Annotated in this window: 53 protein-coding genes and 1 riboswitch; of the genes, 14 read left to right on the top strand and 39 right to left on the bottom strand. The window is 38.2% G+C overall.

The genetic code is table 11. The features are described from left to right. Positions 1 to 208: 208 nt before the first annotated feature. The 14 genes from NYQ66_RS16050 to NYQ66_RS15985 all read right to left on the bottom strand — a co-directional run bounded on the left by NYQ66_RS16050 (position 209) and on the right by NYQ66_RS15985 (position 12,129). A complete protein-coding gene (locus tag NYQ66_RS16050) occupies positions 209 to 1,456 on the bottom strand; it encodes a flagellin N-terminal helical domain-containing protein (RefSeq protein WP_259870839.1) in 1,248 nt (415 codons plus the stop codon). 125 nt (positions 1,457 to 1,581) lie between these two features. After that, the gene (gene csrA, locus NYQ66_RS16045; protein WP_259870837.1) at positions 1,582 to 1,812 is read right to left on the bottom strand and encodes a carbon storage regulator CsrA; all 231 of its coding nucleotides are present in this window, start codon (positions 1,810 to 1,812) and stop codon (positions 1,582 to 1,584) included. A gap of 1 nt (position 1,813) precedes the next feature. Further along, complete coding sequence (gene fliW, locus NYQ66_RS16040; protein WP_259870835.1) at positions 1,814 to 2,266, bottom strand: flagellar assembly protein FliW; 453 nt, start codon at positions 2,264 to 2,266, stop codon at positions 1,814 to 1,816. A 16-nt stretch (positions 2,267 to 2,282) separates the two neighbouring features. Further along, the gene (locus NYQ66_RS16035) at positions 2,283 to 2,873 is read right to left on the bottom strand and encodes a DUF6470 family protein (RefSeq protein WP_259870833.1); all 591 of its coding nucleotides are present in this window, start codon (positions 2,871 to 2,873) and stop codon (positions 2,283 to 2,285) included. Between the two features lie 66 nt (positions 2,874 to 2,939). Further along, the gene (gene flgL / locus NYQ66_RS16030) at positions 2,940 to 3,851 is read right to left on the bottom strand and encodes a flagellar hook-associated protein FlgL (protein ID WP_259870830.1); all 912 of its coding nucleotides are present in this window, start codon (positions 3,849 to 3,851) and stop codon (positions 2,940 to 2,942) included. A gap of 11 nt (positions 3,852 to 3,862) precedes the next feature. Then, positions 3,863 to 5,416, bottom strand: a complete 1,554-nt coding sequence (gene flgK / locus NYQ66_RS16025) for a flagellar hook-associated protein FlgK (RefSeq protein ID WP_259870828.1) — start codon at positions 5,414 to 5,416, stop codon at positions 3,863 to 3,865. 18 nt (positions 5,417 to 5,434) lie between these two features. After that, the gene (locus NYQ66_RS16020; protein WP_259870827.1) at positions 5,435 to 5,932 is read right to left on the bottom strand and encodes a flagellar protein FlgN; all 498 of its coding nucleotides are present in this window, start codon (positions 5,930 to 5,932) and stop codon (positions 5,435 to 5,437) included. A 14-nt stretch (positions 5,933 to 5,946) separates the two neighbouring features. Then, positions 5,947 to 6,216: a flagellar biosynthesis anti-sigma factor FlgM gene (flgM, locus tag NYQ66_RS16015; RefSeq protein WP_259870825.1), complete on the bottom strand. Its 270-nt coding sequence runs from the start codon at positions 6,214 to 6,216 to the stop codon at positions 5,947 to 5,949. An 85-nt stretch (positions 6,217 to 6,301) separates the two neighbouring features. After that, positions 6,302 to 6,715, bottom strand: a complete 414-nt coding sequence (locus tag NYQ66_RS16010; RefSeq protein ID WP_259870824.1) for a TIGR03826 family flagellar region protein — start codon at positions 6,713 to 6,715, stop codon at positions 6,302 to 6,304. A 76-nt stretch (positions 6,716 to 6,791) separates the two neighbouring features. Further along, positions 6,792 to 7,472 carry a ComF family protein gene (locus tag NYQ66_RS16005; RefSeq protein ID WP_259870823.1) on the bottom strand — a complete coding sequence of 227 codons (681 nt, stop codon included), beginning with the start codon at positions 7,470 to 7,472 and terminating at the stop codon, positions 6,792 to 6,794. Further along, on the bottom strand, positions 7,472 to 8,923 hold the full coding sequence (locus tag NYQ66_RS16000) for a DEAD/DEAH box helicase (RefSeq protein WP_259870821.1): 1,452 nt from the start codon (positions 8,921 to 8,923) through the stop codon (positions 7,472 to 7,474). Before NYQ66_RS16000 ends, NYQ66_RS16005 begins: the two co-directional genes overlap by 1 nt. A 97-nt stretch (positions 8,924 to 9,020) precedes the next feature. Then, the gene (locus tag NYQ66_RS15995; protein WP_259870820.1) at positions 9,021 to 9,863 is read right to left on the bottom strand and encodes a DegV family protein; all 843 of its coding nucleotides are present in this window, start codon (positions 9,861 to 9,863) and stop codon (positions 9,021 to 9,023) included. 326 nt (positions 9,864 to 10,189) lie between these two features. After that, positions 10,190 to 10,870, bottom strand: a complete 681-nt coding sequence (locus NYQ66_RS15990) for a response regulator (protein WP_259870818.1) — start codon at positions 10,868 to 10,870, stop codon at positions 10,190 to 10,192. 119 nt (positions 10,871 to 10,989) lie between these two features. Then, positions 10,990 to 12,129 (bottom strand): sensor histidine kinase, encoded by a 1,140-nt coding sequence (locus NYQ66_RS15985; RefSeq protein ID WP_259870817.1) that lies wholly within the window; start codon positions 12,127 to 12,129, stop codon positions 10,990 to 10,992. A gap of 143 nt (positions 12,130 to 12,272) precedes the next feature. Here NYQ66_RS15985 and NYQ66_RS15980 point away from each other — a divergent pair, with 143 nt between their 5' ends. Beyond that, positions 12,273 to 12,929, top strand: coding sequence for a YigZ family protein (locus NYQ66_RS15980; protein WP_259870816.1), 657 nt, complete (start codon positions 12,273 to 12,275; stop codon positions 12,927 to 12,929). Between the two features lie 176 nt (positions 12,930 to 13,105). Here NYQ66_RS15980 and NYQ66_RS15975 read toward each other — a convergent pair whose 3' ends face one another. Both NYQ66_RS15975 and NYQ66_RS15970 read right to left on the bottom strand, forming a co-directional pair. Continuing rightward, entirely contained in the window at positions 13,106 to 13,228 is a 123-nt protein-coding gene (locus NYQ66_RS15975; protein ID WP_259870815.1) for a hypothetical protein, read from the bottom strand. 97 nt (positions 13,229 to 13,325) lie between these two features. Further along, a complete protein-coding gene (locus NYQ66_RS15970; protein ID WP_259870814.1) occupies positions 13,326 to 13,826 on the bottom strand; it encodes a VanZ family protein in 501 nt (166 codons plus the stop codon). Positions 13,827 to 13,898: 72 nt separating this feature from the next. Here NYQ66_RS15970 and NYQ66_RS15965 point away from each other — a divergent pair, with 72 nt between their 5' ends. Beyond that, positions 13,899 to 14,435, top strand: coding sequence for a phosphatase PAP2 family protein (locus NYQ66_RS15965; protein ID WP_259870812.1), 537 nt, complete (start codon positions 13,899 to 13,901; stop codon positions 14,433 to 14,435). A 55-nt stretch (positions 14,436 to 14,490) separates the two neighbouring features. Here the strand turns inward: NYQ66_RS15965 and NYQ66_RS15960 are convergent, their stop codons facing one another. Both NYQ66_RS15960 and NYQ66_RS15955 read right to left on the bottom strand, forming a co-directional pair. Beyond that, entirely contained in the window at positions 14,491 to 14,826 is a 336-nt protein-coding gene (locus NYQ66_RS15960) for a helix-turn-helix domain-containing protein (protein ID WP_259870810.1), read from the bottom strand. A gap of 79 nt (positions 14,827 to 14,905) precedes the next feature. Further along, entirely contained in the window at positions 14,906 to 15,034 is a 129-nt protein-coding gene (locus NYQ66_RS15955; protein ID WP_259870809.1) for an anti-repressor SinI family protein, read from the bottom strand. Between the two features lie 23 nt (positions 15,035 to 15,057). Beyond that, a riboswitch (cyclic di-GMP riboswitch) is annotated at positions 15,058 to 15,141 on the bottom strand. Positions 15,142 to 16,027: 886 nt separating this feature from the next. Here NYQ66_RS15955 and NYQ66_RS15950 point away from each other — a divergent pair. The 3 genes from NYQ66_RS15950 (at position 16,028) to NYQ66_RS15940 (ending at position 19,932) form a co-directional block, all read left to right on the top strand. Continuing rightward, positions 16,028 to 16,612: a class D sortase gene (locus NYQ66_RS15950; protein ID WP_259870808.1), complete on the top strand. Its 585-nt coding sequence runs from the start codon at positions 16,028 to 16,030 to the stop codon at positions 16,610 to 16,612. Positions 16,613 to 16,800: 188 nt separating this feature from the next. Next, positions 16,801 to 17,739 carry an LCP family glycopolymer transferase gene (locus tag NYQ66_RS15945; RefSeq protein ID WP_259870807.1) on the top strand — a complete coding sequence of 313 codons (939 nt, stop codon included), beginning with the start codon at positions 16,801 to 16,803 and terminating at the stop codon, positions 17,737 to 17,739. 156 nt (positions 17,740 to 17,895) lie between these two features. Then, positions 17,896 to 19,932: a penicillin-binding transpeptidase domain-containing protein gene (locus NYQ66_RS15940; RefSeq protein ID WP_259870806.1), complete on the top strand. Its 2,037-nt coding sequence runs from the start codon at positions 17,896 to 17,898 to the stop codon at positions 19,930 to 19,932. 319 nt (positions 19,933 to 20,251) lie between these two features. On the opposite strand, the gene NYQ66_RS15935 is transcribed toward NYQ66_RS15940, so the two are convergent. The 3 genes from NYQ66_RS15935 to NYQ66_RS15925 all read right to left on the bottom strand — a co-directional run bounded on the left by NYQ66_RS15935 (position 20,252) and on the right by NYQ66_RS15925 (position 23,456). Next, entirely contained in the window at positions 20,252 to 21,244 is a 993-nt protein-coding gene (locus NYQ66_RS15935) for a Gfo/Idh/MocA family protein (RefSeq protein ID WP_259870804.1), read from the bottom strand. 94 nt (positions 21,245 to 21,338) lie between these two features. Continuing rightward, positions 21,339 to 22,130 carry an SDR family oxidoreductase gene (locus NYQ66_RS15930; RefSeq protein WP_259870803.1) on the bottom strand — a complete coding sequence of 264 codons (792 nt, stop codon included), beginning with the start codon at positions 22,128 to 22,130 and terminating at the stop codon, positions 21,339 to 21,341. A gap of 855 nt (positions 22,131 to 22,985) precedes the next feature. Further along, a complete protein-coding gene (locus NYQ66_RS15925) occupies positions 22,986 to 23,456 on the bottom strand; it encodes an IDEAL domain-containing protein (RefSeq protein ID WP_259870802.1) in 471 nt (156 codons plus the stop codon). Positions 23,457 to 23,971: 515 nt separating this feature from the next. Between NYQ66_RS15925 and NYQ66_RS15920 the strand changes: the two genes are divergently transcribed. After that, complete coding sequence (locus NYQ66_RS15920; RefSeq protein WP_259870801.1) at positions 23,972 to 25,030, top strand: aromatic acid exporter family protein; 1,059 nt, start codon at positions 23,972 to 23,974, stop codon at positions 25,028 to 25,030. Positions 25,031 to 25,047: 17 nt separating this feature from the next. On the opposite strand, the gene NYQ66_RS15915 is transcribed toward NYQ66_RS15920, so the two are convergent. Beyond that, positions 25,048 to 25,911 carry a hypothetical protein gene (locus NYQ66_RS15915; RefSeq protein WP_259870800.1) on the bottom strand — a complete coding sequence of 288 codons (864 nt, stop codon included), beginning with the start codon at positions 25,909 to 25,911 and terminating at the stop codon, positions 25,048 to 25,050. A 182-nt stretch (positions 25,912 to 26,093) separates the two neighbouring features. On the opposite strand from NYQ66_RS15915, the gene pxpB reads away from it, so the two are divergent. The 4 genes from pxpB to NYQ66_RS15895 all read left to right on the top strand — a co-directional run bounded on the left by pxpB (position 26,094) and on the right by NYQ66_RS15895 (position 29,845). Next, positions 26,094 to 26,783: a 5-oxoprolinase subunit PxpB gene (pxpB, locus tag NYQ66_RS15910; protein ID WP_259870799.1), complete on the top strand. Its 690-nt coding sequence runs from the start codon at positions 26,094 to 26,096 to the stop codon at positions 26,781 to 26,783. Continuing rightward, positions 26,783 to 27,763 (top strand): 5-oxoprolinase subunit C family protein, encoded by a 981-nt coding sequence (locus tag NYQ66_RS15905; RefSeq protein WP_259870798.1) that lies wholly within the window; start codon positions 26,783 to 26,785, stop codon positions 27,761 to 27,763. The genes pxpB and NYQ66_RS15905 overlap by 1 nt, the downstream gene beginning before the upstream one ends. After that, a complete protein-coding gene (locus tag NYQ66_RS15900; protein WP_259870796.1) occupies positions 27,750 to 28,496 on the top strand; it encodes a 5-oxoprolinase subunit PxpA in 747 nt (248 codons plus the stop codon). Before NYQ66_RS15905 ends, NYQ66_RS15900 begins: the two co-directional genes overlap by 14 nt. A gap of 698 nt (positions 28,497 to 29,194) precedes the next feature. Continuing rightward, complete coding sequence (locus NYQ66_RS15895; RefSeq protein WP_259870794.1) at positions 29,195 to 29,845, top strand: hypothetical protein; 651 nt, start codon at positions 29,195 to 29,197, stop codon at positions 29,843 to 29,845. A gap of 46 nt (positions 29,846 to 29,891) precedes the next feature. On the opposite strand, the gene NYQ66_RS15890 is transcribed toward NYQ66_RS15895, so the two are convergent. The 4 genes from NYQ66_RS15890 to NYQ66_RS15875 form a co-directional block, all read right to left on the bottom strand. After that, entirely contained in the window at positions 29,892 to 30,632 is a 741-nt protein-coding gene (locus NYQ66_RS15890; protein ID WP_259870793.1) for a SurA N-terminal domain-containing protein, read from the bottom strand. Positions 30,633 to 31,154: 522 nt separating this feature from the next. Beyond that, positions 31,155 to 31,685 carry a chromate transporter gene (locus NYQ66_RS15885; protein WP_259870791.1) on the bottom strand — a complete coding sequence of 177 codons (531 nt, stop codon included), beginning with the start codon at positions 31,683 to 31,685 and terminating at the stop codon, positions 31,155 to 31,157. Continuing rightward, positions 31,682 to 32,260: a chromate transporter gene (locus tag NYQ66_RS15880; protein WP_259870789.1), complete on the bottom strand. Its 579-nt coding sequence runs from the start codon at positions 32,258 to 32,260 to the stop codon at positions 31,682 to 31,684. Before NYQ66_RS15880 ends, NYQ66_RS15885 begins: the two co-directional genes overlap by 4 nt. 21 nt (positions 32,261 to 32,281) lie before the next feature. After that, positions 32,282 to 33,901 (bottom strand): gamma-glutamyltransferase family protein, encoded by a 1,620-nt coding sequence (locus tag NYQ66_RS15875; RefSeq protein WP_259870786.1) that lies wholly within the window; start codon positions 33,899 to 33,901, stop codon positions 32,282 to 32,284. A 197-nt stretch (positions 33,902 to 34,098) separates the two neighbouring features. On the opposite strand from NYQ66_RS15875, the gene NYQ66_RS15870 reads away from it, so the two are divergent. Beyond that, positions 34,099 to 34,548 (top strand): Lrp/AsnC family transcriptional regulator, encoded by a 450-nt coding sequence (locus NYQ66_RS15870; RefSeq protein WP_259870784.1) that lies wholly within the window; start codon positions 34,099 to 34,101, stop codon positions 34,546 to 34,548. 142 nt (positions 34,549 to 34,690) lie between these two features. On the opposite strand, the gene NYQ66_RS15865 is transcribed toward NYQ66_RS15870, so the two are convergent. The 6 genes from NYQ66_RS15865 to NYQ66_RS15840 all read right to left on the bottom strand — a co-directional run bounded on the left by NYQ66_RS15865 (position 34,691) and on the right by NYQ66_RS15840 (position 44,106). Continuing rightward, positions 34,691 to 35,674 (bottom strand): glycoside hydrolase family 43 protein, encoded by a 984-nt coding sequence (locus tag NYQ66_RS15865; protein WP_259870782.1) that lies wholly within the window; start codon positions 35,672 to 35,674, stop codon positions 34,691 to 34,693. Between the two features lie 258 nt (positions 35,675 to 35,932). Continuing rightward, positions 35,933 to 38,944, bottom strand: coding sequence for a carbohydrate binding domain-containing protein (locus NYQ66_RS15860; protein ID WP_259870780.1), 3,012 nt, complete (start codon positions 38,942 to 38,944; stop codon positions 35,933 to 35,935). A 452-nt stretch (positions 38,945 to 39,396) separates the two neighbouring features. Further along, complete coding sequence (yjfF, locus tag NYQ66_RS15855) at positions 39,397 to 40,368, bottom strand: galactofuranose ABC transporter, permease protein YjfF (RefSeq protein ID WP_259870779.1); 972 nt, start codon at positions 40,366 to 40,368, stop codon at positions 39,397 to 39,399. After that, positions 40,365 to 41,408: an ABC transporter permease gene (locus NYQ66_RS15850; RefSeq protein ID WP_259870778.1), complete on the bottom strand. Its 1,044-nt coding sequence runs from the start codon at positions 41,406 to 41,408 to the stop codon at positions 40,365 to 40,367. The genes yjfF and NYQ66_RS15850 overlap by 4 nt, the downstream gene beginning before the upstream one ends. Before the next feature lies 1 nt (position 41,409). Then, positions 41,410 to 42,918, bottom strand: coding sequence for a sugar ABC transporter ATP-binding protein (locus NYQ66_RS15845; RefSeq protein ID WP_259870777.1), 1,509 nt, complete (start codon positions 42,916 to 42,918; stop codon positions 41,410 to 41,412). A 111-nt stretch (positions 42,919 to 43,029) separates the two neighbouring features. After that, positions 43,030 to 44,106 carry an ABC transporter substrate-binding protein gene (locus NYQ66_RS15840; protein ID WP_259870776.1) on the bottom strand — a complete coding sequence of 359 codons (1,077 nt, stop codon included), beginning with the start codon at positions 44,104 to 44,106 and terminating at the stop codon, positions 43,030 to 43,032. A gap of 269 nt (positions 44,107 to 44,375) precedes the next feature. On the opposite strand from NYQ66_RS15840, the gene NYQ66_RS15835 reads away from it, so the two are divergent. The 3 genes from NYQ66_RS15835 to NYQ66_RS15825 all read left to right on the top strand — a co-directional run bounded on the left by NYQ66_RS15835 (position 44,376) and on the right by NYQ66_RS15825 (position 49,880). Further along, positions 44,376 to 46,079: a methyl-accepting chemotaxis protein gene (locus tag NYQ66_RS15835; RefSeq protein WP_259870775.1), complete on the top strand. Its 1,704-nt coding sequence runs from the start codon at positions 44,376 to 44,378 to the stop codon at positions 46,077 to 46,079. Between the two features lie 507 nt (positions 46,080 to 46,586). After that, positions 46,587 to 48,335 carry a cache domain-containing sensor histidine kinase gene (locus NYQ66_RS15830; protein ID WP_259870774.1) on the top strand — a complete coding sequence of 583 codons (1,749 nt, stop codon included), beginning with the start codon at positions 46,587 to 46,589 and terminating at the stop codon, positions 48,333 to 48,335. Beyond that, positions 48,336 to 49,880 (top strand): response regulator, encoded by a 1,545-nt coding sequence (locus tag NYQ66_RS15825; RefSeq protein ID WP_259870771.1) that lies wholly within the window; start codon positions 48,336 to 48,338, stop codon positions 49,878 to 49,880. 105 nt (positions 49,881 to 49,985) lie between these two features. On the opposite strand, the gene NYQ66_RS15820 is transcribed toward NYQ66_RS15825, so the two are convergent. The 7 genes from NYQ66_RS15820 to NYQ66_RS15790 all read right to left on the bottom strand — a co-directional run bounded on the left by NYQ66_RS15820 (position 49,986) and on the right by NYQ66_RS15790 (position 57,244). Next, positions 49,986 to 51,329 carry a GH1 family beta-glucosidase gene (locus tag NYQ66_RS15820; RefSeq protein ID WP_259870768.1) on the bottom strand — a complete coding sequence of 448 codons (1,344 nt, stop codon included), beginning with the start codon at positions 51,327 to 51,329 and terminating at the stop codon, positions 49,986 to 49,988. Between the two features lie 137 nt (positions 51,330 to 51,466). Then, the gene (locus NYQ66_RS15815; RefSeq protein WP_259870766.1) at positions 51,467 to 52,090 is read right to left on the bottom strand and encodes a YesL family protein; all 624 of its coding nucleotides are present in this window, start codon (positions 52,088 to 52,090) and stop codon (positions 51,467 to 51,469) included. A 4-nt stretch (positions 52,091 to 52,094) separates the two neighbouring features. After that, on the bottom strand, positions 52,095 to 53,129 hold the full coding sequence (locus NYQ66_RS15810; protein WP_259870765.1) for a LacI family DNA-binding transcriptional regulator: 1,035 nt from the start codon (positions 53,127 to 53,129) through the stop codon (positions 52,095 to 52,097). A 127-nt stretch (positions 53,130 to 53,256) separates the two neighbouring features. Next, positions 53,257 to 54,105: a carbohydrate ABC transporter permease gene (locus NYQ66_RS15805; protein WP_259870764.1), complete on the bottom strand. Its 849-nt coding sequence runs from the start codon at positions 54,103 to 54,105 to the stop codon at positions 53,257 to 53,259. 15 nt (positions 54,106 to 54,120) lie between these two features. After that, a complete protein-coding gene (locus NYQ66_RS15800; RefSeq protein ID WP_259870946.1) occupies positions 54,121 to 55,047 on the bottom strand; it encodes a carbohydrate ABC transporter permease in 927 nt (308 codons plus the stop codon). Positions 55,048 to 55,123: 76 nt separating this feature from the next. Continuing rightward, positions 55,124 to 56,461: an ABC transporter substrate-binding protein gene (locus NYQ66_RS15795; RefSeq protein WP_259870763.1), complete on the bottom strand. Its 1,338-nt coding sequence runs from the start codon at positions 56,459 to 56,461 to the stop codon at positions 55,124 to 55,126. 600 nt (positions 56,462 to 57,061) lie between these two features. Next, a complete protein-coding gene (locus tag NYQ66_RS15790; RefSeq protein ID WP_259870762.1) occupies positions 57,062 to 57,244 on the bottom strand; it encodes a cold-shock protein in 183 nt (60 codons plus the stop codon). Between the last annotated feature and the right edge of the window lie 427 nt (positions 57,245 to 57,671).

Raw genomic sequence — 57,671 nt, 5'->3', positions numbered from 1 at the left:
ACCTTAGACCGTACTTCTCTAGTCGTTGAACCTTCTCCAGAGTTTCCTCACAGGAGCTTGGCTGCTGATTATCCATATATCTCTATCATTTTCTGACCATCACGCTTGCCGTTTCCAGCTACGTTGTGGTTGAAGGAGTTTTAGGAAGTTCCAGCAATTCACCCAGTTATACTCTTATCCATTACTAGATAAGACGCCCTGCGAATAGTTATTGTAGTAGTTGCAATACACCCTGAGGTGCACTATTCGCTTGAGCCAACATTGCTTGTGCTGCTTGACCAAGAATTGAATTCTTAGTTTGGTTCATCATTTCTTTCGCCATATCTACGTCACGGATACGAGATTCCGCAGCAGTTAGGTTTTCAGAAGATGTATTTAAGTTATTAATTGTATGGTCAAGTCGATTTTGAGTAGCACCTAACTTAGAACGTTCTTCTGACACAGTAGCAATTGCCTCATCAATTACATTTATGGCTGTAGATGCTTGACTTTGTGAACCAACTTGAAGGTTACGTACACCTAGTGCATCAGCACGCATATCTTCAATTCCAAGGTTAAGTGTTTGTCCTGCATTAGCACCAATTTGAAATGTTTGAGAATCATTATTAGATGCATCGTCTGCTTCTGTAGTAGTTTTAAAGTTAGAAAGAGCATTGGACGCTGCTTCTTTTCGAACACCATCAGCACTCTTAACTTCAATTGATAAACCGTTAATTTGAGCTGTTTTACCATCAGTTTGAGCTGTAGCTGTAATAGCATTGTCACCATCAACAACAGCAAAGGTGTTAGAAGCATCTGATAATGCAGTTGCAAGAGTACCTAATGTTTCAGTTCCTGCGTCACCAGGTGATGATAGTTCTAGAGTTTTTGAGTGTTGAGTTCCATTCACAGACCAAGTAGCTGTAATAGTATCTCCATCCTCAATACCAACACTATTTCCATCTGAGTCTAGAACAGCATTTAATGTTGTAGCAGTAACCATAGTACCTTCCAATGAATTAGTAGTTACGTGAGCCGTTGCCGTCCCCGCATCAGAAATATCTCCATTTAAAAGGCTCTTTTTGTTAAACTCAGTTTGGTCACCAATTCGTTGAATTTCTTCACCTAATTGGTTCATTTCATCTTGAATATTTTGGCGATCTTCTGGTGTATTCGTATCGTTTGAAGATTGTACTGCTAACTCACGCATACGTTGTAAGATAGAGTGCGTTTCGTTAAGTCCTCCCTCAGCTGTTTGAATCATAGAGGTTGCATCTTGGGAATTCTTAGCTGCCATATCCAATCCACGAATTTGCCCACGCATTTTTTCAGAAATTGCAAGTCCTGCCGCATCATCAGAAGCGCCATTGATACGAAGTCCTGAAGCCAATTTCTCCATTGAATTTTGTTGCGCATTTTGTGCACTACCTAATTGACGGTGTGTATTTAACGCTGCAATATTGTGATTAATTCTCACTATAAATTCCTCCTTGAGTTGTCGTTTTCCCACATCCTTGTGGTTATCACTAGATGAACCAAAGTCGGCCGCCTTCAGTATCATTTAGCTTTACAATCCTTATATCGGAGGAATTCACCATATGTTTAATCTTTTTTTGTATTATTTTTCAATAAATTCAACAAATCTGTCGAAATACCGGCCGCTTCACTGTTTTGTTGTTGTATGTCTAAGTAAACTTCCATTCGATGAATATCCACATGTTTCGGAGCATCTATCCCTAATTTGATTTGATCTCCGTCTATACCTAGGACTTTAACCTCGATATTGTCACCAATCTTAATCGCTTCATTTATTCGTCTCGTAAGTACTAACATGTTAATCCTCCTTTACCTGGGAGGTAAGTTGTTTAGTGAATAAAGTTTCTTTCGTAGTAAAGTCTTTTAGGTTAGTAATATATTGCTTACCTATACGCTTAGCTTGGTTAATAACAACAGGGGCCTGTAAATTCGCAGTGCTTGTCGTAAAAGGATCTTTTAATGACACGATCGATAGCACGTTTACATCCTTTTCAGATTCAATCTCTAATAATTCTAATGTCCCCTGATCCAAGTCAAATTCATATCCTGTCACAAAATGAAACGGATTTACCACAATAAATGCCGGATCTACATTAGAAGCAGATTGTAACACTTGAAACACTGAATTATCTTCTAGTGGTAATAATAAAAATTCTTTCTCATTTACAAACCCAGGAATCCCCTGTGGAAAGGAAATTATTTCTTTTTCATTTACATCAATCTCACCAAAATATTTCGTTTGTAATTTCATCGCTCAACCCTTCTTATTAAATAGTCATTTCAAAGTTTATTCCAACATGCTTTAAGTTATCAAAATCAATGTCTAAGCTGTTACGTTGTGCTATATCTACATCAACAGAACCTGGCTGATAATTAATCTTAGGTTTATTTATCTGTGTCTGTATATTCGGTTTACTTACATTCACATCTATGTCCACATTACTTGGCTGGTAATCAATTTTGACCGCACCATGTGATGGAATCCAGCCAATATTAAATTGTTTTGGCTCACCCTCACTATTCTGTTTCGCTTGTCTAGCAATCGGATTACCGTTGTTTTCTATTTGCATCAACTCTACACCTTCACGAACTCGTCTTGTTGTTCCTTTTGCAGCATCTTGTCGACCTGCTTGTGCTGCATCCTCAATCATCCTTGAGACATGTTTAATATTCATATCCTCCCAAGCCTGCGTCTGATCAATCGTTAATCTGGAAGGTGAGGTATGGATTTGCATATTAGCTTTCGATTGCTGAATAGATTGTGTTGCTTTTGGCTGTTCAATCGTTTGGACACTATCAGTCGTGTTCAATTGTATTTTAGCCATTTGCGATTGTAATCGTATTTGAGGAAAGTTCATCGTATCCCTCTTTTCCTATTGGATAGTAAAAAGCCTTGCCATAGGAATATGGCAAGTGCTATCGGATTAACGTAAGAAATCTAATAATGTTGGTTGAATTACTCGTGAACCAGAACTTAAAGCGGCTCTATGCACACTTTCTTGAGAAGTAAGATTCATAATAACTTCTTCCATATTGGCATCTTCGTTTTCAGACATCATTTTGGTCGCGGTGATTTGTTGTTCAATCACTCGGTTTTCGACTAATTCTAAACGATTCATTCGAGCACCAAGGTCTGCTCTTTCGTTAACCGTATTATCAATGTGAATATCTAAATTAGATAGAACATCTTCAAGCCCAGCTTGATCATCATCTTTTAATGCTTGTGAAAAAGCTTCAATATCTTCGAACAACTGCTTACTGAATACATTTGTTGCATTCACGTTCGCTTGTAACTTTACGCCACTTGATACTTCGATTAGAACTGGATCCGTACTATCTGACACAGATGTAATGATACCCTCATCATCGACCTCAACAGGTTTTAACGTATTCCCATCTGCATCAATTGTACCTGTTGTTTTAGTACCGTTAAATATATACTTATTATTTACCTTAGTATTCCCAATATCTGCTAAGTGATCTTTTAATTGATCTATCTCTTTCGCAATACTCTCACGTTGACCTTCTTCATATGTACCATTCGACCCTTTAACAGCTAACTCACGTAACCGTTGGAGCGCTTGTGTTGCCTTATCCAGCGCCGCATCTGAATTGTCCATCCAATTATGCACTTCCCCAATATTACGCTCAAACTGCTCCACGTTAACTACCTGGGAACGATAATTCATCCCCTTCATCGCCACCACAGGATCATCAGAAGGACGGTTTACCTTTTTACCAGTTGATAGTTGATCCATATACTTTCCTAGATTACTATAACTATTACTCAAATTACGCAGCATATTGTTCGATAACATACTCTGTGTTACACGCATCTGCTAGTCACCTACCTTCCTACTAATCCCATGTTATTGATAATACGATCTAACATTTCATCGACAGTTGTCATACTACGTGCCGCAGCGTTGTACGCATGCTGGAATTTAATCATATTTGTCATCTCTTCATCTAGTGAAACAGCGCTTACGGATTGTCTGTTTTCATCTACTTGTTGTCGTAATACTGTAGCGTTATTCACCATTCGGTTTGCTTCCTGTGTGACAACCGCCATTTTACCAATCGCAGATTCATAGAAACTTTTAATCGAAGTTTTGGCACCTAAACCAGTATCTAGTTTGGAAAATACATTAGACAGTTGTTCTGCATTGGTACCATCACCGCTATCTCCATTTAAGCTGGCAGCAATTAAATCTATATTTCCTTTGATATCATCAGTAACATCCATTAAAGCTGCTGGACGCCCTTCGCCTTCAATCGCAAAGAAATCATAGCTTTGATCATCCGCTAAGTTCGCACCTTCTTGGTGAGTCTTGTTAAACTCCGCTACAAAGGCAGACGCCATGCTATCTAAATCGTCTAACATACTATTAAACTCACCAGTAGCTTGTCCATTATCTGTTATATAACCATTTGCTTCGATTAATGCTCTTAGTTTACCAGTATCACTAAACGCAGCAGTAGTTAGCACTGTCTTTTGATCTGCTGGCAGTGTCGTAGGGTCGGTATCCGCAGTAGGTAAATCTGCTGGATTATAGAAAGTTAGGTTTTGTACATTATTGTCATCATCGTAACCAATGGCTACGTTGTTAACCGTACTCGTTGTCGCATCAACCAACTTTATCTCTTCTTCCCCATTACCAACTAATGTAACCGTTGCTTTCCCCATATGCGTAGGGCTTGGTTGCCCACCACTTTTCACATAAGAAACTTTTATTTCAGCTAGACCAGACAGCTTGTCGATCAAACGATCACGTTCATCATATAAATCATTTGGTAAATAGCCATGTGGCTCGACATCACCAATTTGCTTATTAACGTTATTGATTTGATTAATGAGAGAGTTTACTTCTTTTGTTGTTACATCAATCTCATTTTTCAGATCACCACGAACGGCATTTAATGACCCAGATAAGTAATTAAATGTTTCAGATACCGCTATTCCTCGTTGTCTCACAACAGAACGCGCACCAGAATCTTCTGGGTTCACTGATAAATCCTGCAACGCCTGCCAAAATTGATCCATCGTGTTTGCTAAACCTTGTTCGGAAGGTTCATTCATAATCGTTTCCATTTGTGCCATTGCATCGGCTCTAGTTTGATAATATCCTAGCTTACTATTTTCACCCCGATATTGAACATCTAAAAACTGATCACGGACACGTTCAATTGAACCAGCTTCCACCCCACTACCAAGTTGCCCTGGAATATGTGGACGATTTCTTGATGCTGGTGGATAAGGAGCCGTTTGCTCAAAATTCACGCGTTGCCTTGAATATCCTTCTGTATTCGCGTTTGCGATGTTATGACTTGTAGTATAAAGCGCTGATTGTTGTGCACTCAACGCACGTTTTGCAACTTCTAAACCATGAAATGTTGACACGTAACGTACCTCCTTATCCTATGCTTTTGAATCAAACAAGGAACGACTTGCACTCGCTGGCTGATCTTGTTTGATTGATTTATTACTATAGTTAATATTTTTAATCGTCGGAGAAATCATATCCATCGATAGCTGTATAAATTGCAGGGATTGCTCAATGAGCTCTTTGTTTAATTGCTCCTGATTCTTTAGCTCGACTAACGTCTCTGCTAATTGAACCGTAGCTTGCTCTACATTTTGCTTATCTGATCCTTCGAGAACCTCCAACATAACAGATACAGTTGTCGAAGATGGATCTAGGCCCTGATTACGAGACCAGTCTTCGATTAAGCTCAACCGGTTTGCTTCCATTTGATTTATAGCTTTCACGTGCTTCCGTTCTTGTGCTAATAAATCTTGAAAACCAGCTATATCTCCCGTTTTTAGTGTTTCTGTCTTTTTTTTGGATACCTCTAATAAGCTTACGTGTAGCTTATTCATATTGGATAGTGTGTCTACAATCGTCTGAACGGACATCGTACGTCCTCCCTTTATCCTTGGTTGTTCCAGAAGTTAAGCAGTTTCTGCGCTGTTAGTTTAGGATCAACAGTATAGTTACCGGATTGTACCGATTGTTTGATCTGATCGACATGCTTTTGTCTTGCCGCACTCGGTTCTTCACTGCTTTGCATACGCTTTGCTTCATCCGAGATTTGCAACTTATCCTCTTTATTTTGCACGTCTTTTTTTATTTCTGCTTGTTTGTTCATTTGTTTTTGATAAGGATTAATCCTAGAGTTGTTTGGACCTTGTATTTTCAAGATCGGTCACCTCTTTCCGCTTCATTCGCACGTATATATCTAATCCTTATATCGGTTGTGTCATTAAAATGTTTAATAGTAATTTTTACTTATCTTTTCGAACAGAAAAATACGTTTGTTGTCTTTCACGTTTATTTTTCTGGTTCCTTTGTTCGACTTCTGCTTGTTGATTTAAATCGGAAACTAATCCATCGGCACAAGATTTACAAAGTTTCCCGTCATCAATCGGCTTTCCACATCTTTCACACGGGAAATTTAAATTCGGAAATTGAGATACGCGTAATCTTTTTTCTTTTACAAATTTATAAATATAATCTTCCTCTACTCCTGTGTCATCTACAATCTGAGGAATAGTCGCTTGCCTATTCTTTCTCGGTCGCAGATAATCGTAAACCGTTTGGAATTTCTTCTCTTCTTCTTTGAAACAATTTTCACAAACAGAACGTAAGCCTTTTACAAATAAAGCATTACAACGTGGACAATTCGCTAACTCACCCATGGATAACCCACCTTACCGTGTTTTTGCTCCCATTATAGCATACAACTTGTCGAATGAGGTCGAGATTTCGGCGTAATTATCCTCTAGCTAGTGTAAAAGCATACACTTCCGGACATCCAGCCTCTTTTAAAAGTTTAGCCGCATGCCGTAAAGTGATCCCCGTTGTATAGATATCGTCGATTAAGATGACGGGATCTGTAATTCCAACAGTTAATGTAAATGGATTACTCGCCATAAGTCTGTCTCTTCTCGTTTTCTTCGACTGCTTTTCCCCATGAATCCGAGACAACACATTTTCAGATGGCATGTCCAAAAATCCAGCTAGCGCCTCCGCTTGGTTAAACCCTCTCTCATACAAACGTTCCTTACTCAAAGGAATAGGAACAACCTTTGCACCTTTTACGTCCTTAAACAACTCATTAAAAGTCCGAACAAAATCTTCACGAAATAAATCACAAAGGGCATAATCTCCACGATATTTCCACTTCGCAATGACCTCCTTCATCATGTCATTATAGCCAAACACACTTTTATTAAAGGAAAGTACCCCCTTCCATTCAGAGCTAGCGTTCCACCGTCGACAGTCTGAACACACTTCCGCTTCTTCCCTTCTACCACATTCCTTGCACAACTCTCCATCCAATACCTCTAATTGCCCCAAACACCAATCACAGCCAAACTTCGGTTTATCTGGCAAGAAAAAATTCCCCCATTCAATCGCCGGGATCATTTCTTGATGACACCACAAGCAATGCATTAGAGATTCCTCCCCCGCTTATTCATCTGTTTTATTGCATCCACAGCCGCCACCATTGCATCTGTTTTTCCATCATGAAAAAAGATCACTTCACCAGTAGGATCATCAGGACTTCTACCGGCACGTCCTGCAATCTGAACAAGAGCCGCTTCATCAAATACATCATGACAAGCATCTAAGACAGCAACATCCACAGATGGAAATGTCACACCTCTTTCTAAAATCGTTGTTGTCACTAGAACAGAAAGCTTCCGATCCCGAAATGCTTGTACTTTCTCTTTACGATCTTCATCAGATGCATGGACAGAAGTGATCGTCTCCCTACTAAAAAGGGCGTTATCACGCAAAGACAAGGTGATTTTTTCGGCAAGTGCAATGACCGGAACAAAAATTAAAAGCTGTCTCTTCGGATTCATGCGCCTCTCATACCACTGATAAAAAGCTTGGGGCGCCTCAAATTTCGTTAAAGATTTTTTCAAGGAAAAGCACATATGAAGTTTCGGTACTGGAAGTGGATGTCCATGAAACCGAACAGGAACAAAGACAGCCTTTAACTGTTTCGATTGGACTTGATTGCGATGTTTTTTTCTTGGCGTGGCTGTTAAATAGATCAGGGAAGCATTGGGTTTCGCAGCTCTATTAGAGGCAAATGGTAACGAAGGATCAGCGTGATAAGGAAAAGCGTCAATCTCATCAATGATGACGACATCAAAAGCATGGGCAAATCGGAGTAATTGGTGTGTCGTAGCAAGGATCAATTGGCCTTCGCCTTTCTTTTGCTCACTTCCACCATATAGCGCTTCGATTGTGGTGTTGGGAAAAGCTGTAGTAAAACGTGGATATAATTCTCGAACAACATCTGCACGAGGTGTTGCTAGACAAACCCTTTTCCCACGTCGGATTGCTTCGTTAATTCCCTGAAATAGCATTTCCGTTTTCCCAGCTCCGCAGACTGCCCAAACTAACAATTCTGCAACAGCCTCTGTCATCATTGTTTTTTCAATTTCATTAGACGCTTTTTGTTGATGAGAAGTTAACTCTCCTTGCCAGGAACAAGGCTCACTTTGCTCGAGCCGTAATGGCTGAGGACCAGTCCAGTAATAAAGCGGTGAGCAACTCATCACTCGGCCCATTTCAATACACTTGCGACAATATACATGCGTTGTCCCGCACCGTGAACATGGTATAGTCGCAAAAAGATGTTTTGCTTTATTTCCACAACGCCTGCAGCGATGTCCCCATATATATTTTTCAATTGATGGAATTGTTGTCATAAGGTCAGTAGATAAAAGTTGATTAAGGAGGTTTTCTTCAAGTGGGATTTCTTCACGGAGGAGTAACTTTCCAGAGAATTGTTTCGCATGTATCTCTGTTTCAGTAGAGGATCTGTCATATGTAGAAGTAGGAATCCAGTCAAATGTGGGATAAAGGAAGGATCCGATCGTGTTCAAAACCGTATGCACCAATATATATCATCTCCATTTTTAGAAGAGGTGCCAATTTTAGTGGCACCTCCAAAAATAATAATATAAAATAATTGCATGAAACTTACTTGATATACCAGCTTAACCCGATAGAACCTTCACCAAGGTGCGTTCCAATAACTGGTCCAAAATAACTAACCGATAATTCCACATGTGGATATTGCGCTTGTAATTCTTGCTTCAATTCTTCTGCCTCTACGGGTCTGTTCCCTTCAATAACGACAGCTTTCATTGGTTTACCTAGATCTGCATCTTCGGCAAATAAGCTTTTTAATCGATTAAGCGCTTTTTTACGTGTTCTAATTTTTTCAAAGGGAACAATCTTTGTATCAACAAAGTGAAGTAATGGTTTGACTTGGAGCATGCTTCCGACAAATGCCTGTGCACCATTCAGCCTTCCACCACGTTTCAAGTGACTCAAATCGTCCACCATAAAATAGGCACGCATTGACTGCTTCATTTCATTCAATCGATCGATAATTTGCTCAGGTGATGCGCCATTCTGCGCCATTTCAGCAGCTTCTAACACGTAAAACCCTTGAGGCATACAGCTTATCTCCGAATCAAATGCATATACGTCTACACCATCAACCATTTGCCCAGCTGATAAAGCAGTTTGGTACGTTCCACTAATTCCACTTGATAAATGAATAGAGATAATAGCATCATGGTCCTCTGCTAGTTTTTGATATAATTCTGTAACAAAACCAATGGAAGGCTGCGACGTTTTTGGCAATTCCACTGCATCTCGTACCATCATGTAAAAATCTTTTGTATTTAGATCCATTTCTTCACGGTAAGAAGAATCTCCAAAAATTACGCTTAGTGGAGCCATATGGATGTCCAGCTTTTCCCTTATGTTAGAAGGAATATAAGCTGTACTATCTGTGACTACAGCTACTTTCATTCATATCGTACCCTTCTTGTCCAGATTTTAGTTACTCACTCATACTTGTCCTATCATTATATATTAAAGATCAATCATGTAAGTATATGTAAGACAAGTTATATCTATACTCTCATTATTTTACATAAATACGAATAAAATGCATAGATTTATTTTATAATTTACGGATTTCTCCATTCGAAAATACCTATGATAAAAATAATGAAGATGCTTAAAAAGAAAGGTGTTTTGCTATCAATAGGTAAGCATAAAAGAGGACTTGAGAAGAAACTCCCTCATGGAAGGAGTCCGGACTCGAAGTTCAATATCCGGACCAATTCTTGTTTTTATAATACTTCTACCCAACCGTTGCGAATCGCAGCAACTACTGCTTGGGTACGGTCGTTTACATTCATTTTTTGTAAGATGTTACTCACATGGTTTTTAACCGTTTTTTCACTAATATATAACGACTCCGCTACACCACGATTACTTTTACCATCCGCTAACAATTGCAATACTTCACATTCTCGTCGTGTAAGCAGGTGTAAAGGTTTGCGATAGTCTATAACTTTTTCCGTTACCGCGTTCGTTTTTTCCTCTGATAATCGGCGATATTCCTTCACCAAATTGTGTGTTACTTTCGGATGCAGGTAAGATCCGCCATCACTAACGACTTTAATCGCCTCAATCAATGAATTTGAATCCATTTCTTTTAACAAGTAGCCTTGTGCACCAGACTTTAATGCATGTGTCACATAGTTTTCATCATCGTGAATGGATAAGATAATCACGTTTACATCTGGAAATTGTTCAATTAACGATGACGTCGCTTCCACTCCATTTGTACCTGGCATATTAATGTCCATAAGTACGACGTCCGGCTTATATTCTGCCACTAACTCCATGGCAGAAGAACCATCATCCCCCTCTGCTACGACATGAAAGCTTGGTTCAAATTCAAGTATGCGTTTGACTCCTTCACGAAACAACTTGTGGTCGTCGATCAGTATTATTTCAGTTGCCATGTTCTGCTCCTCCTATACTTCTTAATCTATATAATCTGCCTATTAATCTATTTTCAGTCATTGTTGTACGGGCCATTTTTTCCTATTATACATGATAAAATCTATTTTGTATTTAACGATTATATTTCATTTATCGGTACTTGTATAAATATACTAGTACCTTCACCAATTGCTGATCTTATGACTAATTTACCATCTAGCATTTCTACTCGTTCACGCATCCCTAATAGACCAAAAGATTTATCTTTTTTCTCACTAACATCGAAGCCCTTCCCATCGTCTTTGATTAGAATCATAACGTTGTCCGGCTTCACCTCTAACCGCACATTAATGCTCGCTGGTTCAGCATGTTTGACAGCGTTCTGTACAGATTCTTGCACGAGACGGAAAAATGCAACTTCATACTTACTTTTTAACCGTTGCTCTAATCCAATAGAGGAAAAACTAATTTTAATATGATTATATTCTTCCATTGTCGTTAAATATTTTTTGATTGTCGGTACCAAACCTAAATCATCAAGTGCCATCGGGCGTAAGTCATATATAATACGGCGGACTTCATATAAAGAGGATTTTACCATACCTCTTACACTTTTCATTTCTTTAAGGCCTTCTTCCACACCACGCTCTTTAAACGTACGATCAACAATTTCTGAACGTAATAATATGTTCGCAAGCATTTGTGCAGGTCCATCATGAATTTCCCTTGATAATCGTCTGCGCTCCTCCTCTTGTGCTTCAATTATTTGTAAGCCAAACTCTTGCTTCTCCTGGGCGTTATGTATTAGTTCACTGACTTGTTTAAAATCTTCATTTAAATAATTTAACACAACAGAGATTTTACCAACTAATCCTTCTGCACGTTTGACTGTCTGTTCTAACGCCTGAAGTCTACGTTCCGTGTCATCTCTTTTTTCACGGAGGTTATGTTCTTTTTCTCTAATCATCGTAAGCTTCGTTTGAAGTTCATGTGTTTGATGATACACATCACGAATTTGTTCTTCCGAATACCGCTTAAAATCCTTACTTACTTCTGATAGACGATTTCTGGAAATACGAACTTTCACCTCTAAACGATCGCCTTCCTCTATAAGATGAACAACTTCTTCTTTTATCTGTTTTAGCTCTTCTTTTAATTTTTCATACTCTTTTCGGGACTCTTCTCCTATACTAAAAATATCATCTTTACTATTTTCAACAGTATCTATCATTTCATCAATGATTTGGTCGATAATCTTTTCATCTGCTTTTTTCGCCATATTTGGACCCGCCTATCTACCTTTTTGGGAAAATGCGTTAACTCGTCATAATTTCTAACCATTCTTCAACATATTCCAATTATAATACATTTGCGCGATGAATTGATACTCATTATAATTGAATTTAGGAGGTTTTAACACCTATGTTAAATAAATATTTCACTGTGAAACCTGAAGGATCGGATGAAATTATCATTCAAAAATCACGTTTTATTGGTTATGTAAAAAGAGTAGAAACAGAAGAAGAAGCACAACAATTCATTGCTGATATCAAGAAGAAACATCGTGATGCTAACCATAATTGTTCTGCCTATATGATTGGAGAACACGACCAAATACAAAAGGCGAATGATGATGGAGAACCAAGCGGTACTGCAGGCGTTCCCATTTTAGAAGTACTAAAAAAGCGGAACTTAAAGGATACAGCCGTTGTCGTCACACGCTACTTTGGCGGGACTAAGTTAGGTGCAGGCGGGCTCATTCGTGCTTACTCTAGCACTACGTCACAAGCAATTAACACAACAGGTGTTGTAAAGCGTCAACTGATGAAGGAAATGATCGTAAAAGCTGATTACTCCCTATTAGGAAAATTAGAAAATGCCTTAATTCAATCGAGTTACATATTAGACAACATTGACTATGCCGAGTTCGTACGTTTGTCAATTTTTGTAGAAAAAGATCAGGAAGAGACATTCAAAACATGGATGATAGATTTGACTAGTGATCAGGTCGATATAACGGAAGGAACAACCACCTACATGGAAATAGATGTCGATCAACATGGTGATTCAAGCAATTGACAAAATATTTCCTGGGAAATGGTTATTCGACAGGCTATGATAAGAGCAAAAGGCTGTACCAAATGACGCTTTGGTACAGCCTTTTTTATCCGTTGAAAAGTTATAATTAGAAAAACCAACACATTCGCAAAAGAACGAGAGACTGCGTGTTTTTCTAATATGGCGAGTGTCGTAAACTAGTTGTTTTGCTTACATCTCGGCAACTGATAGTGATCTAACTCATGAATTAGTTGATGAACTAACTCCTCTGTGTTATTAATTTGAAAGTTCTCTGTCTGATCGATAATGCTTTCTAACACGTTCTTGTAAATCTCCTGTTCTTCCAAATAATCACCCCACTGATCGCATTTACCTTCAACTTCCCATTACATCTTATGTAGAATTTGTTATATTCGTTCACTTCACAGATGGCTTACGTAGGCGCTTAATCCACTGGAAAAGTATAATTGTAATTACAGCTAAGATTGCACCAAAGCTGTCCAGAAAAACATCCCCAATATACGGGGTTCTGTTTGGGGTGAACCCTTGATGAATTTCATCGATCGCTGCATACATGATCGTTAACACAAGGGAATACTCGATCAGTCGCCAAAACTTGATATGCGTAGTTTTTCTAAATGCCATATAAAACGCTAGACATAAAATAAAAAAGACAGTCACATGCGCTCCTTTTCTCACAAAAAATTCAACAACACCATTGACGCCTAGCGTTGCGATGCTAACTTCTGATTGATGGTATGTAAAGCTAAGCCCTTCTAAGTAGGGTGTTAAAAATGACAAATCGATTGTGGATGATAAAAAAGGTTTGATATCTTGATTTTGATACGGTTGGGCAGATGCGTAAAAAATCACGCCCATCCAAGTGAACGGTAAAAGCCAGTACAGCCATTTCTTCATCGTATTTCTCCTTTTATACTACATTTGAAACTTTCTATATGGTAATCTTTAATTATCTTTTAGGGGGTGGTTATGATAGATGTAAGATTATTTCATTCGATCCATGATCTTGCTAGGAAAAATGATAGTGTAGACTGGATCATGAGTCAATCCTCAAGTTGGGGGTATATCCTATTTATTAGCATTATTTTTCTTCTTTTACTTTTCCCGACATACCGAAAAGTTGGTGTTACTGGTTTTGTCACGCTTGCTATTGCTTTAGGTTTGAATAAGGTATTAAAATCAGTCTTTGATCGTCCTAGACCTTTTGTAGAACATGAGGTAGATATCCTGATTTCAAAAGAACCTTCTCCTTCATTTCCAAGCGATCAGGCATTAATCGCGGGAGTATTTGCAGGTGTGTTTTTATTCTCGAGCTTTAAAAAAACAATTAAAATAATCGTTCTTGTTGTTGCTTTATTAGTTGTGTTTTCTCGTGTGTTTGTTGGACATCACTACCCGTCCGATGTAGCAGTAGGATTTTTACTTGGTCTAAGCATCTCTTTTGTTACGAAAAAACGAATGGCTTACATAAGTTTGCGGAAGAAAAAATCCGTACAAGCAGTCTAAAATGCCATTAAAAACCAGCAATGCTTAGCAAGCATTGCTGGTTTATGTATGCATTCTATTCATCAACTTGCTTTTGTCTCCATCTGTTAAATTCAAGAAAGTCTTTAAATTGTTGCTTTGATACTCCAGAGTTCATGGCGTCTTGGGCTAATTTTAGCCATTCCTCATCTAATTGGCGTCTTAACACCTCGTCCGATTCACTCATTAATAGCTCATTGACAGATACGCCAAGTACGCTACCAACCTTTTCAACAAATTGTATGGATGGGTTTGATTGCAAATTGCGCTCAATAGAGCTCAAGTATGATTTTGCTACGCCAGCTTGTTCTGCAAGTTCTGATAATGACATCTTTTTTTCTTTGCGTAATGTTTTAATTTTGTCCCCGATCAACGCCATTCACCTCTTTCAAGATGAATTATATCATAACATGAAGAATGGTTCTATATTAAGCACAATTTTGTTCTCTTTTTTATTTTCGTTCACTATTGGCTGAAATAAACTGCCGCACGTCTTCAACCGTCAAACCGATCATTTGTGCTTCTTCCATCAACTCTACCCATTCATTGTCTAAAAGGCTCTTATGAAGAATTTGTTGCATAAGACTTCCTCCTACACACTCTTTCAGGCAGCACAGCCATCATTGCATCACGCTTTAGACCTGTTACTTTGCGTCCTTATTTTTCAATAAGTTTGCCCTTTTACTGAAGAAGCAATTATTTTATTTTATATAAGTCTATTCTATACTATAGATATGGTGTTGTGTGTGACTTGTTTTGTCGAATAACTTCTAATTTTGATTTTTCAGAATAGTCTCTACCATATCTTTTGTTCTAATAAAAATTTATGTCAATATATTGAACATATTCCTGAATTAATCATTAATTTTATAGTAATTCATAAACAATGTCACACTCTATAATTCAGATTTGTTGTAAAATGCAACATAACTAACGCACCCGCTCCTCGAGTGAAATTGGCTCCCTTTCCGAGGAGGAATCACGAAAAATCCCAGAACCCTGATTTTTCTAAGTTCAGATTCCTCTTGCAGGCACGGCTTCAGCTAACTCAGAAGAAAGTGCACTTCTGAGTGGATCTTCAGCCCGCGCTATTCCTGCTGGAGTGTCGCCAATTTAACTCGATCCGCTAGTAACTACTCAAAGATAATGATAAATTTCAAGCGCTAATCTAGTAATATAATTACACTTTCTAAATTTCCTTTTTCAAGTAATTCCCAGAAGTATTACTTTTCTGCGAAAAACAGATGCAAAAATAAGTCTAAAAGAATCAATAACCAGAAAGCCTAAACAGTGGAGGCAGAATGCGGAGACTCCTGCGGGAACAGCGCGAGGTGAAGACCCCGGAAGAAGCGCACTTTGCTTCTGAGGAGGCTGAGGCCGTGCCCGCGGAAAGCGAAGTATTCTGCCGGAACGGCGTTACAACACTTTACTTTTAAGACTATGATGCGTACTGCACAGTTTTGGAATTTCAGTCAACAATAACAATCTTTTTAAAACTGCTTAGTTATAGATTGATACGCTTACATATTTATTAGTATAATAGGAATATAAATGATTTTTTTAGGAGCGATTGGATGAAGAAAATAGCAATTTTATTTATGATCGCAGGACTTGCCTTATTAGCTTATGGTGGATACGAAATCATGAAGACGAAGGCAGCAGAGAAAGAAAGCTTAATGGAAGCACGAGAACTAGTAAATGCTGACCAAAGTAATCTTGAAAAATCAAAGATAGCTCCTGAAGACTTTTTTCCTGATACAGGGGATACGGTTGGTATTCTTGAAATTCCTAGCATTGATGCGGAATTACCAATTGTAGAAGGTACAGATCCGGATGATTTAGAAAAAGGGGTTGGGCATTACAAAGGCTCAGCATATCCAAGGCAACAGGATCAAATTGTCTTGTCAGGCCATAGAGATACGGTGTTTCGCTCGTTAGGCGATCTCAAAGTCGGCGATACTTTTGTCATGAGACTGCCTTATGGTGACTTTACGTATGAAATGGTAAGCTCAAAAATTGTGGATGCAGATGACCGAACCATTATAAAATCAACCGCTCCAGATGAAGAATTGGTCATCACCACCTGCTATCCATTTTCGTACGTCGGGAATGCACCTGATCGTTATATTATTTATGCAAAACCAATTGATACAGAATAAATTTAATCTCGAGTCATGGATAACCATGTCTCGATTTTTTTTGTAACTTTTATGCCACATATTTCGTCACTATTTTTAGAAAAACTCATAATGTGCGCTTTTTGACAAAAAGTATATAGACGAATGTCTTGTTGTCACATATAATTACGTGATATGTTTTTCAATTTGATTGTAAAGGAAGAATGGCTATGCCTAGTAGAATCGAAAAAAAGAAAATAAGTAAAAAACGCAAGGTGCTCTATTGGATTGGCGGAATTATATTAACTTTACTCCTTCTCGGAATAGGTTACGGTGTTTATGTATATACCCAGCTCGATAATGCAGTGGAAGCGATGCATGAGCCACTGTCACGGGATATGGAAAGACAAAAAGAAATGGATAATGTTTTCAAATCCAAGGAATCGTTTAATATCTTGTTGTTAGGTGTGGATGAAAGGTCAACAGACAAAGGTCGTTCAGACACGATGGTATTCATGTCATTAAATCCAAGGACCGATTCCATGATAATGATGAGTATTCCACGTGATACGTATGTAGATATTCCTGGTCGTGGAATGGACAAAATTAATCATGCCTATGCTTTTGGTGGATCAGACTTAACATTAAATACGGTAGAGCAAGTATTAGATGTGCCGATTCATTTTTATTCCAAAATTAACATGGAAGGCTTCATTCAAGGTGTCGATGCAATTGGCGGCGTTACCGTTAATAACAGCTTTGCCTTTGATCAAGACGGTGAATCATTTGCTGAAGGGAATATCCGTTTAAACGGGGAGCAAGCTTTAAAGTACACGCGTATGCGTAAGCAGGATCCACGTGGTGATTTTGGCAGAAATGATCGACAACGACAAGTAATCCAGGCTGCAATTGATGAGGCTGCAGACTTCTCTAGCGTGACAAAGGTTGGAAATATTCTTGATATTCTTGGTGGTAATGTGAAAACAAATTTAGAGATGGATAACCTGCAGACGTTATTCTCTGACTATAGACAAACAAGAAAAAACGTTAATAATATCCAGATAGAAGGAAGTGGCAGTACCATTGGTCGCATTTGGTATTACGTTGTTCCTGATGCAGAGTGGGATCGCATTCAAACGGAAATAAAAACGCATATGGAAGCAAAGTAATTGGGAAAGCCACTCTGGAGATAGAGTGGCTTTTTTGATTGGAACACAATTCATTAATTTTATTCCAATAATAGGAAACAAACATATACGTGAACTTGCTTGTATATGATATGATGATGGTAAATAAATCAATCTTTTACCAAGGGGGTTGGGCTTTTGCGTAAGTACATAGCAATATCGACTTTTATATTAGTTTTCGTATTAGCTGCATGTTCAGACGAAGAAGAAGTAACACCAGAAGAAAGATTAGATGATTATGTAACCAAGTGGAATGAGCAAAGTTTCTCCGACATGTACGATATGTTAGCAGATGAAACAAAAACGACATATGGAACCGAGGACTACGTCGATCGTTATCAAAAAATCTATCAAGATCTTGACGTAAATAATCTGACTGTATCTTTTGAAGTTCCTACAGAAGAAGATCAGGAGGAAGAAACAAATGACACCGAAGAAGCAATACCTACAGCAACTTTCCCGTTGCAGGTGGAGATGGATACTGTAGCAGGTCCTATTTCTTTTGAATCAGATATAACGTTAGTGCAACTGGAAAAAGAAGAACAAAAAAATTGGTATGTTGAATGGGATCCAGGTTTTATATTCCCAGAATTAAAAGATGGTGGAGACATTGTGTTCGAAACAACAACTCCAGCACGCGGTCAAATATTTGATCAAAAACATAATGGCCTAGCCGTGAATGAAGTCATTTATCAGATTGGTGTTGTCCCTGGCGAGTTTGGGGAAAACGGTGACGAAACAAAACAAAAGATTGCGGAGCTTCTCGAAATGGATGTGGCGGCAATTGATAACGCCTTAGGTGCTAGTTGGGTGAAGGATGATACATTTGTTCCATTGAAAAAAGTCCCAACTTCTAATAAAGAACTGCTTGAACAGTTATTCGCTTTTGAGCCTGTCTACAAGCAAGATACGACAGGCAGATTGTACCCGTTAGGAAAAGCGGCAGCACACCTCGTTGGATATATTGGAAAGATTACAGCTGAAGAATTAGAAGATCGTGATCCTGACGTGTATTCCCAAAATGACCTGATTGGTAAAAGAGGGTTAGAACAACTTTATGAAGAACGCTTAAAAGGTCAAAAGGGATTAAAAATACTCGTTCGAAATGAAGGTAAGGATGATGTTCTACTAGCTGAAAAACCTGTAGAGCATGGTGAAAATATCACACTTACGATTGATGCCGATATCCAGCGATCAATCTATACGGCTTATCAAGATGATGCAGGAACGGCAGCTGCCATTGATCCAAAATCTGGTGAGGTGCTGGCATTAGTTAGTAGTCCTGCTTTTGATCCGAATCAAATCACTTATGGTATTAGTCAAACAGCTTGGGAGGAACTGCAAAATGATCCACAGACGCCATTGATTAATCGATTCGCAGCAAACTTCTCACCTGGCTCCACGATCAAACCAATCACAAGTGCGATCGGGTTAGAAGCCGGTGCGATTGTCCCTGGTGAAGGGATCGACATTGATGGATTAACTTGGTCGAAAGATGGCTGGGGGAACTATCAAGTAAGAAGGGTATCCGAATCATCCGGACCAGTTGATGTAACAGATGCACTTATCCGATCTGACAATATATTCTTTGCTAGAAAAGCAATAGAATTAGGCGATGAAGCATTCGTCAACGGATTAAAAACTTTTGGACTTGGCGAAGAATTTCCATTTACGTATCCAATTGAGCAAAGCCAAATCTCTTCAGATGGCAGTCTTAGCAGAGAAATATTGCTTGCCGATAGTGGCTATGGGCAAGGAGAAATGGAAATGAGCGCTTTACACTTAGCAACAGCCTATACACCTTTTTTGAATGACGGAAAGATGATTAAGCCTATTTTGGATTCAAAAGAAGATAACGGACAGGTATGGAAAGACAATATCGTATCGAGTGAAAATGTCCAAGTCATTAAGGATGCGCTGCGACAAGTCGTTGCGGCATCAAATGGAACGGCACGTGGTGCTAATATGGAAGATATTAAACTATCAGGTAAAACGGGGACATCCGAGTTGAAGTCCTCTCAAGATGAAGATGGTCAAGAGAATGGCTGGTTTGTCTCCTATCCAGAACAAGAGGATATCATCATTGCAATGATGGTTGAGCATGTAGAAGAAAAATCTGGTGGTAGTGGATATGTTGTGAATAAAGTAGCGGATATTTTTAGAGAAATTAGATAGAGAAAAGGCATTCCATTCATTGAATGGGATGCCTTTTTTGTTGACTTCAGAATTGGACCTGACCATTTCGTATAAAAAAAGAAGCAGGGACATAACTAAAGTAGCTAACTAAAAATCCGAACAAGTTATACTTTAGCGGATGAAATATACGTAGACTCCTGCGGGATGAAAAAGCCATAGGTGAGACCCCGCAGTGCGAAGCGCGAGGAGGCTCAGCGGCTTCCCGCGGAAAGCGAAGTATATTTCAGGAGCGGTGGTTACACATACGTTCAATTTTGAATTAGTTCGAACGCTTTTGTACCAGCTTATTTTCGCCTATTTATAAAGTAATGCGGTTTCCTGATTCAATCGACTTGAAAACAGCATCCAATACTTTCATGTTATTAATCATTTTTTCACTATTATATTTCGGCTGTCTGTTTTCGATGATTGCGTCAGCAAAGTCTTCTACCTGAAGTTTATATTGATCAGCTTCAATATTGAACTCCTCTACTTCCCCATTCGATTTTGTCACGCGAACAAGACCGGAACCTGTTTCAGTCACATCTGGTCTGTATGGACCGAACACTTCAATGATTCCTTCCGATCCAACTACCTGATACTTTTGTCTGAACGTAGAATCAAAGCTACAATCGAAGTTTGCTTGTACGCCATTATCAAACGATAATGTTCCTGCAACTGTTGTATCAACCTTAAACTCAGGATGAATCTTTGCACTAGCAAATAGATGGTTAGGCTGTTGATCTAATATGTAGCAAAGCGAATGTATCGTATAGCAACCAACATCATACAATGCTCCTCCACCAAGATCCGGGTTTAATCGAATGTTGTTCCCATCATTTAATAAGAAGGAGAAACTAGCTTGTAGTAATGTTACATCACCGATCGCACCTGACGCGATTACTTCTTTTACTTTTTCATGTTGTGGATGGTACTGATACATAAATGCTTCCATGAAGTTAACGCCATGGGAGTTGGCTGCATCTATCATGTCATTCAATTCTTCAAAATCAAGTGCTGCAGGCTTTTCACATAATACGTGCTTCCCTTGCTTCGTAGCTTCAATTACCCAATGTTTATGAAGACTATTTGGTAGTGGAATATACACTGCATCAATGTCTGGATCGTTTAATAACTCTTCATAGTTTGTGTATGCTTTCGGAATATTTAATTCCTGTGCAAACTGTCTCGCCTTTTCACCACGGCTAGCAACTGCGACTACTTCTCCATTATTTGAACGTTGTATTGCTGGTATCACTTGTTGTCTACCAATATCTGCTGTACTTAAAATTCCCCATTTTACTTGTTTCATTGGTTATCCCACCTTAAAATATATTGGATAGAAAATGATGACCGCTTTCATTTTCATATTACATTATTTTAACTAGCAATTACAGAAAGAACGCTTAAAGTGCTTTGACTAATCCACCATCGACGATTAACGCTTGTCCTGTGATATACGTATTCGCGTTCGATCCTAGAAAAACAACGGCTTTTGCAAACTCGTCTGGCTCTCCAAGACGGCCAATAGGAATCGTTTGTTCCGCTTGTCCCATCATTTCTTCTAATGTTGTACCTGTTTCTTTTGCTTTTTGTTTGTTTATATCAATGATGCGGTCCGTCTTAATCATGCCAGGTCCAACCGTGTTAATGAAAATATTATATTGTGAAAGCTCTTGTGATAAGCTTTTTGCCAGTCCTAAAATCCCTGGACGAAATACATTAGAAAGAAGCAAATTATCTAAAGACTGTTTAATGGAAGACGATGCAATGGTTACGATATGGCCATGTCCTTGCTTTTTCATGTACGGCAAAACTTCACGAACGGACCGAATAACACTAAGTAAATTGAGCTCAAAGGCATGTTGCCAATCCTCGTCAGAAAATTGATCAAATGTCCCTGCTGGAGGTCCACCCGCATTATTGATTAGTACATCAACAGTTCCATTCCAGTCGACTGCAGCTTGTACCATTTGCTGGATGTCTGTAGGTTTTTTCACATCGCACACGATATACTGTATGTTTGGGTTTTCTGATTCTTGTTTAATCTCTTCCACTGTTTGCTGTAGTTGTGTTTCATCGCGACTAGCAATTAACACGTGCGCGCCTTCTCTGGCATATTCTAATGCAGTTGCTTTCCCAAGTCCTTTACTTGCCGCTGTTACAATTATCGATTTACCCTTTAAACCTAAATCCAAACCTGTCCTCTCCTTTCGGTTGCTGTAAACTGTTTTTCATTATAAATTTCTTTATTGTAGCTAATCAATAAGATAATGCATAGTTGATGGAAAATCCGTCGTAACAAAAAAGTAAAATATATAACAATGTACTAGTTAACTTTTGGGAATTGGATCCCTCTCTGACTTCATTCTGTTCTTGAGGCACTTTCTTGTCAGTGATCACACACTTCTCTGACTTCATTCTGCTCTTGAGGCACTTTCTTGTCAGTGATCGCACACTTCTCTGACTTCATTCTACTCTTGAGGCACTTTCTTGTCAGTGATCGCGCACTTCTCTGACTTCATTCTGCTCTCGTGGCACTTTCTTGTCAGTGATCACACACTTCTCTGACTTCATTCTACTCTTGAGGCACTTTCTTGTCTGTGATCGCGCACTTCTCTGACTTCATTCTGCTCTTGAGGCACTTTCTTGTCAGTGATCGCACACTTCTCTGACTTCATTCTGCTCTCGTAGCATTTTCTTGTCAGTGATCGCACACTTCTCTGACTTCATTCTACTCTCGTGGCACTTTCTTGTCCGTGATCGCACACTTCTCTGACTTCATTCTGCTCTCGTAGCATTTTCTTGTCAGTGATCGCACACTTCTCTGACTTCATTCTGCTCTCGTAGCCTTTTCTTGTCAGTGATCGCACACTTCTCTGACTACTTTTCGAATTCCTGCTTTGGAAATGTCAGAAGATGCTAATGACGCACTCTATATAAACTCTGCATTAATTAATACCACCCTAAAATAACACATGCTGGTCATGCAAAACAGCAGAAACCTTAGGCTTCTGCTGTTTTGCATAACCAGCTCCGTTCACCTTGTTTTATTACATTTGATTCAGTTTATCTGTGTAATCTAAAAATGTTTGGTAATCTCTCTCTTCCAACGCTCGGTCAATCAGGCGTTTCATATTTTCTTTTTCCAGTTCCATAATTACTTCATCAATTTTTTCTTCTTGGATTGGTGTTTTGTCTCCATTTATATAAGGTTGGATTAGCGATTGTAGTTGCTTCTTGAAATCTGTCAGCTTTAGCAATTCAGATAACGTCACACGGCTATATTCCTTCCCTTTTTGGAAAACAAACACGTCCTGTTCGTTTTCAACTTGTTGTGTAATTCGATTCACTCTGATTTCTCTCGATTCTAATGGCACAAATTGATACACTTTTTCATCTAATGATAAAGAAAAATATTGATAAGCGAGGACAACACGAATACAATCAGCTTCTTCCTTTACGTAGTAAGGTTTTAACATTTTTACAGAGAGCATTCCGACACCCCTTCCAGTAATGTTCAACCAACAACCTCATTAGAAACTTACTGACTTATCAAAGCTTTGGGTAAGCCTACCCATGTTTCATGAAACAGCTAGTATTTATACATTTGTTAACGAGTGATGTTACTGTAGTATATGATGAGAGCCACAACAAAGTTAATATTTTTTTCATTTTCACCAAAAAAATTAACCGTTTGTGCTATTGTCCCTAATCTTAGCTTGATCTAGAATTTTGTTCGTAAGCTCCACAACTCTACTTTTTCATTATATTTGTTTATATAATAACAGATTATGATAGCGTTTCCATTGATATTATACGATAACCGAATTTATTTTTTAGGACTTGATTGTTATCACAAGTTGTCTAGCTCGAAAAGCGTTGATTTTTTGTCACATTCTTTTCCAAGAGCCATTTTAAAACCGTATTTTATCGGTATGATGGCCTTAATAGGATAAAAGTTTTCATAATTCATTGTTCTTCGCTAACAAAGTTCGTTATACTTTTATTGGAGCTAACAATGAGGGTGGAAATTCATATGAACAGATTTCGCATTAAGTTTATTGGTAGTAGGGTTGTAAAAACAGGAGTGGCCGTTTTCTTAACCTCTCTAATCTGTCAATTAATTGGATGGCCAGCAGTTTTTGCCGTAATTACTGCAATCGTTACGATTGAGCCTACTGTGTCAGATTCTATTAAAAAAGGGATCGTTCGATTACCTGCATCTGCCATAGGTTCTGCCTATGCTGTATTTTTCATTTTTTTGTTTGGGAATTCGCCTATTACTTATACAGCCGCCGCTGTATTTACGATTATTACTTGCTTTAAATTAAAACTGCGTGACGGTTTACTTGTTGCTACGTTAACCTCTGTCGCCATGATCGAAGTGATACATAGTAACTTCCTTATTTCCTTTTTCATTCGACTTGGAACGACATCGATTGGTTTGCTTGTATCAACCTTCGTAAACATGTTTGTGTTACCACCGAATTACTCAAGCAAAATCATGTCCAACATTCATTCGCTTTTGCGGGCGACCGGTGAGGAATTAGAAGTGCTTACGAACGAGATTTTTCCGAATAAACATAAACAAGAGAAAAATGAATTACTTATCAAACAGACTTTTGCTAAGTTAAAAAGAGAATTAGACCAAACCGATATGCTTGTCCGTTTCCAAAAAGAAGAAGCAAGGTATCACCGCTTCAACGACGAACAGAAAAAGCTTTTTGAGGACGAGCAAGAAAAGATTGCAGCCCTTCGTCTCATTCATTATCATATTGGCAACTTAATTAACACGCCATTCACCGAAATCACCTGGTCCAATCAAGAGTGTCATGCATTGACCAAATCGGTGTACACCATTGCAGATACGATGAAATACCCAGATCATTTCTCGTTAGAAAAACATCGAGAGCAAATCACCTCGTTGATGGAACAGTTTTGGCTACTTAAACGAGAATTAGCTACCAACGAGACTAGCAATACTTCTACGTTTTTCACAGCCGAGATCATTATTTTATATGAACTATTATCCATTTATAATTTAGTAGAAGAATTACTTGTTGATTTTAAAACGGAGGAAGCACTTAGGGAATAAAACGTGCCTCCTCCGTTTCATTTGTACCATTCTACCCACAGATCATAGTCAATCGTAAACCAATCGGCCGAGTGGACAGCTATCTTTTTGCCGTCTGCTACAGTTTCCACAATAAAAATAGCTTCTCCATTACGATCTTGATCCGTCTCTATATGGCGAACCTCTACCCCTTTTGCTTGATAATAGGCAAGCACTTGCTCTAAGGTAATAGAAAAAGACTGCTCATGCGAACTAACTTTCATTTCAAATGCGTCTATTTTCCAACTATCCTGTTCTTTTGCGGCTGTGACTTTTATCTTAGCGCCTGTGTACATTTCATTGGCTGGTCGATAAGCATTGTAGCTAATTCTTTCTCCCTTTTGATCGGTGTCAGCAAAAAGATCAGGAATGAGCGTTCCTTGCAGTGGTCCTGGCGCATCACAATAGCAGAAAAATGCTTCCATTTTTCCGATCACTTCTCGATCAATAAACGCTTTTGTAAAATAAGGGGCAACGATTGGACGAATCGCCTGATCAAATTCCTCTACAGATGGTTCAATTGTATCGATCGATTCATACCACCCATTTGCTTCTATTTTCTCTACTACACGCCGGTGAACTTGGTCTAGTTCATCTGTGAGCTCAACAAGCAGTTTGGGAGATATGTTCTGATTTTTCTCTTCTTTTTCATGTTCAACCGTTGTTACTTCCTCTGTTGTCGCTACAATCTCGTCTTGTTCGGTTACATTGTCTACTTTTTTCACAGGTTGATTACTTATCTCTAATAACGCGGTCTGTTTTTTATTATGTATAACCTGCTGGCTTTGCTCTTGTTGTAATGAAGCTCCACATCCTACCAAAAACAATATACTTATAGCAGCGACAAAAATATGACGTACCACTGATTCCACACCTCAAACTTATAAGATTGTATTATCCTGCCCAAAATCTATGATGCTTATACCCCTAGTCTATTAATATCTTAATCTTTTAGAACTGTTGCATGATGATACTTCCTAGTTACTTTAAAGCGTAGAATAAGTTAGAATAAAAAGAAACCTTGTTTAGAAGTGGAGTGTCAAATATGCATAATATCACCTATAGCCCATTAAGTGAACAAGCGATCATCGTGGAATTTGGTGACCAGTGGAGCGTTGAAATATATGAGCAAATTCTCCAACTATCTAAAAAGTTAACATTAACCCCATTTCCTGGTTTTATCGAAGCAGTTCCTGCCTACACGACACTAACCATTTATTATGATCTACGTATTTCTGAGCCTCGATCTTTTTCACATCTATGCCGGGTAATAGATTCCTATTTTCAGCAAACAGACCAGCACATCAAGGAACCGAGAACAATAGCGATACCCGTTTGTTATGATCGTACGCTTGGACCAGATTTAGATGAAGTTGCGCAAACAAATAATCTAACGATAGAAAAAGTAATTCAACTACACACCGAGCCAACTTATAACGTTTGTTTCCTTGGCTTTTCCCCTGGTTTTCCTTTTTTAAGTGGCATGAATACTAGCATTGCGACACCACGAAAAAGCACACCTCGCAAGCAAGTTGCAGCGGGTTCCGTTGGGATTGCAGGAGTTCAAACAGGGGTTTATCCAAGTCCATCTCCTGCTGGGTGGCAGATTATTGGCCGTACACCAGTCTCCCTTTTGAAGCTAACAGAAGATCCACCGACATTACTGCATCCAGGCGATCGTGTTCAATTTTATTCAATAACAAAACAACAATTCGATGCTTGGGAGGAAAAATAATGGGGATAAGATTTACAAAAGAAGGCTTTTTAACGACTATACAAGATGATGGTAGATATGGTTATCAATCACTTGGCTTTTCTACTAACGGGGTAATGGACCAATTAGCCATGAAACATGCAAATCTGCTTGTAAACAACAACAACGTGAAAGAAGCCGTGTTAGAAATGAGCATTATTGGCCCAAGTATGACATTCGAAGCAGATATGGTCATCGCATTAACAGGGGCTGATATGTCTCCTAAAGTGAATCATAAACCTGTACCACTTAACAAACCCCTAGTAATTCAGGCCGGTGATCGCTTAGACCTTCATGCAGCAAAAAATGGCGTTTACACGTATTTAGCTATTTCAGGAGGATTTGATATTGCTGATACATTAAACAGTAAAAGCACTGCACTTCATGTTGGAATCGGAGGATTTAAGGGAAGAGCAATCCAAACTGGGGACTATCTACCGATTCGCACCTCTTTAAAAAGAACACCTGTCCACTGGGGTTTAAGCAGTGACGTAACCAGTTATATTTACGATGAAAAAAAGGTTATTCATTATATCGAAGGAAGGCAATATGATTGGTTTACAGATGAAGCGAAAGCAGCAATAGATGAGGAGCTTTTTCAACTAACACCTCAATCGAACCGGATGGGATTCAGGCTCACCGGGCCAATGCTAGAACATAAAGAAACCAAGCAGTTACTAACGGAAGCCACGACGTTTGGCACGATACAGGTTCCTCCAAGTGGAGAAGCCATCATACTCATGGCAGATCGCCAACCAACTGGTGGTTATCCTAAAATTGGGCAAGTGATCCAAGACGACCTTCCAAAACTGAGTCAGATTAGACCAGGGCAAACCTTTCATTTCGTGAGGTGTACCTTGGAGGAAGCGCAACAGAAAATGCTTGAAAAAGAGCGGCAACTCAATCGTTTACAAGCTGCCATTCAATTAAAATGGAAGGAGTGGGGCCATGCGCACAATTGATCTTAATTGTGATATGGGAGAAAGTTTTGGTGCATATCGCATTGGACAGGATCAAGAAATCGTGAAATACATATCATCTGCAAATATTGCATGTGGTTTTCATGCTGGTGACCCTAAAACAATGGACGAAACAGTGAACCTCGCCATTAAGCACGGTGTTAAGATCGGTGCTCATCCAGGTTATCCAGATCTAAATGGGTTTGGTAGACGAAAGATGGTCTTAACACCTGAAGAAACGTATCAACTTATTGTCTACCAAGTCGGTGCCTTATTAGGATTTGTCAAAGTAAATAACGGTGAGCTCTCTCATGTAAAGCCACATGGTGCATTATATAACCTTGCAGCGAAGGATGAAAAAATAGCAACAGCGATAGCGACAGCTGTTTATCAGGTCGATCCTACTTTAACACTGTACGGGTTATCTAATAGTAAGCTAACGGAAGCAGGTGAAAAAGTTGGGTTGACTGTTGCACATGAAGTTTTTGCAGACCGGACCTATCAAGCAGACGGGACACTCACGCCTCGATCGGAGCCGAATGCTTTATTAACGGACAGTAGTGATGCAGTCGATCAAGTCTTACAAATGATAAAGACAAGCACAGTAACGGATACGAATGGGACATCCATTCCGATCAAGGTAGATACTGTTTGTCTGCACGGCGATGGTCCACATGCATTAGCATTTGCACAACAACTACATCAACGTTTGTCCATAGAAAACATCAAATGGTAAAAGTTTTAGATAGACTATCACATCATTTTCTATAAAATCGAGATAGATGTGGATTCTATTACAGGATTCGGACATACACTACAAATGTGATTTCCCAAGGGTCACAGATCTCCTTTTATAAGGCCACCAGCATTTATGTTGGTGGCCATTTTACTTTTGGCAATTTGGTAGAAAATCGTATGAGACAACCTGGGAGGTACATATATATATAAGGAGCCTTTTATCTCTTTCGCATATAAATTCAGATGAGTGGTAATACGCCGCTACGGAAAAACACTTGCTTTCCGTGGGGAACGCCTCAGCCTCCTCATTCGCAAAGAGCGCTCACTGCGGGGTCTTCAGACTGTTCCTTTCCCACTGGAGTCTCGTATTTTTCCTCCGCTACGTATGGATTCCTTGTATAGTGAGAAGAAATTCATAAATGAAGTTAAAAAAGATCCATTAGCCTGAAAGTATAAAACAGTGGAGTCAGAATGCGAAGACTCCTGCGGGAACAGCGCGAGCCGAAGATCCACTCAGGAGCGTACTTTGCGACTGAGTTAGCTGAGGCCGTGCCCGCGGAAAGCGAAGCATTCTGACGGAACGGCGTTACACCACTTCACTATTTCTAAGACTTGAAAGTGGTACTGCACAGTTTATGCATACTACGTCAACAACTGTCTAAATGAAGCCAAGAAAAAATAAGGAGGGTACTTTTTGTGGTAACTTTCAGATTCCTACATCGAAGTCAAATTACCTCCTATTTTATTGATCACGTAAATGACGAAACAGCACAAAAAAGAGTTGCTTTACTCCAAAATAAAAAGTCGTTAAAACTAGAAGTGGAGGAGGAAAATGGAGCGTATTATTTAATAGGTGGATTTAAATTTTTTGATGCTGCCCATCAATTAAAAATGGATCGTCCCATCCCTTGTTTAGTTAGAAAAACCAGTGATTCTGAACTAGATCGCTTGCTAATAATCTTAGAGAAAGCGATGGATCATGAATCAACGAGCTGGCGATTTAAATATGCAATTATTCAATCCATCGTTAACCTTCACGCCTTCGATTATATTGATATAGCAAAGCGACTGAAGAAAAAGACAAGTGATATTACAAGATTTAAACTTGCCCCCACTGTTCCTGATTATTATAAAAAAAGAGCTATTCTAACCAACACTTCAGAACTAATCAATGATATCCATCTACATCCAACCATTCCACAAGTAGATAAGAAAGTGTATTACGAGCTAGCACTCACAGGGCACTACACCCATTTTCAACTATACCTAACCGCTTACTGTGTAAACTTAGATTACTACAGTTTATATTCCCATCCCTATGCTTTATACCGCATTGTTTACGATTAAACAAAAAAAAGAGCTTAACCGATGGATAGATTAAGCTCTTTTGTTACTATATTGTTTTTTCAATTTCACTTTCCTCTTCTAACTGTTGGACAATTTCGTTCAGTTGCGATTGTTGCTCTTCCATCGCTAATTGCTCTCTTATTTGCGCTTCTACATCTTCTAAAGCAGGAAATTCTTCATTTTCATTTTGACTTGCGACTTCATCATAATAGGCTTGAATCTCCTCATCAGAAATTTCCGCTTCTGGAATTTCTTGTTCAATGAATTGCTCGCGTTTAATTTCATATACAATTTGTTGCTTAAGTCCTTCTTCGGTCATGTCCAATTCTTCTAAAGCATTTTGATATTCTTCATCAGTCTCAAAATTAGACTTTGTTTGTTCTAACTGATTTTGGACCTCTTCGTCTGACACTTCGACACCAATTTCATCAGCTTCTTGCGCAATTAATTCTTGTTGGACGATCGCATCTAATGTGCGTTCTTTGAGCATGTCTAGATCCGTAGTATCTTGTCCATATTGCGTCAGGATCGTTTTGGTTTGGCTATACATCATGTTGTAGTAGCTACCAAGCACTTCCTCACCGTTCACAGTTACTACGACTTGTTCTTCATCAACAAGCTCTTCATCAGAGATATCAATACTGTTAGGATTCTCTGTTTGATCCTGGGCTTGTTCATCGCCCGTCTGTGTGTCCTCAGCTGGTTCTGTCTCTTGATCATCATTACACGCTACAAGTAACAGAACGAACACAAGACTCATTAAACTTATTTGTAATAGTTTTTTCATTTTATCGCCTCTTTCCAGCAAATGCTTGTTTCACTATTTAACCACGTTTAGGGGTGTCGATTCAACCTATACGATTATTATGGGGCTTTAATACAGCTTCTATTTGGTGTTTTTAATAAAACTCTCTTCATTTAGCTTTTATCTGTTGTTTAAACACTTTTTACAACAGATATTCCTATTCATTTAGCTTTTACCTGTTGTTTTATCACCTTATACAACCGATATTCCATTTCATTTAGCTCTTACCTGTTGTTTAATCACCTTATACAACAGATATTCCTATTCATTCAGCTTTTACCTGTTGTTTAAATACTTTTTACAACACGTATTCCTATTCATTTAGCTTTTACCTGTTGTTTAAACACTTTTTACAACACGTATTCCTATTCATTTAGCTTTTACCTGTTGTTTAAACACTTTTTACAACAGATATTCCTCTTGGATCAACTTTTATCTGCTGTTAACCAAACATAAAAAAAGCCTGCAATAGGAAACACCTAACTGCAGACTCACTTAAACATATTAACCTAAAAACACCGCTCCATAACCTAAAGCTCCTACAATCACAAACGCAGGGTGCACTTTTAATTTTTCCATCAACACAAAGCTAACAACAGCGATCCCGATCATTTGCCACACGCCGGAATCTACGTAAGATGTGCGGAAGAAGTCAAAAGCCATGACACCTAATAAAATCGCTATCGTTGGTCTGATTAAGGATGTCATCCGTTTTACTTTTGGCGAATCCTTAAACCGCATCAGGATTCCTAAAAGCACGATCATTAAAATTAACGAGGGTGCCACCGTTGCAAATACCCCAACAAAGGCTCCTGGAATGCCTGCTTGTTGATACCCTATATAACCAGCCATTTTTGTTGCGATCGGGCCAGGCAATGCGTTTGCCATTGCTAACATTTCACTAAAACCATTTACGGATAACCAACCGAACCGGTCCACGACTTCATTTTCAACTAAAGGGATTGAAGCAGGACCACCACCATAACCGACAATACCAGGAATAAAAAATGCGAGAAATATCTCCCAATAAATCATGATGACGCTCCCTCCTTCTGCTGCCCTTTTTCATCCCCAACATCCTTATCTGGTTTAACGAGAGCATAAACGAGCAACACACCAATTAAGATCCCAGGATGCACACCTGCCCATTCAATTAAAGCTAAAGATACGACCGCCAACACGATCGTAATGATCCAGCCAAGTCCGCCTTTTGCTTTTTTTAGAAAATCATACGTTAATACCGCTAGCATCACACCAACAACAGGAACAACTGCTTGCGTCATCCCCTGTACCCACGGTTCCTCACTCATCGAAGATAAAAATGTTAATAAAATAATCATAATTGCAATCGTTGGTACAATCGTTGCTAGAACCGCGTTGATCATTCCGACGATTCCAGAAACACGGTATCCAATATAGCCTGCCATTTTTGTTGCAATCGGACCTGGAAGAGAGTTACCTAATGCAAGGACGTTCGCAAATTCCTCATCATCCATCCATTTATATTTTTCAACCACTTCCTTTTTCACGAGTGGAATCGATGATGGTCCCCCACCATATCCAAGCATGCCAACCCGAAAGAAAGCTAAGAAAATATGCCATTGTTTCATTAATATCAAATCCTTTTATCCTTAATAGGAAGCAATTGTTCCATCTGTTCTGGCCTCTGTTCCACCATACAACGTACCAGTTTGCTGATCACGCCAGATGATTTCTCCACGACCAAATGTGTATTTGTCTAAAATCACCTGTATGTCATGCCCTTTTCGTTCAAGCGCTCTGGCAATATCCGTAGAAAAATGTGGCTCAATCAGTATCTTTTTATCCTTAACCCATTGCCACCTAGGTGCATCAAGTGCAGCTTGCGGATTTAATCCAAAGTCAATCATATTCATGATAACTTGCATATGACCTTGTGGCTGCATAAACCCACCCATTACACCAAACGGTCCGACTGCTTCTTTATCTTTTGTTAAAAAGCCAGGAATAATCGTGTGGTACGTACGTTTTCCACCGGCCAAGGCATTATCGTGGTTTGGGTCTAAAGAAAAGTTCTTCCCTCTATTTTGTAGCGCTATACCAGTACCTGGTACAACGAGCCCTGAGCCGAAGTCATGGTAGTTACTTTGAATGAACGATACCATATTTCCTTCTTGGTCGGCAGTTGCTAAATAGACCGTTCCTCCGCTTGGCGGTGTTCCAGGCTTTGGCGTCAGTGCCTCATTCCCAATCAACTGTCTACGTTCTTCTGCATAAGCATCCGATAACAAGCCCGAGACTTTCTGCTTCATATATTTTTGATCAGTAATATATGTTTGCCCATCTGTAAATGCTAGTTTCATAGCTTCGATCTGCTTATGATACGTGTCAACGGATTCCTTTTCATCAAACGTAAATCCTTTTACCGTGTTCAGTGCCTGTAGGGCAATTAAACCTTGCCCGTTCGGCGGTATTTCCCACACATCATACCCACGATAATTCACAGAGATCGGGTCAACCCATTCTGGTTTATAATCCGCTAGGTCTTCTTTTGTTAAGAAGCCATTATATTTTTTGGAAAAAGCTGCAATTTGATCAGCAATTTCCCCACGATAGAACGTTTCTGCTTTCGTTTCAGCGATCGCTCGTAATGTTTTCGCATGAGCGGCTGAGGACCATATTTCTCCTACCTTTGGACTTCTTCCTTTTGGAGCAAAGGTATCAAACCAATGCTTAAATTCTTCTCCAACAAATGCTTGCTTATATTTTTCAAAAAGCTTATTCCAATAGTAGCTTAACGTTGGTGAAAGAGGATAGCCGTGTTCGGCATAATCAATTGCTGGCTGCAATACTTCCTCTAGCGGCAACTTGCCAAAACGCTCGGAAAGTGTTGCCCAAGCAGATGGTGCACCTGGAACTGTAACTGGAGTCCATCCATATAGTGGTATCTCTTCATGCCCGCGTTTTTTTACTTGATCAATCGAAATATTTTTTGGCGCTGGACCACTCGCGTTTAAGCCATGTAGTTTCCCTTTTGTCCAAACAAGTGCAAATGCATCACTTCCGATCCCATTTGATGTCGGTTCGACAACGGTTAACGTTGCAGCCGTTGCAATTGCAGCATCAATCGCATTCCCACCCTTTTTCAGAATATCCAACCCAGCCTGAGCCGCTAATGGCTGGGACGTGGCTACCATTCCCCTGTTCGCGACTGTTGTCATTCGCTGTGAGGCATAAGGGTACGCATGTAAATCAAAACCCTTCTCAGACATTTCATTTCCTCCCCGTGTACAAACTGTTTATATTATCCCTTATTTTGATGTAACTGTTATCAAAACCATTATATTTATATTCGTTTGTTAATTAAATATGCAAAATTGATTAACAAATGTTATATTATAGATGATTATAGCTAAATATTCAGATAAAATAAAGGAAAAACTTTCATTTTTCGAAAAGAGGGTTGGACATGAAATTAGATGAAACAGATAAAAAAATCTTAGAACTACTCGTGGAGGATGGCAGACGTTCCTATACGGAAATCGGAAAAGAGTTAGACTTATCACGCGTTGCCGTAAGATCCCGTGTTAACCAATTAATGGAAGCAGGAATTATCGAAAAATTTAGTTGTGTTATTAATAGTGAAAAAGTCGGAAAAGGGGTATCCGCATTTTTCGAAGTGGATTGTGAGCCAGCCTTTTTAGTTGAAGTAGCAGAGAATTTAGCAAACAACCCCGCTGTGGCAAGTTGTTATCAAATGACTGGACCGAGCACGTTACACATGCACGTGCTTGTTAGTGATTTTGTTCAATTGGAGACTTTTATTAATGAAGAGCTTTACGCATTAAAAGGGATTACTCGTGTGGAGAGTCATATTTTGTTACGTAGGTTTAAGAGTAGAAGTGGATTAAATCTATGAAAAAATACTGCTGGTTTGATGTTAACCAGCAGTATTTTTGTATACTCTAATTCAAAATGTTTCAGATTGGAATCTTTCCAATCTTGGTAGCTCAAAGCTAACACTATAGCTCGCTTCCACACCTGGCTCCGTTTCATTGGTTTCAGTTATCATCAATTATAGGTCCATCAACCATGCCATCCCCATGAGGAATACCAAAGTTAGGTGTTCCGTCTTCATTCCATTTCAACACTTTGACACGGGCATGTCTATTAGGGTCATATAATGGATTACCATCAATTTCTTTGTATGAACGAGCATGATAGGCAAGGATGTCTGTTACACCATCCTCAGCTACAGTAAAGGTACTATGTCCTGGACCATACTGACTTGTTTCCTCATTACTCTTCAGTACTGGTTCAGGATGTTTAGACCATGATGCTGGATCCATCATATCACTGTCCTCATCAGCACTTAGTAAACCAATTGCATAATTGTCATCTGTTGCACTAGCTGAAAAAGTAACAAAGATCTTACCATTACGCTTGATCACATCTGCACCTTCATTTACCCAGAATCCAATTTTCTCCCAAGCATAATCTGGAGTAGAAAGTAACATTGGCTCTCCTCTAATCGTCCAAGGATTCACCAATTCGTCCATGTACAAGTTAGAAATATTGTTTTCTTTTTGTGCCCAGATATAGTAGCTCTTATCGTTGTGTTCAAAAACGGTGGCATCTAATGAGAAATCGGTGAATGAGAAATCATCTTTATCAGATGTTTGCACCATTCCCTTCTCAGCCCAATCACCTTCCATTGGATTCTCGCTCGTGTTTTCGATTACATAAGGACGGATTTTCCAAATATCTTCATCTAATCCACCAGCTGCGTAATGCATGTACCAATTACCGTCTTGAAAATGTAGTTCAGGTGCCCAGATGTGTACAGATTGTGCACCTGATTCATGTGCTTTCCAGATTACCTTTTCTTCTGCTGTAGCAAGACCTTGAATCGTTTTTGATTTTCTCAGAATTATTCTATTATATTCCGGGACAGATGCCGTGAAATAATAATGGCCATCTATGTGCCTATAAATATATGGATCTGCTCTTTGCTCAATTAATGGATTCGTATATTCGTATTTCATCCGATAAACCTCCTACTAAAACCTAGAATGGTAATTACTAAAGTCTAATTCATCCGAACCATTGTAATAATTTCTACTTCCTACAGTAACAATAGTATCAGCAAACACCACATCAGTAAACGCTTTCACATTTGTATAATCGCCACAGCTATAAGATATTCCATTTAGAATTATTAATCAAGAAGCAATATTAGAACTAAAGTTTCCTCTAATAGAAAAATACTGGCTTTCAAGTCATCCTTGAAAGCCAGCTATTCATTATTCTACATTCACCTTTCTTTTTCTAGCATAAAATGCAATTACTCCACCGATCCCTACTAAAATCATCCCTACCATTAGATAGTTGAATAGATTTGTTGCGGTGCTAGGAAGTTCTTTGTCTTTATCACTATCTTTATCCCCAGGGGTTTCATCTCCGTCTCCCGGAGTTTCATCTCCGTCTCCCGGGGTCTCATCTCCATCTCCTGGAGTCTCATCTCCATCTCCTGGAGTCTCATCTCCATCGCCTGGCGTTTCATCTCCGTCTCCAGGAGTCTCATCTCCGTCTCCTGGTGTTTCATCACCATCTCCCGGCGATTCATCCCCGTCTCCTGGTGTTTCATCACCATCTCCAGGAGTCTCATCTCCATCTCCTGGTGTTTCGTCACCATCTCCTGGAGTTTCGTCACCATCTCCTGGAGTTTCGTCTCCACCAGCAACTTCAGTGAACTTCCAATAATCAAAATTAAATAGATTATCTTCCCCTTCACCAGTAAACGTAAAGTACACATCATGCGTACCAGTTACATTTGTTACATCTGTTTCCATTAGAACCCATTCTTGTTCGCCACCTGTAGGGGCAACTTCAAGCGTTCCGATCACTTCCCCGTCTTTACTATCCAAACGGATTTCAATCGTACCACCTACTTCGGATGCAACATTTGCTTCAAATGTTTTAGCTCCATTTTCACCAAAATCAGCTTGTGATACAGCTACCCAGTTTCCATCATTAATATCTGTCACATGTAAGTTTAAGCTTTCTAATAAGCTTCCTGGAGCTTCAGATTCCTGTGTAGCAATTCCTGCATTCCATCCAATTGTTTCCGCTTCTGTTCTTTGATATGGATTTAGATTTGCTAGCTGTTCTACACCTTTCATATCCGCAATAATGTCAATGATTTTACCATTTTCATCATATTCAACCTTATTGATATGTGGAGAACGGTAACCTTGAACAGTATCTAGTGCTTTACCTAAAGTCTGCGCATGGTATGCAACGTAAGTTTGACCATTAAAGTTAAAGAAATCTTGGTGGTTGTTTCCACCTACTCCAAAGAACTGAGACCCATTTCGTAAAGCAACACCTTCATAAGTGAACGGTCCCATAGGGTTATCACTTGTCATGTAAGAAATATCTGCATACCCTGGATCGTCTCCAGTACGTGAACCAGAGAAGTTTGTGCTATAAGAGTAATAGTATTTACCATCATGTTTATGGATTCCACTAGATTCAAAATGGAATGGTGAATCGATTAATTGTGCTTCACCTTCTGTATGCACCATATCATCACTTAGTTTTATTACTCGTGCAGTTTGTGGATGTTCCGCTTGTTCTTGTGATGGACTTCCTCCACCAGGAACTCCTCCACCATAGTAAAGATAACCCTCACCGTCATCGTCTACTAGTACAGCTGGATCAAAAATCCAAACGACACCTTCTGTTCCAGGTGTACTACCATTTATTAAAGGTTTTCCAATCGGATCTTTCCAAGGTCCAAGAGGAGAATCAGCTGTTAGAACCCCAATTCCTGAGCCATTATTGGAGAAGTATAAGAAAAACTTATCCTCGCCATTAATTTCTTTATGTGTAACTGCTACTGCCCATGAATTAGTAGCCCACGGAGCTGCACCTTCTGGACCAGCTGCTGGAATGGGACCATGATCTGTCCAGTTAACCATATCGTCAGATGAGATAACCGTAACCGTGTTAATACCTGCATATGTGTTATCAACAACATTTCCTTCCGCATCATATTCATATTCATCATTCGTTAAATATACATAAACTCGACCATCGTAAGCCATTGCATTTGGATCTGCTCCAAACTTGTGACTCATAAGCGGGTTGTTATTACCTGGAGTCTTTCCAACCGCTTCTGTTCCATCATATATTTCACCTGGTTCTTCATCTTCAGGAGCAGTTCTTAACGTTTCGCCGAATGTTACATCATCCACGTAAAAATCCATTAAATCATTAACCGGATCTCCTGGATCTGCATAGGAAGTTTCAATAAAAATAAACGATTCCGTTAAGTCTGCATCCTCTGGAATAGTATAAGATCCTTCGATCGTTCCCCATTCCCCTTTATTTACCGTTGCTGTTTCCATTACCTCGATATATTCCCAAGTTGGACCATTTTGAATGTTGTAATTAAAACTTTTCTGATCAGGTCCTTCGTTATACTTTACTCTTGCTGAAAATTCATAGGTTTTACCTGCTTCTAGTTTTCCTGTAAGATCTTGTTTTGGTCCTGTCGTAGTTGTTTGTCTTTCAGAGATTAATAGACTGTTAGCTCCACTATTAAATTCTTGGTCAGTAACCGTAACAGTAGAATTGCCATAGTTTGTCCAAGGTTCTTGTCCTTCTTCAAAGCTACTGTTCTCAAGAATGTTAGGATTCGGAGTAATATCCACAAATGAAGCATCATCCACGTAAAAGTCCATTAAATCTGTTTCAGGGTCAGCAGGATTTGCATATTCCGTTTCGATAAAGACAAAAGTCTGTGACAAATCTGCATCTTCTGGTACGGTGTATGTACCTTCAATCGTACCCCATTCACCTTTATTAATCGTGGCGGATTCCATTACATCAATGTTCTCCCAGCTTGGGCCATTTTGGATGTTAAAATTAAATCCTTTCTGATCAGGTCCTTCCGTGTATTTTACCTTTGCTGAAAATTCATACGTTCCACCGGCTTTTACCTTCCCTGTGATTACTTGTTGCGGCCCATCAACGGTTGATTGTCGATCAAAAACGTGTAGGCTATTATTCCCACTATGTGCTTCTTGATCCGTTACACTTGTATCTGCATCACGGTAATTGATCCAAGGAGCTTTTCCTTCTTCAAAACCACCATTATCTAGTAATTCTGCATCTTCAGCAGCTAATATAGGACTAACTGGGATCAAGCTTAGTATGAGTGTGAATATCAACAGGAACAAAGATGCTTTCTTACTAAATGCTTTTATTTTCTTTTTTCGTACATAATTTGATTTGTAATTTGTGCTCATCGTAATATTTTCCTCCTTCTAAAAATGCTTCCATAACTTTAGACAAAACAATTGTTACATCATGTTCCACGTACCACTTAAACTAGTAAAAATTGCAGGACTTTAACTAGATTACTAGAAGCAACACCTCCTATAAGTAATAGATTTCTAGCAAGAATTATAAATGAGCTATTTTATTTAGATTGGCGATTAAAGTATGATAAGAAAATTATGCATCTTTTTGTAAGCGGAACCATTTCTATACAACCGATAGAATCCTATTATGATACATATGCAAGTAGGTTGAAATGGAATATTTTTTTGACTTATTGTGTTATTTTTTTACACTGCGTTTCAATCCTGGAGTCGTGAATATTGAGAGTAAGGTGATGTATACTGCTTAGTAGTTTAAAAGAATTGAGAATTTAGTTCCTAGGTTAAGCTTAAACCTAGGAACTTATATTTTTATAAACTTATTTTGGTTTTGTTCTAAGCACAATGACACGTTGCAGTACGATAAAGAAGAATAGCAACACACCAATTGCAATTTTTGTCCACCATGCACTTAACGTACCCTCAAAAACAATCATCGTCTGAATAATACCTGTAATAAGTACACCTACAACACTTCCTGCTACATATCCTGCTCCACCAGTCAGCAGTGTTCCACCAATAACTACCGCAGCAATTGTATCAAGCTCCATCCCATTCGCATGAAGCGCATAACCAGAAAGCATGTAAAAAGTAAATACTAATCCCGCAAGTGATGCACAGAAACCACTAAATGTATAAATTAAAATTTTGGTCCTTGCGACAGGTAGTCCCATTAATAAAGCAGATTGTTCACTACCACCTAAGGCGTAGACGTTACGGCCAAATTTGGTAAACAAACTTACATATACAGCGAACAGAACTACAATGAGTGCGATTACAACACTAATAGAAATAAAGTTGCCGCCTCCTAAAGGAATTCTTGTTCCTGCCATATAATCGAAAAAGGGACTACTAATTGCAATCGATTCTACACTAATGAGATAGCTAAGACCTCTTGCTAAGAACATTCCAGCTAGCGTTACAATAAATGGTTGTAAATTATAGTAGTGAATTAAATAACCTTGTCCAAGCCCGATGATTGTACCTACAGATAAACTTATAGGAATAACAATCCAAGGGGATAATCCTGCATTCATGGTTAGAGATGCAGCCACCATACTCGTTAACGCAATAACAGAACCTACAGAAAGATCAATACCACCGGATATAATCACGAATGTCATACCTACAGCTAGTATGATTAAAAATGCATTATCCACAAATAAATTTAAGAATACTTGCGTAGAAAGAAAACCTGTATAGCGCATCGAACCAATGGCAAACATGACGATAAACAAACTCATGGTTGCGATCAAAGGGAGTTGTTTGTAATCTAATGATAATTTTTTCATGATAAAGTTACCCCCTTATCATCTTCACTTTCAACTGCTTTCTTCGCTTTAAAGGAACCGAACACTTTACTTCTAAATTCAGGTGATTGTAGTAAACACACAATTAATACGACGATTGCTTTCACTACCATATTTGTTTCTGGTGGAATCCCTATGGAATAAATCGTAGTCGTTAAACTCTGGATAATTAACGCACCTATTATGGTTCCCATTAGGTAAAATCTACCTCCCATTAAAGAGGTACCACCTATTACAACGGCCAAGATTGCATCAAGTTCATACCACAATCCAGCATTGTTACCATCTGCAGATGCCACGTTTGAACTTAATATTAAACCACCAATAGCAGCGCAGAATCCTGAAAAAATGTAGACCATCATCAGTATATTTTTAGAATTAATCCCAGATAAACGACTTGCCTCTGGGTTAGAACCAACAGATTCGATGAATAGTCCCATCGCTGTTTTTCTTGTTACGAATAGCGCCAACAATAATACAGCTACTACAATAAAGATGGAGAATGGTAGACCAAGTAAATAACCTCCACCAATAAATGTATATGGATCATAATACACAGTAGTAATTTGTCCTTGTGTTACTAATTGAGCAACACCACGTCCAGCTACCATGAGAATTAAGGTTGCAACAATTGGTTGCACACCAATCCTTGAAACGAGGAAACCATTCCATGCACCTGCAACCATACAAACAAAAATAGCTAACGCAATCGCTGCAAATAGAGGAGCTAAACTACCTTCAGAAGCATCCGCTACAGTTGTTGCTGCAATTGCACCAGATAACGCAATAACCGATCCAACCCCTAAATCAATACCTTTCGTGGCAATGACAAGTGTCATACCAATCGAGATAAGCATTAATGGAGCCCCACGATTTAAGATATCGACAAGACTACCCGCTAATCTACCATTTCTGACTTCAATTTGGAAAAATCCTCTATCAAAAAATAGATTAATAAGTAAGATGATCACCAGTATAACGATTGGCCAAAACAGCTTTGATTTCATCAATGATTTCAACATGTTACACTCCCCCAGCCATTTCCGTCATAACTTCGTGCTGTGTTTGATGGTCTTTATTTACAATTTCCGAAACCTTCTTCCGATCTCTTAACACAGCGATTCGATCACAGGTTCGTAATATCTCTTCCAATTCACCAGATATAAATAATATGGACATTCCCTCTCCACTTAGCTTCACCATCAATTTCATAATTTCAGTCTTTGCACCAATATCGATCCCTCTTGTTGGTTCATCTAAAATAAGTACTTCTGGATTCGTGATAAGCCATCTTGCTAGCATAACCTTTTGTTGGTTCCCACCACTTAAGTTTTTAATTAATTGTTCAGGATTAGGTGGATTTATGTTAAGAAGCTTTGTATATTCATCCGCAATTTCCATTTGTCTTTTCTTAGAAATATATTTAAACCAGCCATACATTCCTTGCATCGCTAGAATCATATTCTCGCGTATTGTTAATTCTGGGATAATACCTTCCGCTTTACGATCCTCCGAACAAAATGCGATCCGATTTGCAATAGCTTGTTTTGGTGTTTTTAACACTTTCTTATTCCCACTGATTTTTAGTTCTCCAGTATCTGCCTTATCCGCACCAAACAATAACCTTGCCAATTCTGTTCTCCCAGAACCAAGTAATCCTGCCAAGCCAACAATTTCACCTTTATGAAGTTCTAAATCATAAGGTTCAATACGGCCTTTTTTTGATAGATTTTGCGCATGTAATATAGCTTCACCTTTGACACTACTTTTTCTTTCTTTCGATATGGAACTCATCTCATTTAGCTCTTTTCCAATCATCTTCCCGACTAATTCGAGCCTAGGTAAATCTTCTATTGCATATTCACCAACCCATTCACCGTTACGTAATACGGTTATTCTGTCAGAGATTTCATATACTTGTTCCAAAAAGTGACTCACAAAAACAATTGCCATGCCTTCAGATTTCAATTTGTTAATAACTGCAAATAACTGTTTTACTTCATCTCGATCTAAACTTGATGTTGGCTCATCTAAAATTAACACTTTTGCTGATACATTTAGAGAACGCGCAATTGCAACCATTTGTTGAATGGCCACAGAATAAGAGGATAATAACTTCGTAACATCAATGTCTAAATTTAGTCTCTTCAATAATTCCACTGCACGTTTATTCATTTCTTTCCACTTAATACGACCATTTTTCATTATTTCTCGACCAATAAAGATATTCTCTGTAACGGATAGATTTGTGCAAAGGTTCACTTCTTGGTACACGGTCGTAATTCCCATATCTTGCGCATCATGCGGGCTCTTAACATGGATATCTTTGCCTTCATAGGTTACTGTCCCTTTATCAATCGTATAAACTCCTGTTAAAACTTTTATTAGGGTTGATTTCCCTGCACCATTTTCTCCCATAAGTGCATGGACCTCTCCAGGATACAGTGTAAGGTTTACATTGGATAATGCCTTTACTCCTGGAAATTCTTTATCAATCCCTTCCATAACGAGTCTTGGAGCTTGCTCCTTCATGCTGGTACCTCCTCAAACGCTTCTATTTTTCCCTTTATAGTTTTATCACCATGAAACTAAGCGGTCACTTAGCTTCATGGTGATAGTCAAATTTTATTCAAAATTAATAGATTAATATTTACGTGTAGGAAGAAGTTCTTCTGCTTGATCCATTGTGTACATGCTTTCTTCAACCGCGATACGTTTTTCTAATTCTTCTCCATCGATCACGTGTTTTTCAATTAATTCAACCATTTGTGGTCCAAATAATGGATTACACTCAATCGTTACGTTCATTTTTCCTGCGGCCATTGCTTCAAAAGCACCTTTAACTGCATCTACACCAATGACGATAATGTCTTCCCCTGGCTTTAAGCCATACTCTTCAATTGCTTGAATCGCACCGATAGCCATGTCATCATTATGAGCGTAAAGAACATCGATGTTTTCTCCATCAGATTTTAAGAATGCTTCCATAACTTCCTTACCTTTTGCTCTTGTAAACTCACCAGTTTGAGATTTAATAATTTCAAACTTGTCATGATCACCAATAATTTCTTCAAAACCTTCTTTACGATCATTGGCTGGTGCAGATCCAACAGTACCTTGTAATTCAACGATATTTACAGGTCCTTCCTCATCCGCCATTTCTTCTACCAACCAGTTACCAGCTTTTCTTCCTTCTTCAACGAAGTCAGAACCTAGGAATGTAGCCCAAAGTGAATCATCTTCAATATCTACTGAGCGGTCAGCTAAGAATACTGGGATACCCGCATCTTTCGCTTCTTGTAAAACGGTTTCAAAACCAGTTTCAACAACTGGAGAGAACACGATAGCATCTACCTTTTGCGTGATAAATGTACGAATTGCCTTGATTTGATTTTCCTGTTTTTGTTGTCCGTCTGAAAATTTCAATTCATGACCAGCATCTGTGATCGCTGCTTTCATGGATTCCGTGTTAGCTGTTCTCCATTCACTCTCAGCACCAACTTGGGAAAATCCGATTACTAGTTTTTCACTAGCACCTTCGTCTCCACTAGCTTCACCTTCGCTACTGTTGTCTGTCTCTGTTTCTGTGTCTGTTTCTGTTTCTGGTGTGTCTGTGTTACCGGTTCCTTCTGTTTCTTCTGCATCTCCACACGCTGCTAATACAAGCATGAGCATAAGCATCATAAATACTAAAAACTTAGTGCCAAATAATTTTTTCATCCTAATAACCCTCCCCTTTTTATAAAACCAATACATGCAAACCAACCAGTTGTGCATTTGGTTGTCTTCATTATAAAACGCTTACAAACATAAAGTGAATGTACTCATTTATGTAAATATGGTGATATTTTTACTTTACCAAAAAAACATTGCATTTTTTTAACTGAAAAGTATAATATTTTTTTATTTTTTTAATATTTGTGTAAATTCAGTCTCAAATGCGCTAATATTAGGACAAAAGGTGTAAAGAAGGATAGGGGTTTTTAAAAATGAATGCGCTATCAAAATTAAATGATCTTTCTTTACGGACAAGAATATTGTTCGCCTTCATTATCGTGTTATGTTTATTAGCTGCTTCCAATGCAGTTCAAATTTTTGTATTTGTTGGCTACGTGAAACAATACAATGGGATGATGGAAACCATTACGTTAACAAACTCGATCAATGGAGTACTAAATCATCAACTCGAAGATGAAATTAGAGATATTGTGTATGGGAAGGTTGCTTTTGAGTCAGGTAAGCAGTATGAACTATTAGAAAAGATGAATCATTATTTAAATGAAATAGAGGAAAATGATAGTAAAGGTCAATTCCGTAGTGAAATTGGCCAGTTAAGAGAAACCTTAATTACTGGTAATGAGTACATTGATAAATTAGGTGAACAAATTAAACATGATGCTCCTGCTGAACAAAAAAATATAAGTCATGAATACATGATTATTGTCTCTGAATTAATTGATGAACAAGTAGAAGAATTGTTGTTGTCTACACTTAAAGTAAGTGAAAAAGCGAAATTGGATATCGAATTAAGTTTAAAAAGAGATATTTCATTATATATTGCCGCCTTTTCTATTGTAATTATGTTCTCCGTGCTATTCGCTCTGTTCATTTCAAAAAGTATTGTGAAGCCAATAAGACAACTAAGGCAAAACGCCAATGATATTGCTGACGGTAACCTAACTGTAAACGCAGTAGTCGTTACTGCTAATAATGAAATAGGAGACCTTTGTCGCTCTTATAACAGAATGTCGAATAACTTAAAAGAGATAATACAAAGTGTACGTGACACAAACGATGAGGTAATGATCTCTTCTAAAGATATCCATCAAAGCTTACAAGAGAACCGAATGGCCGGAGAAGAAGTGGCTAATGCAACCCAAAAGATCTCTATTAATTTGCATAAGCAAGACGAGCTCATTAATAGTCTTGTAACAACGTTTGATACGTTATACCAAAAGTATCATGAAATATTTGACAAATTTAATCAAGCACAAAATTATTTAACCGACTCTCTTAACACAGGGAAATTAGCTCATCAAAAAAATAGTGATGTTAGCCAAATAATTCAAGGTGCCCAAACATCGATGATACAAGTTAGTAATAAAACAAATAAAATTACTACCTCTACGAATGAATTAGACGGTTCACTAAAAACACTAAAATTACTCTCACGTGAGATAAAGATTATACTCGACTCCATCATGAATGAACTTCCCAAACAATCCATAACTGATGAAACAATAGAATCCACAAACAGATTAAAACAATTAGTACGAGAATCTGACCACGTTTTTCAACATACAGATAAACAACTAAGTCAATCGAAACATCACATCGCTCATTTAGAAACTAATTTTTCGGTTACCTTAGAGTATTTAGATCAAGGAAACAAGTTAACTAATAAAGTAAAACAAAACTTGGAATCGATCTTGCATATTAATAGTGAAATAGATTTTCAGATTAATTCTGTCAATAACACGATGAAGGATTCCTTTAGTAGAATGGAAACAGTTAGACAGACGTTTGGACATATTGAGACCCATTCACGCCTAAATAAAGACGAAGTAGTTGCTATTGCGGCAATGGGTGAGGAACAATTAGCCACCTTAGAAGAAGTTTCTGAAGCATCCTCTAAACAAGTAGAAAGAATCAAAAACATGGAAAGTAGCATTAGGCAGTTTAAGATTAAGTAAGAGTATCCTATTGCAGGATATCTATAAATTCCGTCGTAGTGAATTAATCATTGAGGTTACCAAATAACGCCGTTCCGGCAGAATACTTCGCTTTCCCGCAGGAGTCTACGTATTCTGCCTCCACTGTGTTAAGCTTTCTGGTTAATGATTCTTTTAGCTTCATTTTTCAACTGTTAGTAGCAGACATCTTGAAGAATAAAAACATTGCAAAAAGGAACTGAGGAAATTTTATTTCAAATTACACTACTCGATTATTTAATACTTGTTTCACTATTTTGAAGCAGTTACTAGCGGATCGAGTGAAATTGGCGACACTCCTGCGGGAACAGCGCGAGCCGAAGATCCACTCAGAAGCGAACTTTCTTCTGAGTTAGCTGAGGCCGTGCCCGCGGAAAGGGAGCCAATTTCACTCGAGGAGCGGGTGGGATAGTTACGACTGATTTCTATCAACTTTGCAATCATTAAATAGAACGAAACACTAAATACTCTGAATTGGTTGGTATGTCTATGAATATAAAAAATTGGGTTTCCTCCAGTTTGCGTACGAAGATGCTTGTCATGTTTGTAATGTTAACAGTAACGCCACTTATATTCGTTGGGATTGTCTCCTATTCTAAGTCCTTTAACATAGTATCGGAGCAATCTCATACGTTGGCTGAACTACAAGCCGAACAATTAACAAGAGATCTAGATGTGTTTTTTCAAGACATGAACAGGTTTAACGAAATTGGCAAACAAGCTTACACGATACAGTTTTTAGTTAATCAGAATGATACACCTGAGGAAGCAGAGCAAATTTTAAATACGATCGACTTTTACCGGGAGAGTTATCAATCAAGCCAGAGTGTTCTCGATATTCATGTTGTTAGTATAAACGGGAAATCGATTAGTGACGATCGTGGGGTTTACAAAACTTTCGATGACCCACTCAACAATCCAACTTTTAAGCATGTTTATGATGATCCAACCACCACGATTATACAACCAACAGTTAAAAATAGCTTTTCCGTATTATCATGGACGAGTCCAATTATTGGTACCCATTCAGGTAATGTGATTGGCTTCATTACTATATTTATCGATTCTTCAGCAATAGAATCCCAACTAGCCAATGCTTCCATTGGAGAAACGGGATCATTTTACATCCAATCCAATACAGGAGAATTGCTATTTGAATCGAGAAATCCAACAACGCCTATACTCTCCGACCTAGAAAAACAAAAACTTGATTCAACCGAATCCGGCTACTTCACCAGTGAGACCTCACCTACATTTTTTGTTTATCAAACATCCTTTATGACTGGATGGAAGATCATCGGGCATGCACCAAATAGTGAAATTATGAAAGACGCTAATGAAATTCGCACACTAATTGTCTTAAGTGTTCTATCTAGTATTGTTTTTACGATAGGTCTATATTTCTTCATATCTAATAAACTAATTCTACCGATCCGATTATTAAAGGACAGAATGAAAGAAGCATCAGCAGGTAATTTAGATGTTACAGTTAAGAATAATGGCAACGATGAGATTGCTGAGCTTGGCAATAGTTTTAATTTAATGCTAGAAAAGATCAAATCATTACTCTATAAGAGTGTAAATGAAGAAAAGCAACTAAAAATTGCCGAATTCCGTGCCATGCAAGCGCAAATAAACCCCCATTTTTTATATAACACCTTAGAAACAATCATTTGGATGGCTGAAACAAAAAATAGCTCTAAAGTAATAGAAGTGACAAAGGCATTATCGCAATTCTGCAGAATCTCCCTTAGCAAAGGAAGCGACTGGATCACAATAGAAAAAGAATTAGAACATGTTAAAAGTTACTTAACCATTCAAAAAATAAGATACGAAGACATCCTGGAGGTAACCTATTATTTAAACGAAGATATATTCAACTACAGAATAATGAAATTAATTTTACAACCACTAGTAGAAAATGCAATTTATCATGGGATCAAAAATAAACGTGGGAAAGGATTCATCAGAATAAAAGGTGACTTTGATAAAGATGGGAATATATGCATTGATGTCATTGATAATGGAATTGGTGTGGAAGAACCTCGACTTGAAGAAATTCGAGAACACTTGGAATCTGGAACTCCTTTAGAAGGAAATAGTGGTGGTTTTGGAATGGTAAATGTGCAAGAACGGATTCGTCTTTACTACGGTGAACCGTATGGGATTACGATTAGTAGTTGGTACGGTTCCGGAACAAGAATTTGTTTAACAATACCAGCAGAGGAGTTGCTATAAATGAAAAAAGTGTTTTTAATTGACGACGAAATGTTGATTAGAAAAGGGATTTCAGAGAGCATTGATTGGAATAAAGAGGGATTTGAATATTGTGGAGATGCACCCGACGGAGAAGTAGCTCTCCCCCTAATCGAGAAACATCAACCACATATCGTCATAACAGACATTAAAATGCCTTTCATGGATGGTTTAGAATTAAGTAAAATATTACGACAACGTATGCCCTGGATCAAGATTATCGTACTAAGTGGCCATGATGAATTTGAATATGCTAGAGAAGCAATGCGTCTTCAAGTTACCGACTATTGTTTGAAGCCAATTACTGGTTCTGATCTCTTAAGCTTATTACACAAAGTGGCTGAGAAAATTGATCAAGAAGATAAACAAAATAAGCATTACAGTGATTTAGAAAGTATTGCCTTACAAAAAGTCGTATTATCAAAGAATAAACTGTTAACCTCCTTATGCGAAGGAACGATGGCTACCTCTGAGGCAATCAAAAAAGCCTCTGAGCTTGGAATAGATATTATTGCAAGTTATTACTATGTCATTTTATTAGAATCTGAAAGCTTTGAATGGTCATCGTTGGATTGGATAGAAAAAACATATGATTGTATTGCTTTCAAAAAAAATAATAAAGAGCTTGTATGTATCGTTAAAGGGTCCTCTCGTCAGCAGCTCGAGGACGAGGCAGATCAAATACGTAACAGAATACAATTAGAATCACCTGCAGTCCTATTCGGTTTGGGTAAAGTCGAAAGTCGGATTCAAGGCATTCCAATTTCCTATGAAGATGCAGAGGAAGAAAAAAGCTATTCGCGTATTGTAAAGAAATACATCAGGCAGGCTTATGAGGAAGAAAATGAATCATCCAAACAATTACATCATTTCAATCGGAAAGAATTGATCCATTTTTTAAAGTTTGGCGATATAGCAGATATTGAAAAGTTTTCAAAAACTTATTCTTCTTATCTTGAAGATACAGAACGACAATCACCATTAATCATTTATTATTTTTTAATGGATTTTACAATTACAATCAAACACTATATAAAGGATCGAGAGCAATCGAAAGATATCTTAGAAAATATTAATAAAATGGAATTGCAGTCCGGTTGGATTAGAGAATATAATGAGGTCCTTCTTTATTTAGTAGAAATGCTCCAACTTGTTTTCAAGTCACGTGACGAATCAAGCAACAAACACTATGCTCTTATTCAAAAAACAAAAGATTATATCATTGCACACTACGATAACCAGCAGTTGTCACTTCAGAATCTCGCGCAACAAGTGAATGTAAGCCCTGCTTATCTAAGCAATATATTTAGTCTTCAAACGAACCAAACAATAACAGAATTCTTAACCGCAACACGAATTGAACGTGCAAAGGAATTACTTAAAACAACAAACGATAAAACTTATGAAATAGCATATAAAGTTGGTTATAGTGATTCACATTATTTCTGTCATTCCTTTAAAAAAATTACAGGTATGACGACAAAAGAGTTTAAAAATCATGGACAGATTGCATCAAGTAGTATGTAATACAATTTTCTCCAATCTCTTTGTTTACTAGAACATGTATTTATGCGATTTATAACAAAATGTAAAAGGTTCCCTTCATACCAAAGGGAACCTTTCTTATTCCATCTATACCGTAAACCAACCATTATTGATTATTTTCTGATACCAATAATAACTATCTTTCTTGGTTCTCTCCAATGTCCGGTAATTTACATGTACTAAACCAAAGCGCTTACTATAGCCTTCTGCCCACTCAAAATTATCGAGTAAGGACCAAGTGATGTAACCTTTTAAATTAACACCTGATTGAAGGCTGCGGTGCACTGCCGTAATGTGCGCCTGTAGATAATCAATTCTCCGGGAGTCGTTAACTTCACCATTTTCAACACCATCATTGATGCAAATCCCATTTTCTGTAATGTACATTGGAATCTTTCCATATCGGTCTGTTAGATATGTAAGTATGTTGTAAAATCCGGCTGGTTCAATATACCAACCGATATCTGTTCGTTTGTATCCCATATCAACATTTTCTACTTGGAGGATGCCGGCATCTTCGTTAAAGCGGCCAACATTGGATTCATAGTAATTGATACCAATGTAATCAACGGAATCTTTAATAAAATTCATGTCCCCTGGTTCAATTGGCAATGTAGCATTATTTTCTTCATATAATTTCACAAGATAATCAGGATAGGTCCCTTTAAAGATTGGGTCTAAAAACCAATCTGCCATCCAACCGATGCCTCGCTGACAAGCATCGATATCTTCTTGTCTATTACTATAAGGATCTAACCATGTAAAGTTTGGCGCGAAGCCTATTTGCCCTTCTACATCGAGCTCTTTGAATCGCAAGGAGGCCTTTCCGTGTGCTAAGAGTAAATGATGCGATATTGTTACCGCAGCAGAAAGATCTTTTTTTCCAGGAGCATGTAAGCCTAGGTAATTTGATAAGAATGAAACACACCATGGCTCATTAATCGTCAACCAAGACTTTATTTTACCTTCAAAAGATTGGAACATCGTTTCTGCATAGTTTACAAAAGCATCAACGGTTTCACGATTCTCCCAACCACCTTTGTCCTGTAAGGCTTGCGGCAAGTCCCAGTGGTATAGTGTGCACATTGGTTCAATTCCAGCTGCTAATAATTCATCTACCAATCTATGATAATAATCAAGACCTTCTTGATTTACTTCTCCGACACCATTAGGGAAGATCCGAGGCCATGACACGGAAAATCGGTAAATATCTACCCCTAACTCTTTCATTAACTGCACATCTTCTGGATAGCGATGATAGCTATCACAAGCCACATCACCATTATCTCCGTTTAATACTTTTCCGGGAGTGTAAGAAAAGGTATCCCAAATGGACTTGCCTCTTCCACCTTCATGAGCTGCCCCTTCAATTTGGTAGGCAGCTGTAGCAACTCCCCATTTAAAATCTTCTGGAAATCTTATAATCGCCATATGAATCTCCCTCCTATTTTTAATCCCGATGCTACCATCTCCTGCGAGAAAGGGATGACGCACATGTGTAAGAACAATATTAATTGTTTACAATAAGCGTGACGTACTTCTCCCAATGGATGGAATGTTGTTTCGATTTATACGGACGTTTTTCCTAATGTTTTACTAGATTGCTGGATGCGAACAGTAATATTTTGAAAAATAAAGTATAGAACAAATGATGAAACGCTTCCAAAGATGATAAACAATGCTGGCATAAAATAGATGACAATGATCATACCAAAAATAATCACAAAGCATAGAAGGGTGTGAAAGATATAGCTAATCGATAAAAACAAAGCATTCTTAAGTGTATCTCGTAATCGAAGTTCATAGTTTACTAGAATAAAGAAGACGTAAAGACTAGTAAAAGCAAATAAGATTGTCGCAAATAAGAGTAGTGTTAAAACGACACTCCTACCGGTAAATTCATTTTCCAATACGATCGAATAATCCAATACTAGGATGATTGTTACAAAAAGACCGACGATTCCGAGAAGAAAGCTTTTCTTAAAGTTCTCTTTAAAGGATCGAATAAATGGTCTTACTGCTCCTGCTTCTATCCCTTGCGTTGACCATTTCCGAACGACCGCGAACATCGCAGTGGTTGCCGGAAAGAAGGTTACGATTGGTATGCAAGCAATCATCCATAGCACATTCAATAAAACAAAATGGGCGAAAATATCAAGAACACGGAAAAATATATTATCTGTTTTCTCCATAGCTTCACCCTCTAACTTTGAGATAGTTTTCAATCTTACAAGATTCACGTATGACTAATTCAGGATCTACCAATAATGAACCTGATTCGGTATTTCCATTAATTAAGTCGTGTAACATGTAAGCTGCTAATTTTCCGATCTTGTCTTTATCTTGTCTCACTGTAGCAAGTGGTGGATCCGTATATCGACATGCTTCTATGTCATCACAACCAATAACCTTGATGTCGTCAGGTACCTTCATTCTCTTTTCCTTAATTGCCTTTAATGCACCCAACGCCATCATATCAGAGGCAGCAAATACGACTTGTGGATAAGGCTTTTGCGCTAAGACTTCTTGCATCAAGTCATAGCCACTTTGTTCAAAATAGTTACCATACTTAATCCAATTTGGACGTACAGACATACCAAACAAATTCATATGGTGAATAAAAGACTCTTTTCGAATGTTAGAGATGACCGAATCATCAGGCCCACCAATAAATGCAACCTCTTTTATCGCATTTAAGTACAAGTATTCTACTACCTTGGACGATACCTTACTATTATCGGTTGTCACATAGCTTGAATTCGTACCTTTTAGCTCTAAGTCTACACCCACACAAGGAATTTCACTTTGGTCTAATTGCTTTAAAGCCTCTTCTATATGGTCCCCAGCTACGATTAAACAACCATCTAATTGGAAGTGCTTGCACCGTGCTAAGTAATCTTCTTTTTCCTTATTAAACTCTTTATTTGAAAAAACTAATATATCGTATCCTAGTTGACCAATCGCATTTTTAAAGGAGTTAATAACTTCATTAAAAAATGGGTGGTTAAATTCTACATTTACTTCCCCTGCGTAAATTAACCCGATTAGGTTAGATTTCTTGGTCGCAAGTGATTTTGCTGAAAAACTCGGCTTATAACCAGTCTCCTCAATTACTTCCATCACTTTATCAATTGTTTTTTGGCTAATGTTCCCTGTACTGTTTATTACCTTTGAAACTGTGCCTGGAGATACTCCTGCCATTCTTGCTATGTCCTTGATCGTTAGCTTCATCGATTATCCCTCAATTTTATAGTTATATAGGTTAGTTGTTTCCATTATAATACATTACACTTTGTTACGTAACTAACAAGCCTTTGTATTTAGGAAATAAGTAAATCGGTTTCCCTATATAACTCTTTTAGCTCTTAACCGCCCCTTCTGTCAAACTTGCAATAAACAACCTGTTTAATAATAGGAAGATAATAATTAATGGAACTGTAGCCCAAAATGTTCCCGATAAGATCATGCCATTATCGCGAACATAGTTATCAATCAATCCGCGCAGTGCAACTTGTATTGTGAAAGATGAATCTTCACGTAAAACGACTAACGGCCATAGGAAATCGTTCCAAATATACATAAACTTAATGATCGCTAGTGTCGCAAATGCTGGAATAATAACAGGAACTGCGATATTCCAATACACTCTGAAATTGGTACAACCGTCAATCCTAGCAGCATCGACCAATTCATCTGGAACGTTACTACTTATATATTGCCTCATCCAGAAAATACCAAATGCATCAATTAAACCTGGGACAATAATCGCTCTTAGATCATTTAACCAGTCTAGTTTAGTAATGATAATATATTGAGGAATTAATCCTAACTGAGGTGGAATCATCATCGTTACTAAAATCGCAATAAACAAAAAGTTCTTCCCTTTAAAATGAAACTTAGCAAATGCAAAGCCGGCCAATGAACATAAGAACAGGACGCCAACCGTTGTCACTGCAGATACAATTAATGAGTTCCAAATTGCACCGAAGAAATCAATTGTGTTTACTACATTTGTAAAGTTTGTTACTAATTCACCACCTGGTAAGAATGCAGGTGGAACACTATTAATCGCACTATTATGGTTTGTTGCCATTACAAACATCCAATATAACGGAAAAATCGATAGGAAGGCTGCAATGGACAACAGTACATAAACAAAAGCTTTTGATATCGAAAATCTATTATTATGTTTTATTGTTTCACTCATTTTAAAGCACCCTCCTTATCGACTAATTCGATTCGCAACCAGTACGTTGATCGAAGAAATGACAATAATTATAATGAATAAGATAATCGCAGCGGCAGATGCTGGTCCAAATGCTAAGTTAGCAAAAGCCTCACGATATAAGTAAAGCACCACTGTAATACCTTCTTCACGATACGTTCTACCGATGAAAATCAACGGTTCTGTGAATAATTGCAAAGCACCAATGGTTGAGGTGAATACGGTCAAAATAATAATTGGTCTAAGTAATGGTATCGTTATATATTGAATTTTCTGCCTGATTGTCGCTCCATCAATTATGGCAGCTTCATACAGTTCTTTTGGAATCCCTTGCAATCCTGCTAAGTATATGATCGTGTTATATCCTACCCAGCGCCAGAAAACCATCGTTGAAATGGCGATCTTTACGCCCCACTCCGATGTCCCCCAACTAACTGCATCTACACCAAACCATCCAAGAATAACATTAAACAATCCAAAATCTTGGCTATTAAACATAATCCCGAAAACAATAGCTACCGCTACGGTCGATGTTACGTAAGGCATAAAAATCGAAACACGGAAAAAGCTTTTTGCTTTGATCAAAGCAGAATTTAGCGCATAAGCTAATATAATACCAATGATGAGCTGCGGAATTGTACCGATTACCCACATATATAGTGTGTTCGTTAATGATTTCCAAAACAATGGGTCCGTTAAGATCCATTTAAAATTCTGAAACCCAACAAACTCCATTTCTCCTAGTCCATTCCATTTCTGAAAGCCAAGATAAAAACTAAACAAAATTGGAAATAACCCAAAAATAGCAAATAAAATGAAAAAGGGAGAAATATATAAATAACCTGACAGAGATTCTTTTGTTTTTTCACTTAAGGATGATTTTTTCTTCGGTGAAGGCATTTGTACTTGTGTCTCTGTATTCATTCTTGCCAATGGTATCTCTCCTTCCATTGATATCGAGCGATCAATGCATTTACATTGATCGCTCGACAATCATCCTTTATTGTCTTTCAAGTTGTGTTTCAATTCGTTCTACTGCAGCGTCCCACTCATCTTGTGGATCAGCGCCTTCAACCGCAACATTTGTAATTGCTGTATCAAGTTCGGTATCTACGATTGAGTAATTAACACCCATATAAACTGGTGTAACAGACTTTGCAGCTTCAGCAAAAATTGCTGCTGTTGGAGCTCCATTGAAGTATTCATCAGTTGTAGCTAAGAATTCTTCGTTTTCATATACATCTGGAGCAGATGGGAACAAACCTTTTTCATGGAATGCTTTTAACTGTTGTTCTGGAGCAGTTAACCAAGCAATAAAGTCATACGCTTCTTGTGGATGCTCAGACTCAGCTGGAACTGTTAAGAATGATCCACCCCAGTTACCTGCACCTTCAGGAATGGAAGCAATATCCCATAATCCACTAGCATCAGGAGCATTACCTTTTACGTTACCTACCATCCAACCAGGCGCACCAGGCATTGTTGCATAGCTACCATCCGCCATTGCACTACCCCACTCAGGAGTCCATAGTGAGTTTTGACCAATAAGGCCTTCTCCAATCATCTTAGTCGTATAGTCATATGCTTCTTTTACATTATCAATAATTAAATTACCTTCTTCATCAAAGTATTGCTGCTCCTCTTGGTCACGAAGTGCGTTAAATACTAATTTTGGTGCATCAGCAATTGGCTTATCTGTAGCATCTTTAATAGTTTTGGCTGCTTCATAATAAGCATCCCAAGTATCTAGCTCAGCAGCTAACTCATCACGATCTGTTGGTAAGCCAGCTTCTTCCATTACGTCCGTACGATAGAACATTGTTGTAGGACCAATGTCAGTAGGTAAACCAATCTGGAAAGATCCGTCTACACTTTGTGCTTGTTGCCATTTCCATTCTAAGAAGTTACCACCAACATCAGCAGCACCATAATCATTTAAGTTATAGAACTGATCACTTGCTTCCATGAATTTAGCAATTTCACTAACTTCAACCATTGCGATGTCAGGTGCACCACTACCGCCGGAAATAGATGTAAATAAGTTGTTGTGTTGGTCAGCCATTTCACCTTCGTTAATATTGATTGTGACATTTGGATTGTCTTTCTTGTATTCTTCCGCCAAAACGTCATAACCAGCATTACCAAACACCCAGAAGTCTAATTCAACAGGATCGCCACCGCTATCACTGTCTCCACTTCCTCCATTATCTGTATTTGTTTCGCCATCTGAATTATTTCCAGCATTGCCATCTGAATCACTACTGCTTGAGTCATCACTACAAGCTACAACGAAAAGCATTAATCCAAGTAAAACTACTAATAAAAACCACTTTTTCATAACAAAAACCCCCACCTTTTCATAGTTTCAAAATACATTACTTACTCTTTTTGTAAACGCCTAGGTGTGTTTCTGACTTAGGAAACCGGTTTCGTTAAAAGTAAAAAATATATAGCAATTAGCACACTGCAGTGTAATGTAATCGCTTTCTAGTAAGAGTATATTACGTAAATGTTTCAAAAACAAGCAATTTTTAGAAATTTTTTATTATTTTTTATCCAAGTCTAAGAAATCGGTTTCGCAAACAATTCAAAGATCCTTGTTTTAAATCGGGTTTTATTGCAGAATAGAGTCATAATTAGCAGCTGTTTTCACACATAGTATAGCGAACATTGTTGTTTTATGGCTGTTTAAAGTCTGGTAGGAAACGATAACATTTTATAACTTTTTGTTTATTAATGGATTTCACCGTAGAAAGTTATAATGGATTGAGTTGTACGGTGAATCGGGACTATGTTATTCCGAAGCTATAGGAAGAATATAGGGTGTAAACAACGGTGAAAAGGAGCTTGCATATTCCAAGCTCCTTTTTATGTCAGCATATAGATCCTACACATAGAATGTACAGGATAAGCTTATTATTTAATTAGTTTAAATTTCCTAATCCAGTTTGGTTATAGTTCGCTCTTCTTTCACCATCTCTGATTTGCATAACGGACAAGCCGGCTCTTCCTCAAACGAATAATTCTGTCTCATCCAACCAGGACATGTATCACTCGTACAAGCCCAAACCGTTGTTTCAACTTCTGGTAAAGGTTCTCTTTTATTATTATAATAAGCCATTTTGGCATCCCCTTTCCTGGGTATTAGTTCTATTATATCTCATTATGATCATATAACCAAATTATGTAAGCGCTTTATTAAAACTTTCTTACAACTTAATTGTTTTCACTGACTTCTCCACGGGGCAAGCCCACGTGGGTTCTACATACTGTTTCTCTCTATTCGTACATGTAGCAGCTATGTTTAGAGTACAAAAACTACACTTTGGATATAGGAACTGGCAGTAGGGGTAGCACCCAACGCACAAGCGGTCCACTGACCACATTAGCATTCGTTTTCTCTCCTTACGGAGAAGGAAGCAAAGTCAAACTCCCCTTTTTACTTTTAAGCTGTTTTTTTGTTATTTTCATTCTATTAATTTTAATACCACTGTTCATGACAACCTTACGGTTGTCTTTTATTCCATTTATACACTTTTCATGTAGTG

The sequence above is a fragment of the Aquibacillus koreensis genome (assembly GCF_025154055.1).
In the GTDB taxonomy this organism is placed as follows: Bacteria; Bacillota; Bacilli; order Bacillales; family Amphibacillaceae; genus Aquibacillus_C; species Aquibacillus_C koreensis.
Note: the sequence above shows the minus strand (reverse complement) of the source record. Positions and strands in the feature narration are given on the sequence as shown.

Coding starts and splice junctions, on each gene's coding strand:
- csrA (WP_259870837.1), bottom strand. CDS start 1,812: ATGTTAGTACTTACGAGACGAATAAATGAAGCGATTAAGATTGGTGAC.
- fliW (WP_259870835.1), bottom strand. CDS start 2,266: ATGAAATTACAAACGAAATATTTTGGTGAGATTGATGTAAATGAAAAA.
- NYQ66_RS16035 (WP_259870833.1), bottom strand. CDS start 2,873: ATGAACTTTCCTCAAATACGATTACAATCGCAAATGGCTAAAATACAA.
- flgL (WP_259870830.1), bottom strand. CDS start 3,851: ATGCGTGTAACACAGAGTATGTTATCGAACAATATGCTGCGTAATTTG.
- NYQ66_RS16020 (WP_259870827.1), bottom strand. CDS start 5,932: ATGTCCGTTCAGACGATTGTAGACACACTATCCAATATGAATAAGCTA.
- NYQ66_RS16010 (WP_259870824.1), bottom strand. CDS start 6,715: ATGGGTGAGTTAGCGAATTGTCCACGTTGTAATGCTTTATTTGTAAAA.
- NYQ66_RS16005 (WP_259870823.1), bottom strand. CDS start 7,472: ATGCATTGCTTGTGGTGTCATCAAGAAATGATCCCGGCGATTGAATGG.
- NYQ66_RS15995 (WP_259870820.1), bottom strand. CDS start 9,863: ATGAAAGTAGCTGTAGTCACAGATAGTACAGCTTATATTCCTTCTAAC.
- NYQ66_RS15990 (WP_259870818.1), bottom strand. CDS start 10,870: ATGGCAACTGAAATAATACTGATCGACGACCACAAGTTGTTTCGTGAA.
- NYQ66_RS15985 (WP_259870817.1), bottom strand. CDS start 12,129: ATGGCGAAAAAAGCAGATGAAAAGATTATCGACCAAATCATTGATGAA.
- NYQ66_RS15980 (WP_259870816.1), top strand. CDS start 12,273: ATGTTAAATAAATATTTCACTGTGAAACCTGAAGGATCGGATGAAATT.
- NYQ66_RS15970 (WP_259870814.1), bottom strand. CDS start 13,826: ATGAAGAAATGGCTGTACTGGCTTTTACCGTTCACTTGGATGGGCGTG.
- NYQ66_RS15965 (WP_259870812.1), top strand. CDS start 13,899: ATGATAGATGTAAGATTATTTCATTCGATCCATGATCTTGCTAGGAAA.
- NYQ66_RS15955 (WP_259870809.1), bottom strand. CDS start 15,034: ATGCAACAAATTCTTCATAAGAGCCTTTTAGACAATGAATGGGTAGAG.
- NYQ66_RS15950 (WP_259870808.1), top strand. CDS start 16,028: ATGAAGAAAATAGCAATTTTATTTATGATCGCAGGACTTGCCTTATTA.
- NYQ66_RS15945 (WP_259870807.1), top strand. CDS start 16,801: ATGCCTAGTAGAATCGAAAAAAAGAAAATAAGTAAAAAACGCAAGGTG.
- NYQ66_RS15935 (WP_259870804.1), bottom strand. CDS start 21,244: ATGAAACAAGTAAAATGGGGAATTTTAAGTACAGCAGATATTGGTAGA.
- NYQ66_RS15920 (WP_259870801.1), top strand. CDS start 23,972: ATGAACAGATTTCGCATTAAGTTTATTGGTAGTAGGGTTGTAAAAACA.
- pxpB (WP_259870799.1), top strand. CDS start 26,094: ATGCATAATATCACCTATAGCCCATTAAGTGAACAAGCGATCATCGTG.
- NYQ66_RS15905 (WP_259870798.1), top strand. CDS start 26,783: ATGGGGATAAGATTTACAAAAGAAGGCTTTTTAACGACTATACAAGAT.
- NYQ66_RS15900 (WP_259870796.1), top strand. CDS start 27,750: ATGCGCACAATTGATCTTAATTGTGATATGGGAGAAAGTTTTGGTGCA.
- NYQ66_RS15890 (WP_259870793.1), bottom strand. CDS start 30,632: ATGAAAAAACTATTACAAATAAGTTTAATGAGTCTTGTGTTCGTTCTG.
- NYQ66_RS15885 (WP_259870791.1), bottom strand. CDS start 31,685: ATGATTTATTGGGAGATATTTCTCGCATTTTTTATTCCTGGTATTGTC.
- NYQ66_RS15880 (WP_259870789.1), bottom strand. CDS start 32,260: ATGAAACAATGGCATATTTTCTTAGCTTTCTTTCGGGTTGGCATGCTT.
- NYQ66_RS15875 (WP_259870786.1), bottom strand. CDS start 33,901: ATGTCTGAGAAGGGTTTTGATTTACATGCGTACCCTTATGCCTCACAG.
- NYQ66_RS15870 (WP_259870784.1), top strand. CDS start 34,099: ATGAAATTAGATGAAACAGATAAAAAAATCTTAGAACTACTCGTGGAG.
- NYQ66_RS15865 (WP_259870782.1), bottom strand. CDS start 35,674: ATGAAATACGAATATACGAATCCATTAATTGAGCAAAGAGCAGATCCA.
- NYQ66_RS15860 (WP_259870780.1), bottom strand. CDS start 38,944: ATGAGCACAAATTACAAATCAAATTATGTACGAAAAAAGAAAATAAAA.
- yjfF (WP_259870779.1), bottom strand. CDS start 40,368: ATGAAAAAATTATCATTAGATTACAAACAACTCCCTTTGATCGCAACC.
- NYQ66_RS15850 (WP_259870778.1), bottom strand. CDS start 41,408: ATGTTGAAATCATTGATGAAATCAAAGCTGTTTTGGCCAATCGTTATA.
- NYQ66_RS15845 (WP_259870777.1), bottom strand. CDS start 42,918: ATGAAGGAGCAAGCTCCAAGACTCGTTATGGAAGGGATTGATAAAGAA.
- NYQ66_RS15840 (WP_259870776.1), bottom strand. CDS start 44,106: ATGAAAAAATTATTTGGCACTAAGTTTTTAGTATTTATGATGCTTATG.
- NYQ66_RS15835 (WP_259870775.1), top strand. CDS start 44,376: ATGAATGCGCTATCAAAATTAAATGATCTTTCTTTACGGACAAGAATA.
- NYQ66_RS15830 (WP_259870774.1), top strand. CDS start 46,587: ATGAATATAAAAAATTGGGTTTCCTCCAGTTTGCGTACGAAGATGCTT.
- NYQ66_RS15825 (WP_259870771.1), top strand. CDS start 48,336: ATGAAAAAAGTGTTTTTAATTGACGACGAAATGTTGATTAGAAAAGGG.
- NYQ66_RS15820 (WP_259870768.1), bottom strand. CDS start 51,329: ATGGCGATTATAAGATTTCCAGAAGATTTTAAATGGGGAGTTGCTACA.
- NYQ66_RS15815 (WP_259870766.1), bottom strand. CDS start 52,090: ATGGAGAAAACAGATAATATATTTTTCCGTGTTCTTGATATTTTCGCC.
- NYQ66_RS15810 (WP_259870765.1), bottom strand. CDS start 53,129: ATGAAGCTAACGATCAAGGACATAGCAAGAATGGCAGGAGTATCTCCA.
- NYQ66_RS15805 (WP_259870764.1), bottom strand. CDS start 54,105: ATGAGTGAAACAATAAAACATAATAATAGATTTTCGATATCAAAAGCT.
- NYQ66_RS15800 (WP_259870946.1), bottom strand. CDS start 55,047: ATGAATACAGAGACACAAGTACAAATGCCTTCACCGAAGAAAAAATCA.
- NYQ66_RS15795 (WP_259870763.1), bottom strand. CDS start 56,461: ATGAAAAAGTGGTTTTTATTAGTAGTTTTACTTGGATTAATGCTTTTC.
- NYQ66_RS15790 (WP_259870762.1), bottom strand. CDS start 57,244: ATGGCTTATTATAATAATAAAAGAGAACCTTTACCAGAAGTTGAAACA.